The sequence below is a fragment of the Caballeronia sp. GACF4 genome, assembly GCF_023631025.1.
Lineage (GTDB): Bacteria > Pseudomonadota > Gammaproteobacteria > Burkholderiales > Burkholderiaceae > Caballeronia.
Genome location: NZ_JALQDW010000010.1, coordinates 1 through 54,837, shown reverse-complemented (window position 1 = coordinate 54,837; position 54,837 = coordinate 1). Strand labels below are relative to the sequence as shown.

Genomic DNA, 54,837 nt, shown 5'->3' with positions numbered 1-54,837 from the left:
CGCCGAGAGCGAGATGACGAGCCAGTTGCAGCTGCCCGACAACGTGCACACGTTTTCGAGCAGAAAGCCGCAGACCTTTCGACTCGACGCCCTGAAGGTGGCGCTGCACGGCCACAGCTTCAAGGAAAAAGCGGTCACGACGAATCTCGTCACCGCGTATCCGCAGCCGGTCGAGGGCTACTTCAACATTGGCGTGTTGCATACCGCGCTCGAAGGCAGCGCGGCGCACGCGAGTTACGCGCCGTGCTCGATCGCCGAGTTGCACGCGCGGCAATATCACTACTGGGCGCTTGGCCACGTGCACGATTTCGCCATCTGGCAAGAGGCCTCCACGATCGTGTTTCCTGGCAACTTGCAGGGCCGCAATATCCGCGAAACGGGCCGGCGCGGTGCGGTGATCGTCCACGTTTCGGAGACGGAAGAGGTGAGCGTCGAGCGGCTTTTCATCGATGTCTTGCGCTGGGAGTCCGTTATCGTCGATGCCAGCGAAGCCGTCACGCTCGATGACGTCGCGCTCGCGGTCGGACGCGCGCTTGATGCGCTCGTCGAATCCGCCGCGCAACCCGTGCCGCTCGCGGTGCGGGTGACGATCACCGGCGCGACCGAGGCGCATGGCGCGCTATTCGGTCTAGAAGCGCAATTGCGCGCCGAAGTGCTGGCGCAGATCGCGGCGATCAGCCACGACCGTCTGTGGCTGGAAAAAGTGAAGATCGCGACGCAGCCGATCGTGCATTCGAGCGCGGCGGGCGAACCGTTCGCCGGCGGCGCCGATGCGCTCGCCGACCTGCACGCCTTGTTGGTCGAAGCCGAGTCCGACCCGGAATTTCTAAGCATGTTGAAAGAGCGTTTGATCGGTCTGGCGTCACAGGCGCCGGGCGAATTGCAAAAGTCGGTGCCCGAACTCGAATACGTGCGCAACGACGATCTCGCGCGGATCGTCGCCGAAGTGCGCTCCGGTCTGATCGCCCAACTCGCGGATGCGGAATAGGCTCATGCGCATCGGCAAGCTAGAACTGATTCGCTTCGGCAAGTTCACGGATCGCGTCATCGAATTTCCGGCGGCGCCGCAGGATTTTCACTTCATCGTCGGACCGAACGAGGCGGGCAAGTCGACCATCAAGACGGCGATTGCCGAATTGCTGTTCGGCATTCCGCAGCGCTCGCCGCTCGCGTTCGTGCATCCGCAGAGCGATCTGCAACTCGGCGCAACGCTGCAACTGAACGACGAGACGCTCGCGTTTCATCGCACCAAGAGCCGCAAGGCGTCGCTTGCCAAACCCAATGGCGACGCGCTCGCCACCGATGCGCTCGCGCCCTTCATCGGCACGGCGGACAAGAGCTTCTTCGAGCAGATGTACTGTCTCGGCCACGAAGGATTGATTGCGGGCGGACGAAGCATTCTCGATGCATCGAGCGATGTCGGGCAGGTGCTGTTTCAATCGGCTGCGGGCATTGCGAGTCTTGGCGCCGTGCGACAACGCCTGGCCGAGGAAGCGGACGCGCTCTGGGCCAAGCGCAAGTCAGGCGACCGCGCGTATTACATCGGCCTCAAGCAATTCGAGGAAGCCACGAGCGAATTAAAGATGGCAAGCGTGCGCACGACGCAATGGCGCAAGACATATACGGCGGTCGATGAAGCCGAGGAGCGCGGCCGCGCGCTCGAAACGCGTCGCGCGGAACTCGAAGCGAAACGCGGCAAGTTGGAGCGGATTCGCCGCGTCGCGCCGTATTTGAACGTGTGGCGCGAGAAGGCGGCCGAGCTCGCGGAACTCGGCGAAGTCACCGATCTTCCCGCCGACGCCGAAGCTGTTTTGCAAAGCGCGCTGACACGGCTTGCATCGGCGCAAACCGCGCACGAGCTGCACGCGAAGGCGACGGCGCAACGTCAGGCGGAGCTGAACGAAATCCGCATCGACCACGCGTTGCTCGCGCTGGAAACCCGGATACGCGCGCTCGACACCACGCGTCATCGGTGCGCGCATCACGCGACCGACATCGCGCGACTCGAACACGATGTCGGCGCGCGCTTGCGCCAAGTCGCGCAGGATTGCGCGGAACTCGGCTGGCCGCAAAACGAAGCGGGCGCGCGTCAGGCGCTGCCCGGACAGCTTGCGTTGCAGACGGTCACGAGCCTGATGCGCGAACGCGGCACGTTGGAGACGGCGGCGCGCAATGCGGCGCGCTCGGTCGATGAAACGCTCGCCCAGATCGGGACATTGAAGGCGCGACTTGGCGGCATCGCCGAGGGCGAGGTCTCGCAGGAGTTGCGTCGCGCGCTGCGGCAGGCGCAGAAGTATCGCGAAACGGGCACGGCGCAAGACCGTCTCGGCGACGCGCGCCGCGAAGCCGCGCATGCGCTCGAAGCGGGCCTTGCATCGCTTGGCCAATGGTCGCGGCCAATTGCCGAACTGCAAGCGATGAACTTGCCGTCGATCGAGCGTATCGCCATCTTGCGCAACGAGCGGCAGGAGTTCGCGCTTCGGCTGACGCGCGCCGCCGATCGCATGAACGAAGCGCACGACGCGCTGCACGCCACGCAAGCCGAACTCGCCGATTTCACGCAGACGCATGATGTCGTCACGGGCGATCAGGTTCGCGGTGCTCGCAAGACGCGCGATACCGCGTGGCACGCGCTCAAGAGTGGCGCGACGCCGCTCGATTCGGGCGCGCCGCTTTTCGAGACGGCGATGCACACCGCCGATGACCTTGCGGACCGCAGACTCGATTCCATCGGACAAGCCACGCAGTTCAGCGCGTTGCAGCGGCGCGTGGCGGTCGATCAGGAAACGCTCGCACGAAGGCAACGCAGCGCGGACGAAGCCGCAAAAGCGCTCGCGGACGTCGATGCGGCGTGGCACGCGCTCGCATCGCACAGTCAAATTGCGGAGATGGCGCTCGACGACGTCCCTTCATGGCTCACGCGTCGCGAGCACGTAATCGAGGCGGCGCGCACGCTTGCCCGGCGCGCGGAAGAGTTCGAGCGCGAAAGCGCCGAAGCGGCCACGCGCCATGAAGACCTCGCGCGGCATTTGCCGTTGGCGGAAGCCACCGCCGACTTTGACGCGCTCTGCGATGCCGCCGAAGCGCATATCGGCGCTATCGACGAAGCGGTGATCGAGCGGCGTCATATCGTCGGGCAACTCGACGAAGCGCAAGCGGAACTGGTCACGCGGCAGAACACGGCCAAGGCCGCTGCGCTTGCCTTCGAGCGATGGCAAGCCGAATGGTCGCAAGCCGCGGCGAAAGCGGGCGTGGCGGCTGCGGCGGACTCGCAGGCGGCGGCCGAATTGGCCATTGGTATCGTCCACAAGATCGGCGAACAGCTCGTGCAGATCGACGCCATTCGCCACGGACAGATCGACGCCATGCGCGCGGCGCTCGCCTCGTTCGAGTCCGATGCAAGGCAGCTCGCGCTTGAACTCGATGGCACGAACCATGTGCGTGAGCCCGGCGCAATCGCGGCCGAACTCTCGGCGCGGCTCGATACCGCGTGCGCGGCGCGTGCCGATGCCGAGCGTCTGAAGAAGGAACTGGCATCGGCGAGCGAGCAGGTGAGCCGCGCCGAGGCGGGCGTCGAGGAAGCGAAGTCGGCGCTGCGTCCGCTTTACGAGCGGGCCCGCGTGGACAGCGCGGAGTTGCTCGCGCCGCTCATCGGCAAATCGCAGAAGAAGCGCGCGTTGCTCACCGCGATCGATGCCGCGCGCGATGCGCTGATCAAAGGTGGCGACGGCCTCGCGCTCGACGTTCTGATCGCGGAAGTGGAGGGCGCGGACCTGTCCGGTCTGCACGGCGAACTGTCGCTGATCGGCGCGGCGCTCGGCGATTCCGTGAAGGCATCGAGCGAACTGGCGACGGAGCTCGATGCCGCGCGCCGCGAACTCAACGCGATCTCCGGCGAAGGCAACGCCGCGCGCGCCGAAGCGAAGCGGCAGGAAGCGCTATCCGTCATGGCCGATGCCGCCGAGCGCTTCGTCAAGGTGGAGACGGCATCGACGCTCCTGAAGTGGGCGATCGACCGATACCGCGAACGCCGTCAAGGCCCGATGCTCACGCGCGCAAGCACGATTTTCTCGGAGCTCACGCTCGGCGCGTTCTCGCGGCTCGCCGTGGATTACGACCGCCAGCCGATGGCGCTCGCCGCCATTCGCGAGAGCGGCGAACACGTCGAGATCACCGGCATGAGCGAAGGCACGCGCGATCAGCTTTATCTCGCGCTGCGTCTGGCTGCGTTGGAGGAGCATGCCGAGAAGGCGTCGCCGCTACCGTTCGTGGCCGACGATCTCTTCATCAATTTCGACGACGGCCGCGCGCGCGCCGGCCTGCGCGTCTTGAGCGCAATCGCGATGCACACGCAGGTGATTTTTTTGAGCCATCACGATCATCTCGTGGACATGGTGCGCGAAGTGTTCGGACCGAAGGTCAACGTGCACTTCATGCGCTAGGCGGTTTCACTCGCACGCGCGTACCGAGCCGCGAGCTTTCGGAAGTCGTCCGCGAATTCGTCGCGCAGCGTTTGCGGCGCGAGAATCTCGACGCCCGCGCCGAGCGCGCGCAGCCACCAGCGCAGCTTGAGGCTCGGCGTCACCGTGCCGGTCACCTTCATGCGGCCGTCGGGCAGCATGTCGATGTGCTGATCTTTCGACATCGGCGACTCGCGTAGCTGGTTGCCCGAACTGCCTTCGAACGCGAGTTCGAGGCGCACGGGCGGCTCGGGCAGAAAGTCGAAGACCTGCTGCGTCTCGATGTACTTGCGCAGCTTGAAGTCTTCGGGATACGTGAAGGACTCGCCCGACTCGGACACCGAACGAATGCGGTCCAGCCTGTACAGCGCGCGCACCCATTCCTTTTCGCCTTTTTCCGGGCGCGGCGCACGGCCCGGGTCCTGCGCGACCATGTACATCACGCCAGCGGATTCGACGAGCGCGAGCGGCCAGAGCGTCCTGGTTTTTGGCGCGTCGCCTTGCTCGCCTTTGTACGCGGCGCGGTACTGCACGAGCAGTTCGCGCTCGAAGAAAGTCGCTGTCGCCACGGCCTGAAAGATGTCCGGACGCAGCTTTGGACGAATCAGCGTGAAGGCGCCATCGACGGAATCGATCTTGTCCGCCCACGCGCGGTAGATGCGGCTGTCCGCCTTTTCCTGCGAGAGCCGCGCTTCGGCTGCCTTGAAGAGCGGGTCGATGTCGCGCGTGACCGCGTTCGGCAGCTTGTTGCCGGCAAAGCGCTGCAGGATGTGAAACGCCACGGCTTCCGATGCGCTCATCAAGCCGACGCCTTCCTGCAGACCATGCAGCCACGGTTTGCGTTGCCAGAGCAGTTCGCGGCCGTTTTGCATCGACATGACGCGCGATTCGGCTTCGAGCGCGGTGAGATGCCGCTGCACTTTCTTCGTGTATCCAACGCGATGCCCGCGCTCTTCGAGACGACGGCGAATTTCGGGTGTGGAGAGCCACGCGAGCGCGTCGCGTTCGGTTGGCAGCACGCGGAGAATGGCTTCGTCGAGGCTCGAGGTCATGACGGTGCGTTGGGTTGGAAGCGGAGAGGTTTGATTATAGGCAGCATTGGGACAGAGGATGTCTCGAACGGTCGAGCGCTGTTTAGGATTGTTCTAGTGACGTTTCGCGCGGCGAGCGGAAAGAATGCCCACGGTTAAACGAGCGTCGAGGAGCATTCAGAAGCATGAGCAAACGAGAGCAAGCCAACGAGGAGCTTTTACAGAAGCTCAAGGGCCGGACAACACATGCCATCCAGCGGTATTTCTTCTCGCACGGCGTGTGCGTGAGCCGGTTGGACATTCATCGCGCGATGCGGCTGCCGGAACACGAACCGACTTTTCTCGCGCTGAGACCTTCGTTTGCGCAGGTCAACGAAGCGATCGGTTTGCTGGGCGATATCGGATCGTTGTCGCTTCCGTCGAAGGAAAAGTCGATGCGCGCGGTGTACGAGATCGAAGCGCGGTTGCAAGAGCGGCACGGCGCCGTCGACGGATTGGATGCGGCGCTCGCGCGACTCGATGTGGCCATGCGTTCGGTGCCAGCCCAGCCAAAGCTCTGGCCTCATGCGGCGTGGGGCCTGTTATTGCTGACGATGGCTTACATCGAGTGGCCATTCGCGCTCGCCGGACTGATCGTGTTCGGCGCCGGACTTGGCAAGCACTTGAAGTACAAGCGGCGCCGTGCAGACGCGGATCGCGCTGTGAGCGAGGCCAACGCGAATTTTGAATCGGTAGCGGCGCTTGAGTTGACGCCAAGGGTCGAATTGCTCGAACGATGAAGACTGGTGCTGATGCGAAGCCAGCGACGAAAGGAAAGGGCCGCGCTAAGCGCGGCCCTTCGATTTCTTTGGTAGGCCGTACGGGATTCGAACCTGTGACCAACGGATTAAAAGTCCGCTGCTCTACCAGCTGAGCTAACGACCCAAAGAGGCGAAATTATAATCGGCCGTTTCGGATTCTGTCAAGGCAGCGCGGGCTGCGCGCGCATCGACGAAACAAAGAAAAACGCCCGCGGCGCAACGGCCCGCGGGCATTCGTCTCGAGAGGCGCGAAACCCGAAAGCTTCGCTCGATGCTTCGATGCTTCTTGTCACTTCACCTGCGACATCTTGCTCTGCGCCGACTGTGCGACTTCAGTGCCGGAATACTGCGAGATGATCTGCTGCAGCGTCTGTTTAGCAGCCGCTTTCTGACCCTGTTCGATCTGGTTATTCGCGATTGCGAGCAACGCCTCAGGCGCTCGCGGATGCGTTGGGTACGTCTTCACCAGATTCTGCCAGACCCCAGTCGATCCCTTGTAGTCGCGCTGCGCATACAGCGCGTTGCCGAGCCAGTACTGCGCGGTCGGCTGATACGGGCTCTGCGGATACTTCGAGACGAATGCCTTGAACGAAGTCGCGGCATTCTTGTAGTCACCGTTGCGGAACTCGGTCGATGCCGCGTTGAACGCTTCCGTCTCGCCAGGTTGCACGGCGCCCGATACGCCGTCGATAGTCTGCTGCTGCGGCTCGAACTTCTTCAAGCGCGTATCGAGGTCGGCGTAATAGTCTTTCTGCTGCTTCTGCAGCGTGGCAACCTGATTGCCCAGATCCTCGTTCTGCCCTCGAAGCGTCGCGACCTGCTGATTAAGCTGATCGATACGATTCGACTGATCGAGGATCGTGCGCTGCGCGGCGGACAACTGGTTGCCCAGACTGTCCGTCTTCGTGCGCAGATCGAGTACGGCCTTGCGCGCTTCGTTGTCGTCGAAGACGCCAGCGTGCGCGGGCACGGCAAGCATCGTCGAACCTGCGACGCACGCGGCTGCGGCAAGGCGCAGCAAGGAAAAGCGATACAACATAGGGCAACTCACCCGTGACTAAGTTACGTTACGTGGACTACTGCTATTGCTGCTGTTATTGCTGGTAGGCAAGATCCGCACGACGGTTCTGTGCGTACGACGAATCGTCGTGACCCGTCGCCATCGGCTTTTCCTTGCCGAGGCTCACGGCTTCCATTTGCGAATCGGCAACGCCCATCAACGACATGGCGCGACGCACGGCTTCCGCACGCTTCTGACCAAGCGCCAGGTTGTACTCGCTCGTGCCGCGCTCGTCGGTGTTGCCTTGAATCAGGACGTGACGTTCCGGGTGGCTCTTCAGGTACGTCGAGTGTTGTTGCAGCAGCGGCTGATAGTCGTCCTTCACGGCGTAGCTGTCGAAGTCGAAGAAGATGCTGCGCTTGGCGAGCGGGCTGTTCGGGTCGTTCAGCGGGTCGATGTTGACCTGCTTGACGTCCGTCGGGTTCGGCTGCGTGCCGACCGAGCCCTTGTTCGCGCCTTCATCGAGCTTCACGCCCGAGTGACAAGCTGCCAATGCGCCGACCATCGCAACTGCCAGGCCGATACGAAGTTTCGACATCATGGTACCTCTCCTTGTGTTGTAGCTGAACGTTGTATTTGAACGTGTTTGCTGAACTTACTGCATGAACGGACCCCAGGACGGCTCGCGCACCACACCGCCCTGTACGGACAAGACTTGCCGCGTACGACCATCGGTCGATACGGCTGCCAACACGCCACGTCCGTTCACTTGGGTGGCGTAGAGGATGTACTGACCATTCGCCGCGAAGCTTGGCGATTCGTCATGCGTCGTGTCGGTCAGCCCCGTCGCCGTGCCGGACCCGAGGTCCTGCAAATACAGCTTGAAGCCGCCACCGGTGCGCGAAATGTACGCGAGTTGCTTGCCGTCCGGACTCACGCGCGGGCTTGTGTTGTAGCTGCCCGTAAACGTGACCCGCTGGGCCGCGCCGGCGTTTTCACCCGCCGCCGGCATCTTGTAGATCTGCGGTTGGCCGCCGCGATCGCTCGTAAAGTAAATGGAGTTGCCATCGGGCGAGAAGGCCGGCTCGGTATCGATGGAACTGCCTTGTGTCAGACGACGCAGGCCAGAGCCGTCCGCGTTGACTTCGAAAACCTGCGTATTGCCGGTGCGCGACAAGGCCACGGCCAGCTTGCTGCCGTCAGGCGACCACGCCGGCGCACTGTTGTTGCCCTTCTGATTCGATACGACCACGCGCCGCCCGGTCGGCAGATCGTGGATGTAGACCACCGGCTTTTTCTTTTCGAACGACACGTAGGCGACCTTCGTGCCGTCCGGCGACCATGCCGGCGAAATGATTGGCTCCGGGCTGGAAAGGGCGATCTTCGCGTCCTGACCGTCCGAGTCCGAAATCTGCAATTGGTAGCGTCCGCCCGTCTGAATGACGTAGGACAGACGGGTTGCGAACACGCCGCGGCCACCGAGCAACTTGGCGTAGATGTAGTCCGCGATCTTGTGTGCGCTCATGCGCAGGCCGCTTTCGGCGGAAACGAGCGACAAACCGCCGAGGTTCTGCTGCTTGACCGTGTCGTAGAGACGGAAGCGCACTTCGTACTGGCCGTTCGGCAGCTTGTTGACGCTTCCCGATACGAACGCGTCCGCGCCCTTGGCTTTCCATGCGCCGAGATCGACGGAATCGGTCTCGGAAACCGGCGTGCCGCCCGCGTCGATATTCGTGAATTTGCCGCTTCTCTGCAGGTCCTGACGAATGATCGCGCTGACCTGTTGCGGTGAGCTGCCCTCATTGGCGAAGTTGGCCGTGGCGATCGGAAACTGGGTAGAACCGACGCCAGTCACGAGCACGTTCAACTGGGCATGTGCGGCGGTACCGGCGGCGATCAGACAGGATGCGACCAGCGTTTTCAAGCCAAGCTTCTTCATCAAACTCATGCTGTATTCGTTCCAGAAAAATGCGTTTTCAAGTGACCCGAGACTGCAGAAACAGACCCCCGATTGCACGATTCGTTCCCGTGCGGCAACGGTCTCGCGCTTTGCAGTGATCCCGCGCAATCAACTGCCAGCCGGGCGCAGCGTGATCGTAAATGACCCTGGCGCCTGGTCGTTAATATCCTTCGGCATGGGATCGGAGCGCTGCACCGCGCGCAACGCGGCAGCGTCCCACTGCTCGTTGCCGCTCGACCGCGTAATGGTCGCCGAAAGCAGCGTGCCCGAAGGCGCGCAGCGCACCGACACGACCGTTTCCAGCCCGGACGTTTCGCCCGACCAGATGATATTCGGCCGCACGCGACGCTGCACCTTCTCGGCATAGCCCGCCGACGCCGCGTTGCCGCCCGCGCCCTTGCCGGTGCCACCCTTGGCCAGCCCTTCGCCGCTCGAATTCGTGCCGCCGCCGAGCTGCCCTTGCAGCTGCGCGAGGCGCGACTTGCGTTCGGCATCGACCTTCGCCTTCGCTTCCGCATCCGCCTTGGCTTTTGCCTGCGCCGCGGCCTTGGCCTTGGCTTGCGCATCGGCTTTTGCCTTGGCTTCGGCATCGGTCTTCGCCTTGGCTTCCTTCTGTTCCTGAAGCTGCTCGGCCTTTTGCGCTTCGGCTTGTTGCTGCTGACGCGCCTTGTCCTGTTGCAGCTTCGCTTGCTGTTGCTTTTGCAGGTCGGCCTGACGTTGCTGTTCGATCTGCTTCTGCTTGTCCTGCATGGCCTTCTGCGCGGCGGCCGCCGCGGCGGCTTGAGCGGCGACTTGCTGCTGGCGCTTCGTTTCGGCTTCCTGCTGCGCCAATTCCTGCTGGCGGCGCTGCTCGGCCAATTGTGCATCGCGTGCGGCGGCTTCCTGCTTACGCTTCTTTTCCTGCAGCGCGATGTCCGCGTCCTCGTCCTTCGCGGGCGGCGGCGCAGGCTGCGGCTTCACGGCCACGGGCGGCGGGGGCGCGACGCGCGGCGTGGGAGCAGGCGTGTCGGGAATCTCGGTCCACAGTTCCGCCTCGGCTCCGGCGGGGGTGTTGTTCTGCCAGTTGATGCCGTGATATAGCAACCAGCCAAGCAGCAAGTGCATGACGGCGGCGAGCGCGAAAGCGCGGCCCGTACCGCGTTCGCGCGGCGGGCGGATGGGTCGCGCTGATGAGCCGCGCGTCTGCCGGTTCTGCAAAAGGGTCATTGCGATTTGACGAGCAATCCGACGCGCTTCACGCCGCGCGCCTTCATATCGGACATCACGTTCATGACGACTTCATACTTCACGGTCTTGTCCGCCGCGATGACGACGGGTTGATCCGGATGCGACTCCTGACGATTCAGCACGAACGTGTTCAGGTCGTCCTTGGTCATTCTCTGCTCTTGCGTCGCGCCGCCTTCTTCCTTGTAGCGCACGTTCATGCTGCCGTCGGCCTTGATGTTGATGACGAGCGGCGGCTGCTGTTCCTGCGGCTGCGCGTTGCCGACGGTCGGCAAGTTGATGATCGAAGGCGACACGAGCGGCGCCGTCACCATGAAGATGACGAGCAACACGAGCATCACGTCGATATACGGCACGACATTGATGTCGGCCATGGCGCGGCGCGAACTGCCGCGCATGCTGGAACGGGACGAGCCTGCCATCGTGACTCCTTAGTGCGCCTGACGCTGCAAGATGTTCGAGAACTCTTCGATGAAGGTCTCGAAGCGGATTGCCAGACGGTCGATATCGTGAGCGTAGCGGTTGTAAGCGACCACGGCGGGAATTGCGGCGAAGAGGCCGATCGCGGTCGCGACGAGCGCTTCGGCAATGCCGGGCGCCACGTTGGCGAGCGTCGCCTGCTGTACGTTTGCGAGGCCGCGGAACGAATTCATGATGCCCCAGACCGTGCCGAACAAACCGATATACGGACTGACCGAGCCGACCGATGCAAGAAACGCGAGATTCGCTTCGAGCACGTCCATTTCACGCTGAAAGGCAGCCCGCATGGCGCGGCGCGAACCGTCGAGAATCGCGCCCGGATCGGTGATGCGGCGCTCCTTGCCCTTCAAGAACTCGCGCATGCCCGATTCGAAGATACGCTCGAGCGCGCCGATGGTGTGACGGTTGTTCGCCGCGCTTTGATACAGCGCCTGCAGGTCGCCGCCGGACCAGAAATCGCGTTCGAAACGCTCGGTTTGCGCGCGCGCGCGCCGAATGGCGAACCACTTGCGGAAGATGAAAGTCCACGACAGCAGCGAGAGCAGAAGCAGCAGGGCCATGACGGCCTGCGCGAGCAGGCTCGCATGAATGACGAGAGATACGATCGACAAGTCTTGTGTGTTGTTCATAAAAGTCCGCTGCTTCCACCTGCTATTAGCTGCTATTTACGTCCGGAAAAGGGGCTTCCGGTCAAAGGCGCGTCAGGCTTTCGTGACCGCGACATCAATAAAACGAAAGCCGCCTCGTGGCCGGCTCTTGCTCGTGAAGCGTTCAAACCGGGTGCGCGCGACGCTCGTCCGCGGCAAGCACGACCTGCCCGGCATGAGGACCGCGCCTCAATCCTTCGAGAACTCGTTCGGGAATACCGGCAGGGCGAATCGTTGCGCGATCCACCGAAGCGACGCGAATATCGCCGCTTGCAAGAAGAACCGCGTCACGCCACGCTTCCTGATGAAAATCCACCGATGCGCGCCCGAGCCGCGCGATACGGCTCACGATGCGAATGGAGTCGTCCAGGCGCGCGGGAGCCGAATAATCGACGGATGTTCTTCTCACGACGAACACGATGCCGGCCGATTCGGCCAGCCGCTGCTGGTCGATACCGCACGCGCGCAGCCATTCGGTGCGCGCACGCTCGAAGAACTTCAGGTAGTTCGCGTAGAAGACAATGCCGCCCGCGTCGGTGTCCTCGTAGTACACCCGAATCGGCCATTCGAAATTCAACGAATCACTCACCTTTGCGCCGCCCCGCTCGCGCGGAGGCTTTTGGACCCGCTCCGGCTCGCTTTTTGACAAATAAACATCCGCGGCATTTTACCGGAAGCGGAAGTTGGGCCACCAAATACAGTCGATTCCTCTTACGAGCCGCGGTGTATTTGCAACGGTCCGAAGGTTTGGGCCACGGGCATGAGTTCGATCGTGTTGATATTCACGTGCGCGGGGCGCGTCGCAATCCAGTAGATGGCGTCGGCGATATCCTCGGCGGTGAGCGGCTGCACGTCTTTGTAGACGGCGCTGGCCTTGTCGTCGTCGCCCTTGAAGCGCACGTTGGAGAACTCGGTGCCGCCGCACAGGCCCGGCTCGATATCCGTCACGCGCAACGCGGTTCCGGCAAGGTCGGCGCGCAGGTTCAGGCTGAATTGCCGCACGAACGCCTTGGTCGCGCCGTACACGTTGCCGCCCGGATACGGGTAGGACGCCGCGACCGAACCTAGGTTGAACACGTGACCGCGATTGCGCGCAACCATGCCGGGGAGGACGGCATGCGTGACATCGACGAGTCCCATGCAGTTGGTGTCGATCATGTTCTTCCAGTCGTCGAGATTCGCGCGTTGTGCCGGTTCGAGGCCGAGCGCGAGGCCCGCGTTATTGACCAGCACGTCGATCTGGGCGAACGATTCGGGCAGCGAGGCGATGGCGCTCTTGATGGCGTTGCTGTCGCGCACGTCGAGTTCGACTGGCAAGAGCGAGTCGCCGAGTTCCTTCGATAGCGCGGCGAGCCGGTCTTTGCGGCGCGCGGCCGCGACGACGCGATGGCCGCCCTTGACGAAAGTGCGGGCAATGGCTGCGCCGAAGCCGGCAGAGGCGCCGGTGACGAATACGATCATGAGCGGGCTCCGGAAAGTGGGGGTTGGGCTGTACCGGAGCGCGCGCGGACACACGACCGGCAACGGCGCACAGAGTACTTCCAATGATGCGATGCGGCAAGCAACTGCAAACCCGAACGATCGTGCGTTTCAAGCGTTTCGCAGACGCTCGCCAAGTTGCCTAAACCCGGCCGCACCATTACACTACAACGCTCAAACCCCGCGTGACTGGCGATAGAATCTTCGGATTCAAGGTGGAACGACCCACTAGGAAGCGCGGAGTGTCGTTTTGCCGTTCGCCTGGGCAGCTGAGATCCGCGCGCCGTCGCTGCGTTGCCGGTGGCTGTCCGTTCCGCGAACCCGGATTCTTCCCTCATCCGTCGCGTGTGGACCCGTCTGGCGTCCTGCGTCTTCCTTGCGTTTTGCGTTCGTGCTTCGAACGCATCGTCACGCGCGATCCGGTCAACCTGTTTTGATCTCACGGAAAACGTATGTTTGACAGAGCCGAAAGTACCCTCGCCAAGGTCGATCCCGAACTGCTCAAAGCGATCGAGCAGGAAAATCGCCGTCAGGAAGATCACATCGAGCTGATCGCCTCGGAAAACTACACGAGCCCGGCCGTCATGGCCGCGCAAGGCTCGCAACTCACCAACAAATACGCCGAAGGCTATCCCGGCAAGCGCTACTACGGCGGTTGCGAATACGTGGATATCGTCGAGCAACTCGCAATCGACCGCGTCAAGCAACTGTTCGGCGCCGAAGCCGCGAACGTGCAGCCGAACTCCGGTTCGCAGGCCAACCAGGGCGTGTTCTTCGCCGTGCTGAAGCCGGGCGACACGATCATGGGCATGAGCCTCGCCGAAGGCGGCCACCTGACGCACGGTTCGCCCGTCAACATGTCGGGCAAGTGGTTCAACGTCGTGAGCTACGGCCTGAACGAAGCCGAAGACATCGACTACGAAAAGACCGAAGCGCTCGCCAAGGAGCACAAGCCGAAGCTGATCGTCGCGGGCGCGTCGGCGTTCGCGCTGCGTATCGATTTCGAGCGCCTGTCGCAAATCGCGAAGAGTGTCGGCGCTTACTTCATGGTCGACATGGCGCATTACGCGGGTCTCGTCGCGGCAGGCGTCTATCCGAATCCCGTTCCGCACGCGGACTTCGTGACCACGACCACGCACAAGAGCCTGCGCGGGCCGCGCGGCGGCGTGATCCTCATGAAGGCCGAATTCGAGAAGCAGATCAACTCGGCCATTTTCCCGGGCATTCAGGGCGGTCCGCTCATGCACGTGATCGCGGCGAAGGCCGTCGCGTTCAAGGAAGCGCTGACGCCGGAGTTCAAGACGTACCAGCAGCAAGTGGTCGATAACGCGCGCGTGCTGGCCGAAACGCTCGTCAAGCGCGGTCTGCGTATCGTCTCGGGCCGCACGGAAAGCCACGTCATGCTGGTCGATCTGCGCGCGAAGAAGATCACCGGCAAGGCGGCCGAAGCCGCGCTCGGCGCCGCGCACATCACGGTCAACAAGAACGCCATTCCGAACGATCCGGAAAAGCCGTTCGTCACGAGCGGCGTGCGTCTCGGTTCGCCCGCCATGACCACGCGCGGTTTCGGCGTGAAGGAAGCGGAGCAGGTTGGCAATTTGATTGCGGACGTGCTCGACGCACCGGAAGACCAGGCGAACCTCGAGCGCGTGCGCGCTCAAGTGACCGAGCTGACCAAGCGTTTCCCGGTCTACCGCTGATATTCGAACCGAGCCAGGAACCAAGCCCCGATGCGCTGCCCCTTCTGCCGACACGAAGACACCCAGGTCGTGGATTCTCGCGTGTCGGAGGACGGCGCAGCCATCCGGCGGCGGCGACGCTGTCCATCCTGCGACAAGCGTTTCACCACGTATGAGCGCGTCGAACTGGCGCTGCCGTCGGTCGTGAAGAAAGACGGCAGCCGCACCGAGTTCGATCGCCGCAAGATCGTCGCGAGCATGAAGCTGGCGCTGCGCAAGCGGCCGGTTGCGGCGGACGCCATCGAGGCAGCCGTCGCGCGCATCGAATATCAATTGCTTGGCAGCGGCGAGCGAGAAGTGCAGAGCGAACGTCTCGGCGAACTCGTGATGAACGAGTTGCGGCAGCTCGACACCATCGCTTATGTACGGTTTGCGTCGGTCTACAAGCGTTTCGAAGACGTGTCCGAGTTCGAGGACGTGCTCGAGGAATTCCGCCGCGCCGCGCCCAAGAAGACCACTTCCCGCAAGCGCTGATCGCGCGTCTGTACCGAGCATCTTTCCCCCAGTCGATCTTTTGCCCTCGGGCAGTGTGCCCCGTGCGAATGCGCGTGAACACTCGTCCATTCGGCTAATGGCGGCGCGCATTCCTTATCGCTAGATTGAGCACTCGTTCAACTCGTCGATAAGGCATGCAGATGAGCCGCTTCTCGAATTCCGGTTTCACACTCGTCGAACTTTGCGTGGTGCTTGCCGTGACGGCGATCCTCGCGACTTTCGCCACGCCTTCGTTTCTCTCCTGGCAGGCACGCGATCAGATCGATGCCCGCGCGCGCTCGCTTTTCTCGACGCTTTCGCTCGCGCGGGCCGAATCGCTCAAACGCGGCGCGCGCGTCACGCTATGCCGCGTCGATGCGAGCCGGCATTGTCTCGCGGCGGGCAAGGCTTGCGACGCGGGTATCGCGGACTGGTCGTGCGGCTGGGGTCTGTTCGTCGATAAAGACGGCGCGCTGACGCTCTTGCGCTTGCAGCCGGCGATGACATCGGTCGCCATTGCGGGCGCATCGACGGATCTTTCGTTCACGCCGCCGATGGGCCAAGTGATCGGCGGCTTCCGTAGCTTCGATTTCGGCCCGCGCAGCGCGGATGCCAACGCGAATGCGTCGTCGCGGCGCTGCATTCGACTGGCTGCGGGCGGGCGTGCACGCATGACTCAAGGCGCTTGCGGAGCATCGGCATGAACGCGCGATCGGTCATGCCGAGCGTCAGGCGCGGCGGGCGCACTCGTTCCGTTCGCCCGCGCGGCGATTCGCTGATCGAGGTGATGATCGCCCTGTCGATCGCGGCGGTCACGGCGCTCGGACTCGTCGCCATGCAAAGCGGGCTGGCAAAAGCCGAACGAACGGCGCTGTTGAGCGAACGCGCGGCACTGATTGCCGACTCCATCGGCGAGGCAACGCGTGGCAGCGCGGATAGCTCGGCCATGTTGTCGAGGTGGCGGGCGAGGGCGGCTGCTTTGCTGCCCGATGGAGACATCGCCATCTCGGATCGCGGCAACGGCGTGCAGGTCGCAACCGTCAGCTGGCATGTCGCGGAAGGCGCGGAGCCTTGTCCCGAACCGCAGGTGCGACCGCACACGTCATGCATCGCGATAGCCTTTGCACGATGAACACGCGGCTCATTCATTCACGCGGCCACACACTGCTCGAGCTTTCGATTGCGCTTGCGCTCGGGCTGTTGATCCTGGCCGCGTCGCTGTCGGTTTATCGCGCTCAGCGTGCGGGCTTCGAACGTGCCGCCGATGCCGCGCACATTCACGATGCCGGCGTCGGCGCGCTCGATCTCGTCGCTCAACAAGTGCAGATGGCCGGATTTTCGGCCGCGGGCGCGACCGACGCGCCGCTCTTCGGCTGTTCGCAGGCGCGCGTGACCGGCGCGGAGACGTCGGCGTCGTGCGAGTCGCTCGCGAGTCACTCGGACGGTCTGCAGGTCCGCTACGCGGCCGACACGGTTTCGACGTGGCCATCGACGAGCGGCACGCCTACGGACTGCATCGGCCAGACGGTTTCGGATGCGTTCGTCTTCAACCGCTATTACGCAAAGCCCAGCACGTCGAGCGGCGAGCCGGAGCTTTATTGCGAGGGCGGGGGTCGTCAGGCGCAACCGCTGGTCGAGGGTGTCGAACGGATGCGTGTCGTCTACTGGATCGCGGGTGCGCCGGCCGCGCTCGACGCGTCGGCCATCGCGCGCGAACGCTGGCCGGATGTCTACGCCGCCGAGGTCTGCGTGCTCGTGCGTGGCGCGGCGATTCAGGCGAAACGTCGGGCGAACTATGTCGATTGCGATGGCGCACCAGCCGTCAGCGATGACGGACGCACGCGCATGGCCTTCTGGCGCACGGTTGGCATACGCAACGCGCGAGGCGCGTCATGAGGCGGCGCGCGCGTTCGCGCGGCACGGTGCTGCCTATCGTCCTCTTGCTCGCCGCGATGATGCTCGTGACCGCCAGCGCCTGGCTGCAAGCCTCGCTCGTCGCGACCCGCACGGCCGTGTCGGCGCGCGAGCGGATGCAGGCGTTCCATGCGGCAGACAGCGCGTTGGTCCGCTGCGTTCGCATGATTGCCGATGCGCCCGTCGTGACGAGTTCGGGTGCGCAGGAGCCCGTGGGCTGGCGCAGCAAGGCGTCGTTCGAAGGAGCGTCGGCCGTCGCCATCGAGCCGTTTGGCGACTGGCCGTATGCGCGCCGCGCGCCGCAATGTCTGATCGAGGCTTGGTCGCATACGGACCAGGCGGTGGCGGTGACGTCGTATCTTGTGACGGCGCGTGGCTTCGGCGCATCGCCCGAGACCGAGGCGTGGCTGCAATCAAGAATCGATGGCGCGACCCGACATTGGCGGCGCGTCGTAGCGAAGCCGTTTTGAGGACGAACCATGAAGGACAAGGGCTTTACGCTGCTGGAATTGATCATCGCGCTCTGCATCGTGGCGATCATCGCGACGTTCGCGGTGCCTGCGTATCGGCAGCACGTGGCGAAGGCGCATCGGCTCGATGCGGCGGCGGCGTCGATGCGCGCCGTGCAATACATCGAAAGTACGCGGCTCGCGCAGTCGGCGACGGATGCAGTGACGCTTTCCGCCGGCATGGATCAGGCGCCATCGAGCGGTGCGCCGGTTTATCGGCTCGCGGTGCTGCCGGAATCGGCGACGAATGGCGGATACAGCATCGAGGCGACGCCAGTCGCAAATGGTCCGATGCAGGACGATTCTTGCGGCGTATTCATCGTCGACGCGACGGGCGTGCGGTCGAACCGCACGACGGGATCAGCGGCGACTGCACTGGATACCGCGCAGTCCACCGCTTGTTGGGGAGGGAAAAATTAAACGTTCAGAAGACCGTCGGGTCGATGGCTTCGGTAGTGGCTTCGGTATGCGGGGCTTTCATCTGTTGCCAGATGCGCCAGCCTTCCCAGGCAACCAAACCCAGACCGCCCCACTTGAGCGCGGGCTTGGCACCACGCACCACGGCGGTCCGCACAGGCTTGGTCAGCACGAGCGACGCCACCGAGCCGATGATTGGATACTGCTTGAAGAGCAGGCCGAGGTTGCTGCCCTTGCCGCCAAGCATCGAGCTGACCGAAGCCAGAATGCCGCCGATGCCGCCACCCGATGCACCGCGCTTCGGCGTGCGCCGGGTGCCGCCGCCAGGCATCAGAAAGCGCAGGAAACTGAAGTGCGTGATCGACGTGCGCAGATCGTGTGTGGCCTGCTGAAGCTCCATGCGTTCGACATCGGCGCGCGCGATCAGCAGTTCCTTGCGCAGCGCGCGCATGTGCGGCGTGCGCAGCGCCTTGGCGTTGTCACGCTTGGGCGGCTTGAAGGTATCGTCTTTTTTGCTCATGGTCGGACTGCCCGTGTGAGTTCAGTGGAACGTGTCGCGGTCCTTGCGGAATTCGGCGAGCGTGTCGTCAAACATGTTCGGCGCGTCGAGCAGCGTGCTGCGCGCACGCAGTCCGCATGCGATGGCAATCAGCGCATAAACGAGCGTGATGCCGCCAAGCGCCTGCCAGCGATACGTGTCCCAGAAGAATATGGCGATGAGCACGGTGAGGGAGATCAGCGCCATCATTGCCAGCATCATGGCGGCGAGACCGAGAAACAGTACGCCGATAAGCCGCTCCTTCTCTTCCTGAAGCTCGATACCGATGAGTTCAAGGCGCGTCTCGAAGATGGCGAAGGCAGAACTGATGATTCGTCGCAACGGTCCGGGGGACGATTGCTGCGGTGGCCGTTCGGTCGTCATGGCTTGGGTGCGAGAAGCGCGTTGGGTGCCGCTTTGATATTGTCCCGGTCGCCGCACGAGGCGGCGTTCCGGCGCGAGAGTCGATCCGCGCGCCCCGAGCGGGCGTTGGCGGTTCGGTCCTTTCTTGATGATGGACCGTGACTGTTACGAACATAGCAATCACCGGGCCATTGTCGAGGAGCGTGGGGAAGTGCTGCTTATTTGCGGTTGATGAGAAGCCCGATCACCGTGCCGAGGCCTGCCGCAATACCAATGGATGCCCACGGGTGTTCGTGGACGTAATCGTCCGTGGCGCGCGCGGCTTTTCTGCCTCGTTCGATCACGACGACTTGTGCATCGGCGGCTTTCTCCTTCGCTTGCTTCAGTCGAGCGAGCGCGCTCTCGCGCAGTTCGGAAGCGCGTTCGCCCGTGGCGCTGGCGGCTTGCTTGAGAAGATCTTCGGCGTCAGCGAGAACGGTTTTGATGTCCGACATGAATCGCTCCTTATTGATTTCTGACATTAAAGGCTCCAATCGGTGAGGCTACCTGATTCGCAGCTAGAGATGCGATTGCTGACGAGCAGGCTGGAACCTGCAACACAGACTCCTTGCAGGTTTCATTCCACTCGATGCTAATCAAAGGAAATTGCCGCAGCCTTGTCAAACTCTCGACATCACTGACGGTGGGAGCCGATCTGACCCGTAAAAGTTTCAGCAAACTGATCGAAAGTTACAAAGAGGATCGATCAGTTCGAGTCGCACCATACGCCTTTCAGAAAAAAGCCTGAATTCCGGTTTGCGCGCGTCCGAGAATAAGCGCGTGGATATCGTGGGTGCCTTCGTAGGTATTCACCACTTCGAGATTGACGAGGTGACGCGCCACGCCGAATTCGTCCGAAATGCCGTTGCCGCCCAGCATGTCGCGCGCGACCCGGGCGATGTCGAGCGCCTTACCGCACGAATTGCGCTTCATGATCGAGGTGATCTCGACCGCTGCCGTGCCTTCGTCCTTCATGCGCCCGAGTCGCAGCACGCCTTGCAGACCTAGCGTGATTTCCGTCTGCATATCGGCAAGTTTCTTTTGGATCAACTGGTTTGCCGCAAGCGGACGACCGAACTGCTTGCGATCCAGCGTGTATTGCCGCGCCATATGCCAGCAGGCTTCGGCGGCGCCGAGCGCGCCCCACGAGATGCCGTAGCGCGCCGAGTTCAGACAGGTGAACGGCCCTTTGAGCCCGCGAACTTCCGGAAACAGGTTTTCTTCCGGCACGAACACTTCGTCCATCACGATCTCGCCGGTGATCGACGCGCGCAATCCAACCTTGCCGTGAATGGCTGGCGCGGACAGTCCTTTCCAGCCCTTTTCGAGGATGAAGCCGCGAATCTCATCGCGTCCGTTTTCCTCCAGCTTCGCCCAGACGACGAACACATCCGCGATAGGCGAGTTCGAGATCCACATCTTCGAGCCCGAAAGCGAATAGCCGTTCTGCACTTTCTTCGCGCGCGTCGTCATGCTGGCGGGATCGGAACCGGCGTTCGGCTCGGTGAGCCCGAAGCAGCCGATCCACTCGCCGCGCGCGAGCTTCGGCAGATACTTTTCCTTTTGCGCGTCGCTGCCGAAAGCGTGAATCGGCACCATTACGAGCGACGATTGCACCGACATCATCGAGCGATAGCCGGAATCCACGCGTTCCACTTCGCGCGCAATCAGGCCGTAGCTCACGTAATTGAGGCCCGGTCCGCCGTATTGTTCGGGGATGGTCGGGCCGAGCAGACCGAGCTCGCCCATTTCGCGAAAGATCGACGGATCGGTCGTTTCCTCGCGAAACGCCTGCGTCACGCGCGGCAGCAGCTTGTCCTGCGCGTAGGCGCGCGCGGCGTCGCGGACCATGCGTTCTTCTTCGTTGAGTTGCTGATCCAGCAAGAGCGGGTCTTCCCAGTTGAAGCGAGCGGCGTCGGCCATATGCGTCTCCTCCCATGCAGTGTCGATTGAAAAGCGCCTCGCTCCGGCGCTTGACTTACGTTCCGCTTAGCGGAACAATGTTTTGCAAATTACCTTCGAGTTTAGCACCCGATGTCTGCTGCTTTCAAACGTGGTTCTGGGCGTGAAACCGACGGCGGATCTCGCCGGAAAGCCGAACGTGCACCTTATGGCAGAACCGAAGACGCATTAGCCGGCGACTCCAAAGGCGCTTCTAGTCGCGAATCTATCCGCGCTTCAGGCCGTGAATCGAGCCGCGAGTCCGGCCGTGAATCCATCCACGAATTCGGGCGTGTGGATGAGCGTAATCCCGGACACGCGTCCAAACGCGCTTCAAACCACGAGTCCGACCGCCACTCCCACCTGTCGCCCAACGCATCCGACGATCGCAAGTTCGTCGTCGCCCTCGCACGCGGTCTCGATATGTTGCGCGCATTTCGCCCTGGCGAGACGCTTCTCGGCAATCGCGATTTCGTCGTGCGCACGGGATTGCCCAAGGCGACGGTCAATCGTCTGGCCTACACGCTGACCACGCTCGGTTACCTGCGTTTCGACGATGCCGCCGGCAAGTACGCGCTCGACACGGGCGTGCTCTCGCTCGGCTTCTCGCTATTGGCGGGCGCGGACACACTGGAACTCGCCCGGCCACATATGCGCGCGCTGGCGCGTGAGATCGGCGCGGCGGTATCGCTCGGCTGTCGCGATGGCCTCGACATGATCTATCTGGAAACCATTCGTAGCGAAACCGCGCTCACGCTCGGCCTCGCGCCCGGATCGCGTCTGTCGATGCTCACGAGTTCCATGGGACGCGCCTATCTCGCCGTGCTCGACGCCGATGAGCGCGCGGCCTTGCTAAAAGAATTGCGGGAACGGGAAGGCGCCGAACGAGTGGCTTCGGCGCAGCGCGCGATCGAAGATTTCGCGCGCGACGGCTGCTGCTATTCATTCCGTGAATGGCACGACGACGTCAACGCGATTGCCGCGCCGTTTCGCGACGTGCGCAATGGGCGCTGGCTGGTGTTGAGCAGCAGCGGGCCGGCGTCGTCGATGGATGAGGGTTATTTCCGCGAGTCGATTGCGCCGAAGCTAAGGGCGTTGGCGGGACGGCTCGCCTGAAGGACCGCTCGATTGGGCTGCTCGCGGCATCGTGAAGCAGCCGTGCTCGAAGCGTCGCCGGGCGGCGAGGGTCGCGCGCGATTGCGCAGTCGCCGCAGCTTGAGCTCATCGACCGCACGCAACCTCAAAGCATCGTGCGCACATGCCAAAGCTCCGGAAACAGCACCACGTCCAGCATCTTGCGCAGATACGAAGCGCCCGCCGTGCCGCCCGTTCCTTGCTTGAAGCCGATGATGCGCTCCACCGTCGTCACATGCCGAAAGCGCCATTGCCGGAAGGCGTCTTCCAGATCGACGAGTTCCTCCGCCATCTCATAGAGCTCCCAGTAGCGTGACGGATCGCGATACACCGCGAGCCACGCCGCTTCGACCGACGCGTCGTGCGTCGTGGGCTGGGTCCAGTCGCGCTGCAGTCTTTCGGGCGCGATCTGGAAGCCACGTCGCGCGAGCAGTCGGATCACTTCGTCGTAGAACGAAGGCGCTTCGAGCGTCTGTCGCACCTGCGCGAGAATCTCCGGCCGATGCGCATGCGGCTTCAGCATCTGCTCATTCTTGTTGCCGAGCATGAACTCGATCTGCCGATACTGATGCGACTGAAACCCGGATGACGCACCGAGATACGGCCGCATCGCGGTGTATTCGGAAGGCGTCATGGTCGCGAGGACGTTCCACGCCTGCACCAATTGCTCGAAGATGCGCGACACGCGCGCGAGCATCTTGAAGGCGGATGGCAGGGCGTCGGTATGAACCGCTTGGAGGGCGGCGTGCAGTTCGTAGAGCGCGAGCTTCATCCAGAGTTCGCTCGTCTGGTGCTGCACGATGAACAGCATCTCGTTGTGATCCGGCGAGCGCGGATGCTGCGCGGTCAGAATCGAATCGAGGCCGAGATAGTCGCCGTAGCTCATCGAATCGGAGAAATCGAGCTTGGCTTCGTGCCAGCCTGATTCTGCCGGTTGCACCGCCCGTGCCGCATCGGCTGCACCGTGGCCGAACGGACATCCGCCGCCTTTAACCTCATTCATGGCCGTCACCTCTCAAGTCACCGAAGCGCGTTCGCCAAACTCCGGCGCACGCCAGCTTTCGGTCGCGAGCACATCGCGCAGGGTTTCAACCGCGTCCCAGACATCGACGAAACGCGTGTAAAGCGGCGTGAAGCCGAAGCGCAAAATACGCGGCTCGCGATAATCGCCGATCACGCCACGCGCGATCAGCGCCTGCATCACCTCATAGCCGTTCGGATGCTCGAAGCTCACTTGCGAGCCGCGTCGCGCATGTTCGCGCGGCGTCGCGAGCGTCAGCGGAAACTCGCCGCAACGCGCTTCCACCAGCTCGATGAACAGATTGCCAAGCGCAAGCGACTTGCGCCGCAAGGTCTGCATATCCGTTTGCAGGAATACATCGAGCCCGCACTCGACGAGCGACATCGAGACGATAGGCTGCGTGCCGCACAGATATCGACCGATACCATCGTCCGGGCGATACACCGGGTCCATCGCGAACGGTTTCTTGTGCCCCCACCAGCCCGAGAGCGGCTGCGAGAATGTGTCCTGATGACGCTTGGGCACCCACACGAACGCAGGCGAACCCGGTCCGCCGTTCAGATACTTATACGTGCAGCCGACGGCATAGTCTGCGCCGACGCCGTTCAGATCGACCGGCACCGCGCCTGCCGAATGCGCCAGGTCCCAGACCGCGATTGCGCCCGCGCGATGAATCGTCTCGGTGAGCGCGGCCATGTCGTGCATGTAGCCGGTGCGGTAGTTCACGTGCGTGATCATCGCGATGGCGGTGTGTTCGTCGATGGCGGCAGGCAGTTCGGACGCGTCATCGACGAGACGCAGTTCATAGCCGCGATCGAGCTGCTCGATCAGACCCTGCGCGATATACAGGTCGCTCGGAAAGTTCGAACGTTCGGAGACGATCACGCGACGTTTAGGGTCGCGCTCGTTCGCGAGCTTGAGCGCCGCGGAAAGGATCTTGAAGAGATTGGCCGAGATCGTGTCGTTCACCACGACTTCATCCTCGCCCGCGCCGATGAGCGGAGCCAGCTTGTTGCCGAGCCGTCGCGGCAGCGCGTACCAGCCGGCGGTGTTCCAACTGCGGATCAGCCCTTCGCCCCATTCTTCGGCGATCACGCCGGCCGCGCGCGCGGCAGCCGCTTTGGGCGGCACGCCGAGCGAGTTGCCATCCAGATAGATCACGTCGTTCGCAAGCACGAATTGATCGCGCAGGGCATTCAGCGGGTCGTCGCGGTCGAGTGCGGCGGCGTCGTCACGGTTTTTCATCGAAAAGTCCAATTGTTCAGGGAAGATCGGGCGATCAGGAAAGCGGGCGCAGGACGGCGCGCACCGGGCTCGCATCGAGCGTCGAAAATTTGAGCGGCAGCGCGATGAGTTCGTAGTCGCCGGGCGCGACGGCATCGAGCACGAGGCCTTCGAGAATCGCCATGCCGTGCGCGCGAATCCGGCGATGCGCGTCCATCGTCTTCGATTCCTGCGGATCGAGCGATGGCGTGTCGATACCGATGAGCTTCACGCCACGCGCCGCCAATAGATCAATGGTCGCGGGCGCGACGGCACAAAATGCGCTGTCCCAAGTGTCGAGCGGCGCACTCGCGTAGGTACGCAGGAGGATGCGCGGCGGGGCGTTGTCATCGTCGAGAAAATCGGCGATATGTTCTGGCAAAACGAGCGGCGCCGCGCCAATGCAATTCACGACCCGGCAAGCGCCGAGATACGTGTCGAGCGGCACCTCGCCAATAGCCGCGCCGTGTTCGTCGTAATGCAGCGGGGAATCGGCATGAGCGCCGGTGTGCGGCGAAAGCGTGAAACGCGCCACGTTCACGGGCGAGCCCGCTTCCATGCGCCAGACGCGTTCGATACCAACGGGCGTATCGCCCGGCCAGACCGGCGTGTCGGTGGAAATCGGCGGAGAAATATCGAGAAGCGTCATGTCGGCTAACAGAAAGCGCTGGGATGCGTCAAATCATAGCCGTGCTATCTCGAAATGTGATTGCAAAAAAACTACCCAAAAACGTTGGGGCTAGAACATAATTCGATGAAACGGGCTAGGGGACTAAAAAATGACCGGATTCACGCTCGATGCAACAGATTGCCGAATTCTGGCGGTACTGCAGGAAGATGGACGGATCAGTAACCTGGACCTTGCGGAGCGCATCGCGCTCTCGCCTTCGGCGTGTTTGCGCCGCATGCGCCTGCTCGAAGAAGAGGGCGTGATTGCGAGCTATCGCGCGTGTCTGGACCGTGAGCGGCTGGGCATCGAGCTCGAAGCCTTCGTGCACGTCTCCATGCGCAACGACCAGGAAAACTGGCACGAGAAATTCGCGGCGGCCGTGCGCGAATGGCCGGAAGTGGTGGGCGCGTTCGTCGTCACGGGCGACACGCATTACGTGTTGCGCGTGCTCGCGCACAACCTCAAGCACTACTCGGATTTCATTCTGAGCAAGCTGTACAAGGCGCCGGGCGTTATCGACATTCGCTCGAATATCGTCTTGCAAACCATGAAGGACGATGCAGGCGTGCCCGTCGCGCTGATCGAACAACCGGCGCGGCCAAGCAGCCCGCCTTGAGCCTCAGGCGTTGATACTCAAGCGTCGAGGGGCTTATTCGATCGATCCCAACGTGTGGAATCCGCCGGCGTGAAACACGAGCGGAGGCGCGCTGTCGTCTTTCGCGCGCACGCCACAGCGCTCCACTTCGCCGACAAAGATCACGTGGTCGCCTTCGTCGTAGCGGCTGCGATTGTGGCATTCGAACCAGGCAATCGCGCCGTCGAGCACTGGCATGCCGGTGTCGCCCGCCGCGTGCGAGACGCCCGCGAAGCGGTCGCCCTTGACCGTGGCGAAGCGCCGGCAAAGCTCCAGTTGCGATGCCGCGAGCACGTTCACCACATAGTGACTATTGGCGCGAAACACCGGCATCGAAGCCGACTTGGTGGCGAGACTCCACAGCACGAGCGGCGGGTCGAGCGATACCGAGTTAAACGAACTGGCCGTGATGCCGATCAACTGCCCGGATTCGGTGCGCGTGGTGATGACGGTCACACCCGTCGCAAACTGGCCGAGCGCGGCGCGGAATTCTTTCGGATCGAAGTTCGGGGTTTTGGCGCTTGTCATCGGGCAAAGTCGTCTTGTTTTTTCGCCGACCTGACGAGTTTCGCTTGGAGCGAGAGGACTTGTCATCGGTTAGAAGTGTCTTGTTTTATGCCGATCCGAACGCGCGTTTCCTCGGGGCGAAAGGGCTTGTCATCAGGTGGTGGTATTTCGTCTTGCCGAACCGGATACGTGTTGCATTCGAATCGGAAGGATCTGTTCTCGTGTTGTCTAAAAGCTGGAGATTGGCTCGATTCTAGCGGAATCAGCCGTCCGGAACCGCCATAAGCCAGCGTCGGCAGTGTGGCCAACGCCGCTTTGTAAAAGCCGGTAAGCTCGGAGCAAGCCCTTCGCGCGCATTGGAAACATCGAAGAAACCGTGGGGAATGTTGAAGAAGCGGCGAGGCGCATCCATATGGGTGATCCGCGGCATGGCCGCATGCACTTGACGAGGAGTTGCGCATGACCCAGCAGAATGAGCAGGCGAGAACCGAAACCGCGACGCTCGGCGGCGGTTGCTTCTGGTGCACGGAAGCGGTGTTTCTGGCGGTCGAAGGCGTGGTGTCGGTCGAATCCGGCTATGCGGGCGGCAAGGTGGTCGATCCGTCGTACGAACAGGTCTGCGACGGCGAAACCGGCCACGCGGAAGTGGTGAAGGTCGTGTTCGATCCGGCGATCATCAGCTACCGCGAAGTGCTTGAGATTTTCTTCGCGACGCACGATCCGACGCAGCTCAATCGCCAGGGTAATGACGTGGGCACACAGTATCGCTCGGCGGTGTTCACGCATTCGGACGAGCAACGCAAGGTCGCGCTCGAAGTGATCGATGAACTGCAGCGCGAGGATGTCTTCGGCGGCAAGATCGTCACGCAGGTCACCGCGCTCGACAACGACTACTATCCGGCCGAAGCGTATCACCAGAACTACTTCGAGCAGCATCCGAACCAGGGGTATTGCGCGGCGGTCGTCGGCCCGAAGGTCGCGAAGTTCCGCAAGAAGTTTGCGCATCGGTTGAAGAAGTGAAGGGCGGGGCGATGTGGAGGCCGCGCTTGAGGGCGGTCTGCATACCGTGTCGGAGCCGAGAAGTCGCCGCGTTCAGTCCATGCCATAAGGCGAGGCATCCTGGCGCTCAAGTCGCGCTTGAAGCAAAGACGTGACGGCATGCGAGCGGTGCCTGAAGTGCGGCTCGATAGCGGTGGACAGAGCGTTCAGCCAGTACGCCGGGGAGCCCGGTCGATTTCAGCCGTCGCACGTTATAGCTTTACCGCTAGCCGCGTTGTACGCGCTCGCATTCCCGCGCAATCCCACGCGCAAGCTCGAAGCACGTAAGCGGCGCGGAGCCCTCTGCCTTGTTGTTCGCCGCGATGACCACCGGCTGGCCCGCGATCGCATATCGCGCGGCCAGTTCGGCCAGCGCCTCGCGCGTGTCGCGGTCTTCATCGACTATTTGGTCGAACGGCTCGTACTTCGCCTTCGCCTGTTCGTAGCGAAAGCCGCTGTGCAAACTCCAGCGCACGACGAGCGGCCCTAGCGTTTCTTCGTCCAGCAACGCGAGCGCCTTCGCCTGGCGACGCACGTCCGGCATGCGCGCGTGCACGCCGATGCAATAGCGCACGTTCGCGTCCCGCAGCGCGCGTATGAAGCGCGGTGTCAGCATGACGGCGTCGCGCAATTCGACGGCGTAACGCGTCTCGCCTTCGAGCGGCGGAAGCGCGCCGAGAAACGCCGCCAACCGGTCGATGAAGCGCGATGGCTCGACGATCATCGCATCCGGCAGCGGCGAGAACTGGAACACGAGCGCGCCGGCTTTCGTCCCAAGCCCGCCGATGCACGGCGTCACGAATTCGTCGATGGCAATCCGCGCGTTCAGAAACGCGGGGTTCTCCGCATCGGGCGCGCCGCGCTGGCCGCGGATAAAGGCGTCGGTGACGGCGGCAGGCGCCTTCACGATGAAGCGAAAGTGCTCCGGCACCTGGCTCGCATACCGCGCGTAGTCGGCGAGCGAAAGCGGTGCGTAGAACGAGCGGTCGATGGACACGCAGCGCAACAACGGATGCGCGCTGTAGGCGGTGAGGCCGTCGCGCGAGAGCTTCGTGTTCGAATACGCGTCGCCATAGACGATTCCGCGCCAGCCCGGAAACGACCACGTCGATGTGCCGAGATGAATGGCTTCGGGCAGTTGTTTCGCGAGCGCGTCGAGATCGGCGTTCAATGGCGCGGGCAGGACGCCGCGTGCCTTCGGCTGGCTCGCGGGCTTGCGCGGCGCGGGTTCGTCGAACAGGTCGGGTTCTGTTGCTTGCCCGTTTTCCGCCGACGCCGGCAGGCACTCTGGCTCACCGGCTGGCGCAATCTCACTCGGCGCCGTGTCGTCGAGCAGGGAGCCCTGCGCGTCGCCGTCACGCGCAGCGTCCTCTTCCGGAAACTTCGATCCCTGCTTCAGAGCGCCTTCTCGTAAATGTATTTCCGCGACCACGGCAAGGTCGTCGCGCTGCGGCCCGCCTTGCGGCACACCACTTGGTAGATCGACACGTCGTCGTTCTCGAACGCGTACGCGCAACCCGCGAGATACACGCGCCAGATGCGGAATTTTTCGTCATCGACGAGCTTCTTGGCTTGCTCGGCGTTTGCCTCGAAGCTCTCGGCCCAGATGTCGAGCGTGCGGGCGTAATGCCGGCGCAAGCTTTCGATGTCGATCGCTTCCAGCCCGCCGCGCTGCATGCTTTCAAGCGCGAGACCGATATGCGGCAACTCGCCATCCGGAAACACGTAGCGGTCGATAAACTCGCCGCCGCCGAGCGCGGTCTCGCCGCTGTCGGCGTCGGATGACGTGATGCCGTGATTCATCGCGACGCCGTCATCGACCAGCAGATCGCGAATCTTTGCAAAGTAGCCCGGCAGATTCTTGCGTCCGACGTGCTCGAACATGCCCACGCTCGTGATGCGGTCGAATTGCCCCGGCACGTCGCGATAATCTTGCAGACGGATTTCGATCTGATCTTCGAGGCCCGCATCTTTCACGCGCTGCGTCGCGAGCTTGAACTGGTTTTCCGAGAGCGTCACGCCCACGCACTTCGCGCCGAACTTCTGCGCGGCGCGGATCACGAGCGCGCCCCAGCCGCAGCCAATGTCGAGCAAACGATGGCCCGGCTGCACTTGAATCTTGGTCAGGATGTGATCGATCTTCTTGATCTGCGCGGTGGCCAAATCTTCGTCGCCGTTTTCGAAGTACGCGCACGAGTACACCATGTTCTTGTCGAGCCAGAGCTGATAGAACTCGTTCGACACATCGTAGTGGTACTGAATGGCCTTCTTGTCCGACGCCTTCGAGTGATTGAAGTAGCGCCGCACGCGAGCCAGCTTGCCCGCGCTCGTGACGGTGTTCTTCGCGAGCGAATAACCGACGTTGATGATGTCCGAGAGCTTGCCCTCGATATCGATCTTGCCTTTCACGTACGCTTCACCGAGATTGTCGAGACTTGGTTCCAGCAGATAAGGCAGCGCCGTCGCGCTCTTTACGTGCAACGTGACTTGCGGCGCGGCGAACTGCCCGAAGTCGTGCTGCTGTCCATCCCAAAGCACGAGGCGCGCAGGCAGGTTGGCCCTGGCCCGCACTTCCTCGACCCATTGCGTCAGCTTCTTCTCCCAGAACATGCTTGCTTCTCCGCGCTAAAGAAAATCAAGGGGAAGGCCCGCCGTGCCGGTTCTGGATGCCCGTGCATCGACGCGCCTTCATGTTCGTTGCCGTGGTGCTGCGTTTTATGACGACGTACTGCCTGCTACCGGACCCGTCTTAGGGTGCGAGCCTCTTGATATCCCACGGGCCGTCCGCGCGCTCGCGCTCATAGACGATGCGGTCATGCAGCCGCGACGGACGTCCCTGCCAGAATTCGATGGTGTCCGGCACGAGCCGGTAGCCGCCCCAATGTGGCGGGCGCGGCGGTGCGTCGCCGAATTTTTCGATCATTTCGCGCTCGCGCGCTTCGAGCGCCTCGCGGCTTTCGAGCGGCTGACTCTGTTCCGACGCCCACGCGCCAATGCGCGATCCGAGCGGCCGGGACTGAAAATAGGCATCGCTTTCCTCGGCGCTCGTCTTGACGATCACGCCTTCGACACGCACCTGACGTTCGAGCTCGATCCAGTGGAACAGCAGACTTGCCGCGGGATTGGCGGCGATTTCGCGGCCTTTGCGGCTATCGTAATTGGTAAAAAAAACGAAGCCACGTTCGTCGAACCCCTTGATCAGCACGATGCGCGCGGAGGGCCGGCCGTTCTCGTCGACGGTGGCCAAGGTCATGGCGTTGGGTTCGGGCAGTTTCGCGTCGAGCGCCTGGGCGAACCAGGTGTCGAACTGGCGCACCGGGTCCGGCGCGACGTCGGCGGCATCGAGTGAGCCGCGAGAATAATTTTTGCGAAGGTCTGCGAGGGTGGTCATTTTTATGCAAACGCTACAGTCGGCGTCAGTATAGCCAAGGTGGTTCTTTCTTGCCCTTGCCGTGGTGAATTCGGTCCAGCTATCACCCCTTGGGTTTCGATAAGGCAGAATACGCAATTCGCGCGCTTTCTGCATGAATGGTCTACCAACTTTGTCAATTAGACAGGCGCTTGTAAGCTATGCCTGACGGGCCGCAGCGGCGTTTGGCTTGTTTTTGCCCATGCTCCGCGAAGCCCTCCCGCGCTTTTTCGGTTTCTGCTTCCACCTATGACTGCCACCATCGCTCCCAACGAGTCACCTTCCGCCGACGAGATCGCCGACCGCGACCGACGCTTCGGCGGCATCGCGCGTCTGTATGGCGCGCCTGCGCTCGCGGCGTTCGAAGGCGCGCATGTCGCGGTGATCGGCATAGGCGGCGTGGGATCGTGGGTGGCTGAAGCGCTGGCGCGCAGCGCAATCGGCAAGCTCACGTTGATCGATCTCGACAACGTCGCCGAAAGCAACACCAACCGGCAGATCCACGCGCTCGACGGCAACTACGGCAAGGCCAAGGTCACGGCGATGGCAGAGCGCATCCGTTTGATCGATCCCGCCTGCGACGTGCGGCAGATCGAGGACTTCGTGGAGCCGGGTAACTTCGATGCGATGCTCGGCGGCGGTTTCGACTTCATCGTCGATGCCATCGACAGCGTGCGCACGAAAACCGCGCTCATTGCGTGGTGTGTTGCAAACAAGCAGCCGCTGATCACGGTGGGCGGCGCGGGCGGGCAGCTCGATCCGACGCGTATTCGCATCGACGACCTGGCGTCGACCATTCAGGACCCGCTGCTTTCGAAAGTGCGCGGCCAGTTGCGCAAATTGCATGGCTTTCCGCGCGGACCGAAGGCGCGTTTCAAGGTCAGCGCGGTATATTCGGACGAGCCGCTCATTTACCCGGAAGCGGCCGCTTGCGATATCAGCGAGGGCGCGGAGCATCTAGAAACCGGCGCGGGATACGCGGGCCCGGTCGGGCTGAATTGCGCGGGTTTCGGGTCCAGCGTGTGTGTGACGGCGAGCTTTGGGTTCGCGGCGGCGGCGTTCGTGCTTCGGGCGTTGGCGAAGAAGGCGGCTTAGGGCGGCAGGTTCTTGCGGGGACGTAAAAACGGCGCGCGGATAAAGTCACAGAAGCGTGAATGGTGGTGGCTTGCGTCGATGGCAGGTCGGTTTTCGCACGAATATGACGAGCTGGCGTCGCGGCAAACCCGCCAGTTGCATGCATGCACGCGAGTCGACGTGGCCACACGGCGAACATGCGCTGCTTGACGTCACGCGGCGAACCGCAGCCAACAAAAAACGGCCAGCTTCCACGAGCTGGCCGTTTCTGCATCCACGAGCCGATCATGCATGCTCAATTCATCGCGGCACTCAGCCTGCGCCGCCAGTACGCCACGACATCCGGCTGATTCGCCGCGAGTTCGAACACCGATAGCATCGTCTTGCGGCCGACGTCGTCCATGAACGCGCGATCGCCCACGACGATTTCGAGCAGATGTTCCAGCGCACCACCATAATCGCGGCCGGCAATCAAACGGTTCGCAAGCGCAAAGCGCGCTTCGAGATCGTCCGGTTTCGCGTGCACCGCCGCGATGAGATCGTCGGCGGGCGGCAGTCCGGCGGCTGCATCGGCGGCGTCGAGTTCGGTCTTGAGCGCGTTATAGCGCGCGTCGATGCCCTGCGTCGTCTTAGGCGAAAGCAGCTTGTCTTCTTCCTTCGCTTCGTCGATCCGCCGTTCCGCGATCAGCCATTCGATCAAATCGAGGCGCGCATCTTCGTAACTCGGATCGAGCGCGATCGTGGCCTTGATGCGATCGATCGCGTCCTTGCGGTTACCGCTCGCCCACGCGTCGTGCGCGGCGCGGCGCTCGGCTTCGGCGCCAGCGGGCACGAGCCGGTCGAGAAACTCGCGCAATTGGCCCTCCGGCAACACGCCGATGAACTGGTCCACTGGCCGGCCTTCCGCAAACGCGATCACGTGCGGAATGCTGCGCACCTGGAAGTGCTGCGCGAGTTCCTGATTCTCGTCGACATTCACCTTGACGAGCTTCCAGTTGCCGGCGGCTTCGGCTTCGAGCCGTTCCAGCATCGGACCGAGCGTCTTGCACGGGCCGCACCACGGAGCCCAGAAATCGACGAGAACGGGCGCGAGCATCGACGCATTGATGACGTCGTTTTCAAACGTAGCGAGGGTCGTTTCCATGCGTTCTCTCCTAATGCCTGCAATGTGTCTTGAAATTAGATGGGGACGCTTGCATAACTCTCAACGGCCACGGCGTTGATTCACGCCGATGCACGTCTCATGCCTCGGGCGCGCGATTCTCGCGGCGCGCGGGCGGCAGCGGAATGAACTCCGTCTCGCCGGGAACGTGCCCCATGCGCTGCTCGCTCCATGCCTGTTTCGCGGCCTCGATCTTGTCGCGCGAACTGGCGACGAAATTCCATTCGATGATGCGTGCCCCGTCGAGCGGCGCGCCACCGAGAATCATCACGCGCGCGCCGTTCGTGCTCTCGAAACGCACCGGCGCGCCCGGTTCGAGCACGGCCATTTGCTGTTCGGGCAGCGCTTGGCCGTCGATGGACAGATCGCCTTCGACGAGATACACGCCGCGTTCCTCGTGTTCGGTATCGAGCGTGAGCGCGCTGCCGCGAGCGAAATCGGCGGCGACGTAAAGCGTTGGCGAGAACGTGCGCGTGGGCGCTTGGGCGCCGAACGCGGTGCCCGCGATTACGCGCAAAGTCACGCCGTCGCGCTCGATTTGCGGCAAGGCGGACGCTGCGTGATGCTCGAACGAAGGCTCGACTTCCTCGCTTGCCACCGGCAGCGCGACCCAAGTCTGGATGCCATGCATCGTCTGGCCTCGCTCGCGTTCCTCGTCGGGCGTACGTTCCGAATGGACGATGCCGCGCCCGGCGGTCATCCAGTTGACGTCCCCGGGCACGATTTTCTGCACGGAGTCGACGCTGTCGCGATGCATGATCGCGCCTTCGAAGAGATACGTGACGGTTGCGAGCCCGATATGCGGATGCGGCCGTACATCCAGTCCCTGTCCGGGCACGAGGGTTGCGGGACCGATATGGTCGAAGAAGATGAAGGGTCCGACAGTGCGTGCCGCCAGTGCGGGGAGCACGCGCCTCACCGTGAGGCCGCCGACATCGTGTTGATGTGGTTTGAGCAGGACACGGATCGACGTGGACATTGGCGGTTCCGGTAGCTGACGCGCCGGTTGCGCGCCTGGAACCGCCGATTCTACCGGCCGCTGCGGCGATGCGCTCTCATCGGGGATGTGGAAAACGCTTCATCGACTTCGTGCGGAGTTACGCGTGCTTCACGTGTTTTTTACGAAGGGACCGCGCTTTTTGCAGCATGCGTGCAGAATTTGCGCAAACGTCAATTGATAGGAGAGGAAACCATGAGCAAGAATAAACTGTTGATCGCCATCACCGCGGGTCTTTTGAGCGCCACGGCTGCAACCGGCGCAATGGCCCAGACCTCGTCGGGCAACTCGTCGGCGGCCATGGGCCAGACCGACACTGGCGCGTCGACCGATGGCACGTCGTCGTCGGGCACGACCAAGCACAAGATGCGCAAGCACAGCGCGCATCCGTCGGCAGGCAAGAAGACGCCTGACGTCGAAACCGGCAACAATGCGGCAGCGGAATCCGGCCAAAGCAAGTAAGCGGTCTGGATTGCTGTGAAGCGCCCGCGCATCCCTTGGGAGGCGCGGGCGTTTTTTTGTCTGCAGGCGCCAAGACGGCAAGGCGTTGTGAGCGCAGTTTTTCACAAGCCACCGCAGAGTGCGCCCCGCTAAACTCGTGTGACTTTCAATCGAAGTGCACGAAGGAGCGGCGATGTCGCCAAGGGACTTGTTGATTGCGTCGGTGGTGATTCTCGCGTGGGGCGTGAATTTCGTTGTCATCAAACTGGGTTTGCACGGCGTGCCGCCGTTCTTGCTGGGCGCCTTGCGATTCGCGCTGGCCGCGGTGCCGGTCTTCTTCGTCAAGCGCCCGCGAATTCCGCTGCGCTGGCTTTTCGCTTATGGCCTTTCCATTTCGTTCGGCCAGTTTGCGTTGTTGTTCTATGGCATGTCGGTCGGCATGCCGGCGGGACTTGCTTCGCTCGTCTTGCAGGCGCAGGCGTTCTTCACCTTGATCTTCGCCGCCTTCATGCTTGGCGAGCGCATCCGCGCGATGAACATAGCTGGACTCTTGATCGCGGCGGCCGGGCTAGCGCTGATCGGCATGCAGGGCGGCCACGCGATGACCCTCACAGGGTTCTTGTTCACGCTTGGCGCGGCGTCGATGTGGGCGCTTGGCAATGTCGTCACGAAGCGCATGGGCAAAGTCGACTTGCTGTCGCTCGTAGTGTGGGCGAGCCTGATACCGCCGCTGCCGTTTCTTGCGTTGTCGTTGATTTTCGAGGGCCAGGCGCGCATTGAAGCGAGCCTTGCGGCGATCCCGTCGATATCGATTTTCGCGATCGTTTACCTCTCGTTCATCGCGACCATCATTGGCTACAGCTTGTGGGGCAAATTGCTTGCGCGCTATCCGGCGGCGCAGGTCGCACCGTTCTCGTTATTGGTGCCGGTGATAGGCATTGCATCGGCGGCGGTGTTTCTGGGCGAGGCGCTGACACCGGCGGAAGTAGCGGGTGCGGCGCTGGTAATGGCGGGATTGGCGGTCAATGTATTCGGCGCACGCTTGAAAACAGAGACTATTCCCCGTCCCGCGATAAAAAAAACCGCGAAAAATGAACCCTTAAAGTGAAGGCGGCTAAAGAAAAAAGCAATACAACGGCCGACTTCCTTGGAAGTGCCAGAGAAGAAACTCGAACAGCGACTCCGAAAAAAGCTTTGGTCTTGTGAGTTTTACCGAGAGCGTGAGTGGAGGGGGAGTGCACAAAGGGTTTGTGGTAAATAGCGGGGAACCAGTTGTGCTTCAGAAGCCGGTTCGAAAGCTGCTTTCTTTGGTTCCTTTCTTTGCAGCAGCAAAGAAAGGGACCCCACCGCCGGGGAGGCGGCTACTGAACAGAAACGCAAGGCAACGGCTCGATTCATCAGAAGCGCAAAAAAACATCAGACCGCAAAAGAGGTCCCAGCGCAGTCAAAAAAATCCGCATGCCTAGTAATTGATTACCACGAGCGCGAGCAATGGGAAGTGCCCAAAGGGTTTGTGAGAAACAGCGGGGAACCAGTTGTGCTTCAGAAGCCGGTTCCAAAGCTGCTTTCTTTGGTTCCTTTCTTTGCAGCAGCAAAGAAGGGACCCCACCGCCGGGGAGGCGGCTACTGAACAGAAACGCAAGGCAACGGCTCGATTCATCAGAAGCGCAAAAAAACATCAGACCGCAAAAGAGGTCCCAGCGCAGTCAAAAAAATCCGCATGCCTAGTAATTGATTACCACGAGCGCGAGCAATGGGAAGTGCCCAAAGGGTTTGTGAGAAACAGCGGGGAACCAGTTGTGCTTCAGAAGCCGGTTCCAAAGCTGCTTTCTTTGGTTCCTTTCTTTGCAGCAGCAAAGAAAGGGACCCCACCGCCGGGGAGGCGGCTACTGAACGAGACTGCCCGAGAACCGCAAAAGAACCGCAAAAGAACCGCAAAAGAACCGCAAAAGAACCGCAAAAGAACCGCAAAAGAACCGCAAACCAACGTCTTCAAGTCATGCGACTCTTAGCCAAAGGCGGATTAGCAGCAAAATACCGCCTGATGCCTTTCATAATGGCGCTAGCCATCTTGTCCCGATAGGCATCATCGTTGAGTCGAGTCTCCTCATCCGGGTTACTGATAAACGCGGTTTCGACGAGAATCGAAGGAATATCCGGTGCCTTGAGCACGGCAAACCCTGCCTGTTCGACCGACCCCTTGTGCAGTTTGTTAATGCCCCCGATTTCATTCAGCACGAAACTCCCATACCGCATGGAATCGCGAATCTGCGCCGTAGTGGACATGTCGAAAAGCGCGCGATTCACGCTAGCGTCTTGCGATTTCACGTTGATGCCACCGACCTGATCCGACGAATTCTCCTTGGCGGCCATCCACCGCGCCGCCGCGCTCGACGCACCATGTTCCGACAACGCGAAAACGGAAGAACCACGCGCCGAAGACTCGGTAAACGCGTCCGCATGAATCGACACGAATAGATCGGCGCCGACACGCTGCGCCTTCTGCACACGCACATTGAGTGGCACGAAGAAATCGGCATCACGCGTCATCATGGCGCGCATGTTGGGTTGCGCGTCGATCTTCGCGCGCAGCTTCTTCGCGATATCGAGCGCAATGTGCTTCTCATACGTCCCCGCGCCGCCGATAGCGCCGGGATCTTCGCCACCGTGACCCGGATCGATGGCCACAGTCAGAAGGCGCGTCGTCCCCGAGCGATCCTGCTTGGGCTGCGAGAACGTGTATTGGTCGCTGTCGTCGTCATCCTTCTTCGCGATCACGGGCGGCACGACGCGCGACGGCTTCGGCACGGATGGCGCAGGCATAGGCGCAGGCTTCGGCGCCACCGACGCGGCGTTGTCCGGGGCATCGCCCTGAGCGTACTTCTGGAAAAATTCGTCGGTCGAATCCTGCGAGAGCGATTTCTGCGGCGTGGCCGGCCCCGAAAGCGTGGCGGGCGGCGGCGCGGAAGGATTCGGATTGGCGCGGTCGAAGGCCTCCTGCTTGTGCTCGGACTGCGCGAGCAGTTCCATCAGCGGATCGGGCGCGACGGCCGGGTAAAGATCGAACACGAGCCGATACTTGTAGCTGCCAATCGGCCCTAGCGTGAAGACCTGTGGCTTCACCGAACCCTTGAGGTCGAACACCATGCGCACGACATGCGGCTGGTACTGACCGACGCGCACCGATTGAATCTGAGGATCGTTCGGCGTGATCTTCGAGACGAGATCGCGCAGCGACTGATCCAGATCGATGCCGTTCAGATCCACGACGAGTCTGTCCGGGCCTTGCAGCGTCTGATTGCTGTTCGTGAGCGGCTGGTCGGATTCGATGGTCACGCGCGTGTAATCGCGCGCGGGCCACACGCGCACGCCGAGCACGGAACTCGCGTGCGCGAGCTTCGGTGCGACGAGCGCAAGCGCAAGCGTCGATGCGCCCGCGCGCAGCACCTGACGCCGCCGCCAGTTGTGCGGCGCGCTCGCACCCGATTCGATCGAATGAAACGGCTTGATCAGCATCTTTCGAGACATGTCTTTCCTGTTTCGCTAAACGCCCGCGCATTCAGCACGCGGCCTTCTTCGACTTCACGGCTCTCGTCGGGCAAGGCAAGTTCGAACACGAGGTCCGGCACGCCGAGCAGTCCGCCTGCTTGCTGCGGCCATTCGATGAGGCACACCGCGCCGCGATCGAAATACTCGCGAAAGCCGGCATCGGCCCATTCGGCGGGATCGGCGAATCGGTAGAGATCGAAGTGATAGACATCGAGCGGCCCGCCTGGCGTGTCGAGCGAATAGGGCTCGACGAGCGTATAAGTCGGACTCTTCACGCGGCCCGCATGACCGAGCGCGCGCAAGGTCGCGCGCACGAGCGTGGTCTTGCCCGCGCCCAAGTCACCGATCAACTGGACCTGCAAGCCCGAAAAACGTTCGGCCGAAGTTTGCTTGCGCGTCTCGTCGATGGCGCGTGCGAAGCGTTCCCCGAAGGCGAGCGTTGCCGCTTCGTCGCGCAGATCGAAGCGGCGTTCGAGGAGCGCGGAAGGAAAATCAGGCGTCGTTCGTACAGGGCTTTCGGGCATTGCTCGTAAAATGTCGTGATGAACCGATTGCCGGAACATTCCGTTGAAATCACGACCGCGTCCAGCGACGCCGCCGATGAGTCGCGCGCCTTGCATCACGTCGAACTAGGCGATGAGGCCGCGCTGGCGGAACTCGCGCTACGCATCAAGACGTGGGGGCGCGAGTTGGGATTCGGTGCGGTTGGTATCGGCGATACCGACCTGACGGATGCCGAGGAAGGCCTTGCCAGTTGGCTTGAAGCAGGCTATCACGGCGAGATGGATTATATGGCCAAACATGGGATGAAACGCGCAAGGCCCGCCGAGCTTGTGGCCGGCACGCGACGGGTCATCACGGCGCGCATGGCTTATCTGCCTGGCGCGACGCTCGAGCACAAGGGCGCTGAAAGTGTCGCGACAGCCGATGGTCAGAAGAACGACTGGCGCGCCGTCGAATGGTCGCGCCTGAGCGATCCATCGCAGGCGATGGTCTCGATCTACGCACGCGGCCGCGATTATCACAAGGTCATGCGCAACCGGCTGCAGCAACTGGCCGAGCGCATCGAAGCTGCCATCGGGCCGTTCGGGCATCGCGCGTTCACGGACTCCGCGCCGGTTCTCGAAGTCGCGCTGGCGCAGAAAGCAAGCGTCGGCTGGCGTGGCAAGCATACGTTGCTGCTCGATCGCGATGCCGGTTCACTCTTTTTCATCGGCGAGATTTACGTCGATATTGCATTGCCCGTCGACCCGCATCCCGAGACGGACGGCGCGCATTGCGGGCAGTGCACGCGCTGTATCGGCGCATGTCCGACTGGCGCGATCGTGGCGCCGTATCGCGTGGATGCGCGGCGCTGCATCTCGTATCTGACGATAGAACTTCAAGGCAGTATTCCCGAGGAGATGCGGCCTTTGATCGGCAACCGCGTGTACGGGTGCGACGATTGTCAGCTAGTGTGTCCGTGGAACAAGTTCGCGCAAGCCGCGCCGGTCGTGGACTTCGATGTGCGGCATGGGCTCGATCGTTCCACGCTCGTCGAGTTGTTTGCGTGGAGCGCCGAGGACTTCGACACGCGCATGCAGGGCAGCGCGATCCGGCGTATCGGACACGAGCGATGGCTGCGCAATATCGCGGTGGCGATGGGCAATGCACTGCGCGCGTCGCTCGAAAGCGTGGAGCGCGAGCGTATCGTGCAAGCGTTGCAGGCGCGCATGGACGATCCTTCCGCGCTGGTTCGCGAGCATGTGCAATGGGCGCTCGCGCAGCGCGCGGCGCCAGACGAAATAGCGAGGCCGGCATGAAGCATTTCGATGCAGTGATCGACGCGCCCTTCGGCAAAGTCGGCATTCGCGCCGACGAGCGAGCCGTGCGCGAGATCGTCTATCTTTCGGCCGAGGTCGAAAGCATCGAGTCGGACAAGCCGCTCGTGCAACAAGCCATCGCACAGATTCGCCAATATTTCGAGCAACCCGCCATGCGTTTCGATCTGTCGCTCGGCACCGGCGGCACGGCGTTTCAAGAGCGCGTGTGGAAGGGCATTTCTGGCATCGCGGCGGGACAAGTGTGGACCTACGGCCAGCTCGCGCGCGAAGTCGGCAGCGTGCCGCGCGCGGTCGGGCAAGCGTGCGGCTCCAATCCGCTGCCGATCGTGATACCGTGCCACCGGGTGGTTTCATCGAGCGGGATAGGCGGCTTCGCGCATACGCCCGGCGATGGCTTTTTTCGTGACGTGAAGCGCTGGTTGCTGGCGCATGAGGGTGTATCGATCGCATGAGCGCAATCGCCGAGGAACTGCCGACGCCGGAACTGATCGCGAGTTCGGACTCGATCGATCTCTTTTGCGACGCGCTCTGGCTCGAACACGGGCTCGCCAAGAATTCGCTCGAAGCGTATCGCCGCGACCTGAAGCTCTTCGCCGAATGGCTCGCGAAGACGCGCGGCGGGTCCATCGACACGGCGAGTGAAAGCGACTTGAACGGCTACATGGCCGCGCGCCGTGGCGACAAGGCGACCTCCGCGAACCGGCGTCTGTCCGTGTTCCGCCGATATTACGGCTGGGCGTTGCGCGAGCATCGCGCGACGGTCGATCCAACTTTGAAGCTGCGCTCGGCGAAGCAGCCGCCGCGCTTTCCATCGACGCTCAACGAAGCGCAAGTCGAAGCGCTGCTCGGCGCGCCGGACATCGAAACGCCACTCGGTCTGCGCGACCGCACCATGCTCGAACTGATGTATGCGAGCGGCCTGCGCGTCACCGAACTCGTCACCTTGAAGACGGTGGCCGTCGGCCTGAACGAAGGCGTGGTGCGCGTGATGGGCAAGGGCTCGAAGGAACGCCTCGTGCCCTTCGGCGAACAAGCGCATGAGTGGCTGATGCGTTATCTGCGTGAATCGCGTCCCGCGTTGCTAGGCGCGCGCGCCGCGGATGCGCTCTTCGTCACCTCGCGCGGCGAGGGCATGACGCGGCAGCAGTTCTGGAACATCATCAAGCGTCATGCGCTGAACGGCGGCGTGCAGGCGCCGCTTTCGCCGCACACGCTGCGTCACGCGTTCGCGACGCATCTGCTCAATCACGGCGCGGATTTGCGCGTCGTGCAGCTTCTGCTCGGTCACTCCGATATCTCGACCACGCAGATTTATACGCATGTCGCGCGCGAGCGCTTGCAAAAGCTGCATCGGGAGCATCATCCGCGCGGTTGACTTGTTCGCCAGAACGATCGTGCCGCTGCATTGGCCGTTCAGCCGATGGTGAGCATGAAGCCGCGCCGCTACAATGCCTCCATGTCGAAAACCAAACATGTCTCCGAAACCCCGGCGACGCAGTTTCTGCGCCGTAACAAGGTCGAGTTCGGCGAGCATCCCTACGATTATGTCGAGCACGGCGGCACGGAGGAGTCCGCGCGGCAACTCGGCGTGGACGAGCATCGCGTCGTCAAGACACTCGTGATGGAAGACGAGAACGCGAAGCCGCTCATCGTGCTCATGCATGGCGACCGCACGGTGTCGACCAAGAACCTCGCGCGGCAGACGGGCGCGAAGCGCATCGAGCCATGCAAGCCTGAAGTGGCGAACCGGCATTCGGGCTATCTCGTGGGCGGCACGTCGCCGTTCGGCACGAAGAAGGCAATGCCGGTGTTTGTCGAATCGAGCATTCTCGAACTGGACATCATCTATCTGAACGGCGGCCGGCGCGGCTATCTCGTCAGTCTCGATCCGGCGGTGCTCACCGGCTTGCTCAACGCGAAGCCCGTGCAGTGCGCGAGCGTCGATTAGAATGCTGACCGCATTCGCCACGTCAAAGAAAGAGCCAACATGATTCCTCTGATCGTCGCCGTCGTGTCCTATTTGATCGGCTCGATTTCATTCGCCGTCGTCGTCAGCAAGTCGATGGGACTCGCCGATCCCCGTTCGTACGGCTCGGGCAATCCCGGCGCGACCAACGTGCTGCGCACCGGCAACAAGAAAGCGGCCATCCTCACGCTGATCGGCGATGCGTTCAAAGGCTGGCTGCCCGTCTGGGTCGTCGTGCACTTCGGCGCGGGCTGGGGGCTCGATCCGGCCGGGCTCGCGAGCGCGATCGCGCTGTCGGCCATCGCGGTTTTTCTCGGGCATCTGTACCCGATCTTCTTCAAGTTTCAGGGCGGCAAGGGCGTCGCGACGGCGGCGGGCGTGCTGCTCGCCATTCATCCGGCGCTCGGGGCGGCTACCTTGCTGACCTGGCTGATCATCGCGTTTTTCTTTCGCTATTCGTCGCTCGCGGCGCTCGTCGCGGCGGTCTTCGCACCGTTTTTTCAGGTGTTCCTGTTCGGGCCAAGCCGCATCTCGCTCGCCGTGCTGGCAATGAGCGCGCTGCTCGTCTGGCGGCATCGGGCCAATATTTCGAAGTTGCTGGCGGGGCAGGAGAGCCGTATCGGCGACAAAAAAAAAGCGGCGCAGGCGGCGAGCGAGGCGGACTGAGCGCGGACCGGCGCAACGCTCGGCCTACCAAACAAAACGCCGTTCCACAGGCATGCGGAACGGCGTTTTTGCGTGCGCTGCATGGCGCTGCGGGAAAGTCCTGCAGTGCGCCGTTGGCCCGCTTGCTAAAGGTGAAAACCTCAGTCGCGGAAGTTGTTGAAGTCGAGCGGCGTGTCCGTGACTTCCTTCTTGAGCAGCGCGATGGTGCTTTGCAGGTCGTCGCGCTTCGTGCCTTGTATGCGCACCGCGTCGCCCTGAATGCTCGCCTGCACCTTGATCTTGCTGTCCTTCACGATTTTCACGACCTTCTTCGCCAGATCGCCCGACACGCCTTTCTTGATGGTCACGACCTGCTTGAGCTTGTCGCCGCCGATCTTTTCCTGCTTGCCGTAGTCGAGAAAACGCACGTCGACGCCGCGCTTGGCCAGCTTGCCGACCAGCACGTCCTTGACCTGGCCGAGCTTGAAATCGTCGTCGGCGTAGAGCGTGAGGTCGCGCTCCTTCTGTTCGACGCGAGAATCCGAACCCTTGAAGTCGAAACGCGTCGAGATTTCCTTGTTCGATTGTTCGATCGCGTTCTTCACTTCGATCATGTTTGCTTCGCTGACGACGTCAAACGATGGCATCTTGTTTTCCCCTTCAATGAGGCGAGCGCGCAGCGGGCGCGGCTCGCGCAATCGCTATAATCACAGACCTGACGTCATTCTACCGACGCGCCTGCGGTTCCCCAAGGTTGCGCCGATTCTCCCGGTTCGCCACGCGGTTTTTCCCTGTCATGTCCCACGCTTCCTTCACGCCGCCACCGTTGCTCGACGACTATTCGCTGCGAGCGCACAACACGTTCGGCTTCGACGTGCGAGCGCGTCACGCCATGCACGTCGATAGCGTCGATGCCGCGATCTCGCTCGCCGCCGATGCGCGCATCGCCAACATGCAGCAGTTCGTGCTCGGCGGCGGCAGCAATGTCGTGCTGACGCGCGAATTCGATGGCGTCGCGCTGATCGTCGGCATCCGTGGCAAGCGCGTGATCCACGAAGACGACGACGCCTGGCTCGTCGAAGCGGGCGCGGGCGAGAGCTGGCACGAGTTCGTCGCGTGGACGCTTGCGCAAGGCATGCCGGGCCTTGAAAACCTCGCGCTCATTCCCGGAACGGTCGGCGCGGCGCCTATCCAGAATATCGGCGCGTATGGCCTGGAAATGGGCGAGCGCTTCGAACGGCTGCACGCGGTGGAACTCGCGACTGGCGCGCACGCCCGTTTCGACCGGGCTGAATGCGCGTTCGGCTATCGCGACAGTTTCTTCAAGCGGGCAGGGCGCGGGCGCTTTCTGATCACGTCGGTGGTGTTCCGGCTGCCGAAGGCGTGGCAGCCGCGCGCAGACTACGCGGATGTCGCGAGGGCGCTGGAAGGCGCATCCAGCCACGATGCACGAGCCATCTTCGATGCCGTTGTCGCCGTGCGCCGCGCCAAATTGCCGGACTGGACCGTGCTCGGCAACGCGGGCAGCTTTTTCAAAAATCCGGTGGTGAGCGCGGAAGCGTTCGATGCATTGCGCGTGCGCGAACTCGGCGTCGTGTCGTATCGTCAGCCGGACGGAGCGGTGAAGCTGGCCGCGGGTTGGCTGATCGACCAGTGCGGGTGGAAGGGGCGTGGCGTCGGTGGCGCGGCGGTGCATGACCGGCAGGCGCTCGTGCTCGTGAATCGTGGCGATGCGACCGGCGCGCAAGTGCTCGAACTCGCCGAAGCGATCAAGCGCGACGTGCTCGCGCGCTTCGACGTCGAACTGGAGATGGAGCCGGTTTGCTTGTGAAACCGATGAGCGCGGGTTCGTGCGTCGAGGGCCGACGTTGGCGGCATGCGGTCGCGTTGAACGCGATGAGGTCAGCCACGCGCGCGTGACCAGACCCTGACAAACGCCGCAAAGAAGGGCGGCACTTCGATTCGAACCCCGCCCTTCCGGACAGCAACTCAGTGATTGAGCTTGCCCAGCAGCAAAAACTCCATCAACGCTTTCTGCACATGCAGACGGTTTTCCGCTTCGTCCCACACGACGCTTTGCGGGCCGTCGATCACTTCGGCGCTCACTTCCTCACCGCGATGCGCCGGCAAGCAGTGCATGAAGAGCGCATCCGGGTTGGCGCGCGACATCATCTCGCTATCGACGCACCAGTCCGCGAAGGCCGCCTTGCGCGCTTCGTTTTCCGCCTCGAAGCCCATGCTGGTCCAGACATCGGTGGTGACGAGATCGGCGCCCGCGCACGCTTCGTTCGGGTCTTCGAATGCTTCGTAGAACGGCTTGCTGTCTTCAGAAACCAGCGCGTGATCGAGCGTGTAGCCGGGCGGCGTCGAGAGGCGCAATTTGAAGCCCAGAATCTGCGCGGCTTCTATCCACGTGTAGAGCATGTTGTTCGCGTCGCCGACCCACGCGACCGTCTTGCCGTGAATCGGCCCGCGTTGTTCGTAGTACGTGAAAATGTCCGCGAGCACCTGACACGGGTGATACTCGTTGGTCAGCCCGTTGATGACCGGCACGCGCGAATTTTCTGCAAAGCGCTCGATGATCTCCTGCCCGAACGTGCGGATCATGATGATGTCCACCATGCGCGAGATGACCTGCGCCGCGTCCTCGACCGGTTCGCCGCGCCCGAGCTGCGTGTCGCGCGTATTGAGGAACACCGCGTGGCCGCCTAGCTGGAAGATGCCCGCCTCGAAGGAAAGGCGAGTGCGCGTCGAATTCTTCTCGAAGATCATCGCGAGCGTGCGGTCGTGCAGCGGATGATAAGTCTCGTAGTTCTTGAATTTGCGCTTCAGAATGCGCGCGCGTTCGAGCACGTATTCGTAGTCGTCGAGTGAAAAATCCTTGAACTGAAGATAATGGCGAATTTTTTTGGCGGTCATGAAACGCAAGCGGCGGCTTCGACCCGGTGCCCGCCGATGCGCGAAGCGGCATCGAAAAGACCGGACGGCGCCGCCGTCGGGAGTGGTATCGCGTTCGAGCATAAAGGATTTTGCGATGTTTGACGAGGCTACCGAGGAGCTGATCGCTTTCTCCAGAAGGCTTCTGGACGGCCTTGCAGGGCGCTTGCAAGCATTGGTGCGCTGCGGAAGAAGGGTCGCTGCTGTATAATTGCGCTCGCTCGTTTCAACCGCTCTGCAACATTCAGCACCGTTTCACGCGTATGTGTACGAAGGCTCGCAAGAGCCGCTCGTGTTACCCCTTGCGTGTCTGGATTCAACAGTGCAGTCGAGTCCGTCTTCAGGGTGCGGGCGTGGCCAAGTCGGGAATTTTCTGTGACTGCCGCGTTCAGAGCCGCTAGTGCCTGCCAATGCAGGGCTCGTGGTTTCCGCGTCCGGTCGGCGCGTTCGCCGGTGTGCATCACCGGCTGTCAAAAGGTAATGCTACATGGCTGAATCATCCCCTACCGAGTACTTCATACAAGGCATCACCAAGAGCGGGCGCACGTTTCGGCCAAGCGACTGGTCCGAGCGCCTGTGCGGAGTGATGTCGGCTTTTGGGCCGGGGAAGAAAGGGCCGAACGCGCGCCTGCAATATTCCATCTATGTGCGGCCGACCATCATCGGGGACATCAAGGTCGTCATTCTCGACTCGCGCCTGCGCGACATCGAGCCAATGGCTTTCGACTTCGTGCTGAACTTCGCGAAGGACAACGATCTGGTCGTGACCGAGGCGTGCGAACTGCCGCCGCATCACGGCACGCAGACGCAGCAGAAGCGTTAATCAGCGCTTGTGGACCGACGAAAAAAAGCCCGCGTTTGCGGGCTTTTTCTTTACTGCGCAGCGGAAACAGGAAGCTGCCTCCAGTCAACTGCGGCAATGCATTGCATGCGCGCGTTTTCCGGAAGCAAGCCGGAATTACTGGGCAGCGGGGGCCTGCAAGCCCTTGATGGCTGCGGCCAGGCGGCTCTTATGACGAGCAGCCTTGTTCTTGTGGACGATCTTCTTGTCCGCGATGATGTCGATCGTCTTGACCGACGACTTGAACAATTCGGCTGCCTTGGCTTGGTCGCCGGCGTCGATCGCCTTGCGAACTGCCTTGATGGCCGTGCGGAACTTCGAGCGCAGCGCCGAGTTGTGCGAGTTGGCTTTGGCACCCTGACGGGCGCGCTTGCGAGCTTGTGCGGTATTTGCCATGACGGTTCCTTATCCTGTTTCTGCTGTTACTTGTCTGGAGCGCGTTACCCTTGTCTCGATGACTCCGGCGTCTTGCCAGGAGCGCCCGAAATGAGCACGAGAGGGCGATTCTTAACGCACTGCCTATGATCGGAATTCCCGGGAACGATTGCCCGAGAGCCTTGAAACTTGGCCTGACAGCGTGAATCTTGCTGTCGACTCTATGCCATTTCCACGTGTCTCCCTTGCCTCCCTTGCCTGTTAGGCAAGAAATGACATGAAGCGTCGAACTGTGCGAACTGTAAGTGCGTCGCGACTGCGTGGATTGTAGCAGTGCGCGAAAGCCGAGCTTCGAAACCCGCGATTATAGCAAGCAAATACGAGATGTGACAAGAAAAGCCTCGCCCTTGACGCCATTGCGCCGCAAATTCGATGCAATGGGTCAAAGTGACGTGCGCGAACGCCGATGCCGCCGCCGCGATCCGAAGCGCATCGCGCACGCCCCGTATAATAAGCGCCCCATGAATCTATTCCGAGCCCTCCTGACGGTCAGCGGCTTCACGCTTTTGTCGCGCGTGACCGGCCTGATCCGCGAAACGCTGATCGCCCGTGCCTTCGGCGCTAGTCTATACACCGACGCGTTCTATGTCGCGTTCCGCATACCGAACCTGCTGCGGCGTCTGTCCGCGGAAGGCGCGTTCGCGCAGGCGTTCGTTCCTATCCTCGCCGAGTTCAAGAACAGCCAGGGTCACGATCCGACCAAGGCGCTCGTCGATGCCATGTCCACCGTGCTCACATGGGGCCTCGTCGTGCTGTCGCTCGTCGGCATGGCCGGCGCGAGCTGGGTCGTCTTCGCGGTCGCGTCCGGCCTGAAGCACGATGGCCAGGCGTACGTCCTTGCCGTTGAGATGACGCGGATCATGTTCCCGTACATCATCTTTATCTCGCTGACGACGCTCGCCTCGGGCGTGCTCAATACGTACAAGCAGTTTTCGTTGCCCGCGTTCGCGCCGGTGCTCCTGAACGTGTCGTTCATTTTCGCGGCGGTGTTCGTCGCGCCGCATTTGAAAGTGCCGGTGTACGCGCTGGCCTACGCGGTGATCGCGGGTGGCGCGTTGCAGTTCCTCGTGCAGTTTCCGGGGCTGCGGAAGATCGACATGGCGCCCCGCATCGGACTCAACTTCTTGCAGGCGCTGCGGCATCCGGGCGTGAAGCGCGTGCTGCTGAAGATGGTGCCCGCCACGTTCGCGGTGTCGGTCGGACAACTGAGCCTCATCATCAACACGAATATCGCGTCGAATATCGGGCAGGGCGCGGTGTCATGGATCAACTACGCCGACCGGCTGATGGAGTTTCCCACCGCGCTCCTCGGCGCGGCGCTCGGCACGATCCTGCTGCCGAGTCTCTCGAAAGCCCACGTCGATGCCAACAACGACGAGTATTCCGCGCTGCTCGACTGGGGTTTGCGCATCACCTTTCTGCTCGCGGCGCCGAGCGCGGTCGCATTGTTCTTCTTCGCCGAACCGCTCACCGCGACGCTCTTTCACTACGGCAAGTTCGACAGCCATTCCGTCGTGATGGTCGGCCGCGCGTTGTCGGCGTATGGCATCGGGCTGATCGGGCTGATCCTCATCAAGATCCTGGCGCCGGGCTTCTACGCGAAGCAGGACATCAAGACGCCGGTGAAGATCGCCATTGGCGTGCTCATCATGACGCAGGTGAGCAACTACATCTTCGTGCCGATCTTCTCGCACGCGGGTCTTACGCTCTCTATCGGCCTCGGCGCGCTTGCGAACGCACTGCTGTTGTTCATCGGCTTGCGGCGCCGGCAGATCTATAAGCCGTCGCCGGGCTGGCTGCTATTCTTCGTGCAGATGATCGGGGCATGCCTCGTGCTGGCTGGAACCATGCACTGGGTCGCTGGCAACTTCGACTGGATCGCCATGCGCGCAACGCCGTTCACGCGGATCGCGTTGCTGGGTGCGAGCCTTGTTGTGTTCGCCGCGTTATATTTCGGTATTCTGGCGGCGATGGGCTTCAAATACGCCTATTTCAAGAGACGAACGCTTTGATGACGACAACGCGTATCCTCGATTACTTCACTTCGCTCGTGGCGGACGACGAGAGTCTTCCGCTCACGGAAGCGGCTTTGTCGCTTGCGCAGGACGCGTATCCCGATCTCGACATGCAAGCGGTGCTCGCGGAGATCGACGAACTCGTCGTGCGGGCGCGCCGCCGCATGCCCGACGACGCGGACATGAAGCAAAAGGTCGAGGCGCTCAATCGTTATTTCTTCCGCGAGCTGGGTTTCTCGAGCAACCTCAACGATTACTACGACCCGGACAACAGCCATCTGAACGTGGTGTTGCGCCGGCGTCGCGGCATTCCGATTTCGCTTGCGGTGATCTATCTGGAAATGGCCGATCAGCTCGGTCTGCCCGTGCGCGGCGTGTCGTTTCCCGGGCATTTCCTGCTGCGTGTCTCGACGCCCGATCACGATCTCATGCTCGATCCGACCACCGGCCAGACGCTTTCCGAAGCGCAGATGGTCGAAATGCTGGAGCCGTACGTGCAGCGCGTGGGCGAATCCATTGGCAGCGCGTTGCGCGTGTTGTTGCAGCCGGCGACGCGCCGCGAGATCGTCGCGCGCATGCTGCGCAATCTGAAAAGCATCTACTTGCAGACGGAGCGCTGGCAGCGCTTGCTCGCCGTGCAGCAGCGGCTCGTCATCGTGTTGCCGGGAAGTATCGAGGAAGTGCGCGACCGTGGTTTTGCCTACGCGCGGCTCGATTATCTGCGTCCGGCGCTCGAAGATCTGCAGCGTTATCTGGAAGATCGTCCCGATGCGGAAGATGCAACCGTCGTCGAAACCGAGCTGCATGAACTGAGGCAGCGCACGCAGCACGACGGCGACTAAGAACGGCGGAGCGATCCGCCGTTTTTTTGCTTACTTCGGCTGCATGCGAATTGCGCCGTCGAGACGGATGACTTCGCCGTTGAGCATCGGGTTATCGAAAATCTGTTTGACGAGCAGCGCGTATTCGTTCGGCTTGCCAAGACGCGGCGGGAACGGAACCATGGCGCCGAGCGCGTCCTGTACGTCTTGCGGCATGCCGAGCAGCATCGGCGTTTCGAAGAGACCAGGCGCGATGGTCATCACGCGGATACCGTTTCTCGACAAATCGCGCGCGATGGGCAACGTCATGCCGGCCACGCCGCTCTTGGACGCGGCATAGGCCGCCTGACCCATTTGCCCGTCGAACGCCGCGACCGACGCCGTATTCACGATCACCCCGCGTTCGCCCGTTTCGTTGGGCGCGTTCTTCGACATGACCTCGGCCGCGAGCCGAATCATGTTGAACGTGCCGATGAGATTAACCGCGATGACCTTGCTGAACAGATCGAGCGGATGCGGCCCGTCGCGGCCCACCGTCTTCGATGCCGGCGCGATGCCCGCGCAGTTCACCAGTCCACGCAGAGTGCCGCGTTGCGTGGCGGCTTCGATGGCGCGCTGGCCGTCGCTCTCCTGACTGACATCGCATTTGACGAACTCGCCGGATAGCTCCTTCGCCAGCGCGGCGCCCGCCGCTTCGTTCATGTCCGCGATGACGACCGTTCCGCCTAGCCCGGCGACGAGCCGCGCGGTGGCCTCACCCAGGCCGGACGCGCCGCCGGTGATCAGAAAAACGTTGCCTTGTATCTCCATGTCTCTTCTCCTTGATATGAGGAAGTGCTGCATTCGCGGCCCTCGTGAGGCCGTTCGATTTTATGGCTCGCCGTTTTAGCTTGGCGAGCAAGTCTGAAGGCGTAAAAAAACCCGCTCGGCGAAGAGCGGGTTTTCCGTGACGCGGGCAAGTTACTTCAAAGCATCGAACACGCGCGTGCGGATTTCATCGACCGCGCCGAGCCCGGAAATCTTGCGATACTCCGGCGCCTTCAGCCCGTTCGTTTCACCGCGCTTCGCCCAGTCGTTGTAGTACGCGATGAGCGGCTTGGTCTGCGCTTCATACACGTCGAGCCGCTTTTTCACGGTTTCTTCCTTGTCGTCGTCGCGCTGGATCAGCGGCTCGCCGGTGACGTCGTCCGTCATGTCGTTCTTCGGCGGATTGAACTTGACGTGATACGTGCGGCCCGACGCCGCGTGGACGCGACGCCCGCTCATACGCGTGATGATCTCGTCGAACGGCACGTCGATTTCCAGCACGTAGTCGATTACGACAGCCGCGTTCTTCATGGCCTCCGCTTGCGGAATGGTGCGCGGGAAACCGTCGAACAGATAGCCGTTCTTGCAGTCGTCCGCGAGCAGCCGCTCCTTTACGAGATTGATGATGAGCGTGTCCGGCACGAGCTCGCCCGCGTCCATATAGCCCTTGGCCTCGACGCCGAGCGGCGAGCCCGCCTTCACGGCCGCGCGCAACATGTCGCCGGTCGAGATCTGCGGAATGCCGAACTTTTCCTTGATGAAGTTTGCCTGGGTGCCCTTGCCCGCGCCGGGTGCGCCCAACAGGATCAAACGCATGGTGATATCTCCGAATCGTCTAGAAACCGCGCGGCGAGTCTGAATCTGCATCCGGTGGCCAGGCTCGCGCGGCGTCGACGACAGAGCGCGCAGCCGATTCGAAAGTCGGCGCGGCACCCGCGGACAGCGGCGCAACGTTGAGCGTGGCGCTGACCGGAAGGCTCGCGCAATCGCTTGATTATGCCACGGCTCATTACGAACGCGGCCGTAATAACGGCGATAGAAATCGCTGTGATTCCCGCCGCGCAAGCGTTTGGCGGGGGTATACACGGGTTGTGCGAGCTTTCAGCCGGCGCTGGAAAAGAGCGCCTGGACGCGCGCGAGATCGGCGGGTGTATCGACGCCCGGTGCAGGTGTTTCATGCGTGACGCGCACCGCGATGCGCTCGCCATGCCACAACGCGCGCAGTTGTTCGAGCGCCTCGGCGGCTTCGATGGGCGCTTGCGCGAGGTTCGGAAACTCGCGCAGAAACTTCGCGCGATACGCGTACAGGCCAATATGCCGCAGCACGTTTTCGGGCACCGCGGGCAGCGCCGAAAGCGCGGCGACGTCCGGCCAATGCGATTGCCACGCGTCGCGCGTCCAGGGAATGGGCGCGCGCGAGAAGTAGAGCGCGACGCTCTTCGCATCGAGCACGACTTTCACGACATTCGGATTGAACACGTCGGCGGCATCGTGAATGGGATGCGCGGCCGTGGCGATTGCGCATTCGGGATGCGCCGCGAGATGCGCGGCGACATCGCGCACGAGTTGCGGGTCGATGAGCGGCTCGTCGCCCTGAACGTTCACGACGATGGCGTCGTCGGGCCAGTTCAGACGCGTCGCCACTTCGGCGAGACGGTCGGTGCCGGTGGGGTGATCCGAGCGCGTGAGCATCACTTCGATGCCGTGATCGCGTGAAGCCTCGACCACGCGGTCGGAGTCGGTTGCGACGATCACCTGGCTCGCGCCGGACTCGCGCGCGCGTTCGGCGACGCGCACGACCATCGGCTTGCCGCCGATATCGGCGAGTGGTTTGTTCGGCAGCCGTGTGGAAGCAAGACGCGCCGGAACGACGGCGATGAACGGCACGGACATGATCGGACCTTACGCGCCGCCAACCGGCTTCAACGGCTCGACCGGCGTGCCTTCCACCGTTTGACGCGCTTCGTCGACGAGCATCACGGGAATGCCGTCGCGAATGGGATAAGCAAGTTTGTCCGCGCTGCAGACGAGTTCCTGCGCCGCGCGGTCATAGGTGAGCGGACCCTTGCAGATCGGGCAGACGAGGATTTCAAGCAGACGTGCGTCCACGGAGTTTCTCCACAACTAGAGCGATGAGGCGAGGCCTGAGCACGGCTTGCACGGGAACGACCCAGATGCGCGCATCACGCCAGGCCCCAAATTTTACTGCATCCTTCTCGGTGATCAGGATGGCGTCGGCTTTCACGTCCTCGAAAGGATTCTCGCGATACGAATAGTGATCGGGGAACGCGCGCGTGCCAGGCGTGATGCCGGCGGCGCGCAAGGTCGCGAAGAAACGCTCGGGCGAACCGATGCCCGCAGCGGCGACCACTTTCTCGCCTGCGAACTGCGCGAGCGGACGGCGCACCGATGGATCGTCGAGCAGCCAGGCATCGCCCGATTCGAGTTCGAGCGCAAAGGTGTTGGGCCACGGCGGCAAGGTGCGGTCGTAGGGGCTGTTGATGAGCGTCGCGTCGCGATGGCGCGACATCGGTTCGCGCAACGGGCCGGCGGGCAGCAGGAAGCCGTTGCCGCCGAGGCGGTCGTCGAATACGACGAGCTCGAACACGCGCGCGAGCCGATAGTGCTGCAGGCCGTCGTCGGACACGATGACATCGACTTCGGGATGCGCCTCGACCAGCGCACGCGCCGCCGCCACGCGATCCGGGCATACGAAGACCGGCGCGTGAGTGCGGCGCGCGATCAGCAGGGGCTCGTCGCCGACTTGCGCGGCGGCCGAGGTCGGCGCGACGCTCGTCGGCTTCGCGATCTTCGCGCCGTATCCGCGCGAAACGACGCCCGGCTGATGCCCTGCCGCGCGCAGAGCCTCGACGAGCGCGATGACTGTCGGCGTCTTGCCCGTGCCACCGACCGTCACGTTGCCGACGACGACCACCGGCACGCCGACATCGACGCGCTTGATCCAGCCGAGTTCGAAGAACGCTCGGCGCGCCGCGGCAATCGCGCCGAAGATGCAGGCGAAGGGCGTGAGCGCCCACGCAACGGGACCGCGCTTGCGCCATTCGCGTGCGAAAAAGTTTTCGATGGGCGGTTTGAAGTCAGACATGGTCCGCCTTCGCGACGATGGCGTTTGAGCCGGTCAACGGGTGAAGCTTGGCGCGCAACGGCAACTCCTTCTATACGGTCAGCGTTGAACGGAATGCATGGCCGGCGATGTTTGCTACGCAGGGTCAGGCCGGTGCTCGAACCCCGGACTCTATCGCGCGGACGGCCTCGACGCCAGCCGGTTAGCCAAACGGCCGAGGGCGCGCGCCTGTGGATAACTCTGTGAAAAACTCGCGGCCGAAGAGCAGCGATTCCGCGTCAGGAAAGAGTTGCTTCGGATAATGCAGACATAAGACGAATATAAGCGAGTTAAATCAACGAGTTGCAACGTACTCAAAGGCTCGCCGGGGTGCTTGCGATCAGCAAGCGGTAAGTCTTTCTGTGTGGACACTTGCTACACTGGCGTACCTTATCCGGCGGATCTTGTCCATCAGTCAGATGGTTCTTCCGGCCCGATCTTTCGCTTTCTCGCCCATGACTCCCGATTCTTTGATGCCGCAAGGCAGCGATGCCGTCATCCCCGTTTCCGTGCTCAATCGTGCGATCAACACGATGCTCGAACGGTCGTTTCCGCTCGTGTGGGTATCGGGCGAAGTCTCGAACTTCACGCGCGCCGCGAGCGGACACTGGTACTTCTCGATCAAGGATGCGAGCGCGCAGATGCGCTGCGTAATGTTTCGCGGCCGCGCGCAATACGCCGAATTCACGCCGCGCGAAGGCGACAAGATCGAGGTGCGCGCGCTCGTCACCATGTACGAGCCGCGCGGCGAACTGCAACTCAACGTGGAAGCGGTGCGGCGCACGGGACAGGGGCGGCTTTTCGAGGCATTTCTGCGGCTGAAGGCGCAGCTCGAAAGCGAAGGCTTGTTCGCGGCGGAACGCAAGCGCGCGCTGCCGACGCATCCGCGTGGCATAGGCATCGTGACGTCGCTGCAGGCGGCGGCGTTGCGCGACGTGTTGACGACGCTCGCGCGCCGCGCGCCACATGTGCCGGTCGTCGTTTATCCCGCGCCGGTGCAAGGAACGGGCGTCGGCGCGAAGCTCGCGGCGATGGTCGAAGCGGCGAGCGCGCGGCGCGAAGTCGATGTGCTGATCGTGTGCCGGGGCGGCGGGTCCATCGAAGATTTATGGGCGTTCAACGAGGAAGTGCTCGCGCGCGCGATCGCGGCGAGCAGCGTGCCGGTGGTGAGCGGCGTCGGCCATGAGACCGACTTCACGATCGCCGATTTCGCCGCCGACATGCGCGCGCCGACGCCGACCGCCGCTGCCGAACTCGTCAGTCCGCAGCGCGTGGTGTTGCTGCAGGAATTGGATCAGCGTCACGCGGCGCTCGCACGAAGTTTTGGCCGGACGATGGAGCGTCGCGCCCAAGAACTCGACTGGCTCGCGCGCCGCCTCGTGAGTCCCGCCGAGCGTCTGGCAAGGCAACACGTGCATCTGCGGCAACTGGCGGGGCGGGGGGGGGGGGGGGGGGGGGGGGGGGGGGGGGGGGGGGGGGGGGGGGGGGGGGGGGGGGGGGGGGGGGGGG

Annotated in this window: 58 protein-coding genes, 1 tRNA gene and 1 riboswitch (1 of these 60 only partly in view); of the genes, 26 read left to right on the top strand and 33 right to left on the bottom strand. The window is 62.6% G+C overall.

All coding sequences use genetic code 11. The features are described from left to right. Together NCR40_RS11060 and NCR40_RS11055 are read left to right on the top strand one after the other, a co-directional pair. Positions 1–988, top strand: partial view of a metallophosphoesterase family protein gene (locus tag NCR40_RS11060; RefSeq protein ID WP_250509469.1) — the 3' portion only. The gene continues 281 nt to the left of window position 1, outside the view; 988 of the gene's 1,269 nt are visible here — the last part of the coding sequence; its start codon lies off the left edge, out of view; it ends in the stop codon at positions 986–988. Between the two features lie 4 nt (positions 989–992). Next, positions 993–4,442 (top strand): ATP-binding protein, encoded by a 3,450-nt coding sequence (locus NCR40_RS11055; RefSeq protein ID WP_250509468.1) that lies wholly within the window; start codon positions 993–995, stop codon positions 4,440–4,442. On the opposite strand, the gene NCR40_RS11050 is transcribed toward NCR40_RS11055, so the two are convergent. After that, entirely contained in the window at positions 4,439–5,512 is a 1,074-nt protein-coding gene (locus NCR40_RS11050; RefSeq protein ID WP_244826198.1) for a helix-turn-helix transcriptional regulator, read from the bottom strand. The two genes, NCR40_RS11055 and NCR40_RS11050, sit on opposite strands and share 4 nt — an antisense overlap. Positions 5,513–5,676: 164 nt before the next feature. On the opposite strand from NCR40_RS11050, the gene NCR40_RS11045 reads away from it, so the two are divergent. After that, a complete protein-coding gene (locus tag NCR40_RS11045; RefSeq protein WP_250509467.1) occupies positions 5,677–6,270 on the top strand; it encodes a hypothetical protein in 594 nt (197 codons plus the stop codon). Between the two features lie 69 nt (positions 6,271–6,339). Here the strand turns inward: NCR40_RS11045 and NCR40_RS11040 are convergent. The 9 genes from NCR40_RS11040 to ydfG all read right to left on the bottom strand — a co-directional run bounded on the left by NCR40_RS11040 (position 6,340) and on the right by ydfG (position 13,063). Next, positions 6,340–6,415: transfer RNA gene (locus tag NCR40_RS11040), tRNA-Lys, on the bottom strand. Between the two features lie 165 nt (positions 6,416–6,580). Beyond that, positions 6,581–7,330, bottom strand: coding sequence for a tol-pal system protein YbgF (ybgF, locus tag NCR40_RS11035; RefSeq protein WP_250465601.1), 750 nt, complete (start codon positions 7,328–7,330; stop codon positions 6,581–6,583). Between the two features lie 55 nt (positions 7,331–7,385). Further along, on the bottom strand, positions 7,386–7,892 hold the full coding sequence (gene pal / locus NCR40_RS11030; RefSeq protein ID WP_244826195.1) for a peptidoglycan-associated lipoprotein Pal: 507 nt from the start codon (positions 7,890–7,892) through the stop codon (positions 7,386–7,388). 54 nt (positions 7,893–7,946) lie between these two features. After that, complete coding sequence (tolB, locus tag NCR40_RS11025) at positions 7,947–9,239, bottom strand: Tol-Pal system beta propeller repeat protein TolB (RefSeq protein ID WP_244826194.1); 1,293 nt, start codon at positions 9,237–9,239, stop codon at positions 7,947–7,949. Positions 9,240–9,359: 120 nt separating this feature from the next. After that, positions 9,360–10,457 carry a cell envelope integrity protein TolA gene (gene tolA, locus NCR40_RS11020; protein WP_250509466.1) on the bottom strand — a complete coding sequence of 366 codons (1,098 nt, stop codon included), beginning with the start codon at positions 10,455–10,457 and terminating at the stop codon, positions 9,360–9,362. Continuing rightward, positions 10,454–10,897, bottom strand: coding sequence for a protein TolR (gene tolR, locus NCR40_RS11015; RefSeq protein ID WP_244826192.1), 444 nt, complete (start codon positions 10,895–10,897; stop codon positions 10,454–10,456). The genes tolA and tolR overlap by 4 nt, the downstream gene beginning before the upstream one ends. Positions 10,898–10,906: 9 nt before the next feature. Next, positions 10,907–11,584, bottom strand: coding sequence for a protein TolQ (tolQ, locus tag NCR40_RS11010; protein WP_016346195.1), 678 nt, complete (start codon positions 11,582–11,584; stop codon positions 10,907–10,909). 142 nt (positions 11,585–11,726) lie between these two features. Beyond that, positions 11,727–12,179 (bottom strand): tol-pal system-associated acyl-CoA thioesterase, encoded by a 453-nt coding sequence (gene ybgC, locus NCR40_RS11005; protein ID WP_250465599.1) that lies wholly within the window; start codon positions 12,177–12,179, stop codon positions 11,727–11,729. 134 nt (positions 12,180–12,313) lie between these two features. Continuing rightward, a complete protein-coding gene (ydfG, locus tag NCR40_RS11000) occupies positions 12,314–13,063 on the bottom strand; it encodes a bifunctional NADP-dependent 3-hydroxy acid dehydrogenase/3-hydroxypropionate dehydrogenase YdfG (RefSeq protein ID WP_250509465.1) in 750 nt (249 codons plus the stop codon). A gap of 193 nt (positions 13,064–13,256) precedes the next feature. Next, a riboswitch (ZMP/ZTP riboswitch) is annotated at positions 13,257–13,355 on the top strand. Between the two features lie 178 nt (positions 13,356–13,533). Between ydfG and glyA the strand changes: the two genes are divergently transcribed. The 7 genes from glyA (at position 13,534) to NCR40_RS10965 (ending at position 18,137) form a co-directional block, all read left to right on the top strand. After that, positions 13,534–14,781, top strand: a complete 1,248-nt coding sequence (glyA, locus tag NCR40_RS10995; RefSeq protein WP_250465596.1) for a serine hydroxymethyltransferase — start codon at positions 13,534–13,536, stop codon at positions 14,779–14,781. A 30-nt stretch (positions 14,782–14,811) separates the two neighbouring features. After that, on the top strand, positions 14,812–15,294 hold the full coding sequence (gene nrdR / locus NCR40_RS10990; RefSeq protein WP_250465595.1) for a transcriptional regulator NrdR: 483 nt from the start codon (positions 14,812–14,814) through the stop codon (positions 15,292–15,294). A 155-nt stretch (positions 15,295–15,449) separates the two neighbouring features. Further along, complete coding sequence (locus tag NCR40_RS10985) at positions 15,450–15,998, top strand: GspH/FimT family pseudopilin (RefSeq protein WP_250509464.1); 549 nt, start codon at positions 15,450–15,452, stop codon at positions 15,996–15,998. Continuing rightward, complete coding sequence (locus NCR40_RS10980; RefSeq protein WP_250509463.1) at positions 15,995–16,426, top strand: type IV pilus modification PilV family protein; 432 nt, start codon at positions 15,995–15,997, stop codon at positions 16,424–16,426. The genes NCR40_RS10985 and NCR40_RS10980 overlap by 4 nt, the downstream gene beginning before the upstream one ends. Next, a complete protein-coding gene (locus NCR40_RS10975) occupies positions 16,399–17,190 on the top strand; it encodes a PilW family protein (protein WP_250509462.1) in 792 nt (263 codons plus the stop codon). The genes NCR40_RS10980 and NCR40_RS10975 overlap by 28 nt, the downstream gene beginning before the upstream one ends. Continuing rightward, entirely contained in the window at positions 17,187–17,678 is a 492-nt protein-coding gene (locus NCR40_RS10970; protein ID WP_250509461.1) for a pilus assembly PilX family protein, read from the top strand. Before NCR40_RS10975 ends, NCR40_RS10970 begins: the two co-directional genes overlap by 4 nt. Before the next feature lie 9 nt (positions 17,679–17,687). Further along, positions 17,688–18,137 (top strand): type IV pilin protein, encoded by a 450-nt coding sequence (locus NCR40_RS10965; RefSeq protein WP_244826184.1) that lies wholly within the window; start codon positions 17,688–17,690, stop codon positions 18,135–18,137. A gap of 4 nt (positions 18,138–18,141) precedes the next feature. On the opposite strand, the gene NCR40_RS10960 is transcribed toward NCR40_RS10965, so the two are convergent. The 4 genes from NCR40_RS10960 to NCR40_RS10945 all read right to left on the bottom strand — a co-directional run bounded on the left by NCR40_RS10960 (position 18,142) and on the right by NCR40_RS10945 (position 20,997). Further along, positions 18,142–18,654, bottom strand: coding sequence for a DUF3318 domain-containing protein (locus NCR40_RS10960; RefSeq protein WP_250509460.1), 513 nt, complete (start codon positions 18,652–18,654; stop codon positions 18,142–18,144). Positions 18,655–18,675: 21 nt separating this feature from the next. Next, on the bottom strand, positions 18,676–19,056 hold the full coding sequence (locus NCR40_RS10955) for a phage holin family protein (protein ID WP_244826182.1): 381 nt from the start codon (positions 19,054–19,056) through the stop codon (positions 18,676–18,678). 197 nt (positions 19,057–19,253) lie between these two features. After that, complete coding sequence (locus tag NCR40_RS10950; protein ID WP_244826181.1) at positions 19,254–19,556, bottom strand: ElaB/YgaM/YqjD family protein; 303 nt, start codon at positions 19,554–19,556, stop codon at positions 19,254–19,256. 250 nt (positions 19,557–19,806) lie between these two features. After that, positions 19,807–20,997 (bottom strand): acyl-CoA dehydrogenase, encoded by a 1,191-nt coding sequence (locus NCR40_RS10945; RefSeq protein WP_250509459.1) that lies wholly within the window; start codon positions 20,995–20,997, stop codon positions 19,807–19,809. Between the two features lie 381 nt (positions 20,998–21,378). On the opposite strand from NCR40_RS10945, the gene NCR40_RS10940 reads away from it, so the two are divergent. Then, positions 21,379–22,131, top strand: coding sequence for an IclR family transcriptional regulator (locus NCR40_RS10940; RefSeq protein ID WP_250509517.1), 753 nt, complete (start codon positions 21,379–21,381; stop codon positions 22,129–22,131). A 124-nt stretch (positions 22,132–22,255) separates the two neighbouring features. Here NCR40_RS10940 and kynA read toward each other — a convergent pair whose 3' ends face one another. Genes kynA through kynB form a run of 3 tightly spaced genes read right to left on the bottom strand, consistent with a single transcriptional unit; the run spans position 22,256 to position 25,082 of the window. Next, positions 22,256–23,152 (bottom strand): tryptophan 2,3-dioxygenase, encoded by an 897-nt coding sequence (kynA, locus tag NCR40_RS10935; RefSeq protein ID WP_250509458.1) that lies wholly within the window; start codon positions 23,150–23,152, stop codon positions 22,256–22,258. 12 nt (positions 23,153–23,164) lie between these two features. After that, positions 23,165–24,415, bottom strand: a complete 1,251-nt coding sequence (kynU, locus tag NCR40_RS10930) for a kynureninase (RefSeq protein ID WP_250509457.1) — start codon at positions 24,413–24,415, stop codon at positions 23,165–23,167. A gap of 34 nt (positions 24,416–24,449) precedes the next feature. Next, positions 24,450–25,082 (bottom strand): arylformamidase, encoded by a 633-nt coding sequence (gene kynB / locus NCR40_RS10925; RefSeq protein ID WP_250509456.1) that lies wholly within the window; start codon positions 25,080–25,082, stop codon positions 24,450–24,452. Between the two features lie 130 nt (positions 25,083–25,212). On the opposite strand from kynB, the gene NCR40_RS10920 reads away from it, so the two are divergent. After that, positions 25,213–25,719, top strand: a complete 507-nt coding sequence (locus NCR40_RS10920) for an Lrp/AsnC family transcriptional regulator (RefSeq protein WP_244826176.1) — start codon at positions 25,213–25,215, stop codon at positions 25,717–25,719. Between the two features lie 33 nt (positions 25,720–25,752). Here NCR40_RS10920 and NCR40_RS10915 read toward each other — a convergent pair whose 3' ends face one another. Next, positions 25,753–26,265: a flavin reductase family protein gene (locus NCR40_RS10915; protein ID WP_250465581.1), complete on the bottom strand. Its 513-nt coding sequence runs from the start codon at positions 26,263–26,265 to the stop codon at positions 25,753–25,755. A 438-nt stretch (positions 26,266–26,703) separates the two neighbouring features. On the opposite strand from NCR40_RS10915, the gene msrA reads away from it, so the two are divergent. Continuing rightward, on the top strand, positions 26,704–27,264 hold the full coding sequence (gene msrA / locus NCR40_RS10910) for a peptide-methionine (S)-S-oxide reductase MsrA (RefSeq protein ID WP_244826174.1): 561 nt from the start codon (positions 26,704–26,706) through the stop codon (positions 27,262–27,264). A gap of 244 nt (positions 27,265–27,508) precedes the next feature. Here msrA and NCR40_RS10905 read toward each other — a convergent pair whose 3' ends face one another. The 3 genes from NCR40_RS10905 to pdxH all read right to left on the bottom strand — a co-directional run bounded on the left by NCR40_RS10905 (position 27,509) and on the right by pdxH (position 30,673). Next, complete coding sequence (locus NCR40_RS10905) at positions 27,509–28,522, bottom strand: DUF72 domain-containing protein (RefSeq protein ID WP_250509516.1); 1,014 nt, start codon at positions 28,520–28,522, stop codon at positions 27,509–27,511. 155 nt (positions 28,523–28,677) lie between these two features. Next, positions 28,678–29,892 (bottom strand): class I SAM-dependent methyltransferase, encoded by a 1,215-nt coding sequence (locus tag NCR40_RS10900; protein ID WP_244826172.1) that lies wholly within the window; start codon positions 29,890–29,892, stop codon positions 28,678–28,680. 139 nt (positions 29,893–30,031) lie between these two features. Next, complete coding sequence (gene pdxH / locus NCR40_RS10895; RefSeq protein ID WP_250465577.1) at positions 30,032–30,673, bottom strand: pyridoxamine 5'-phosphate oxidase; 642 nt, start codon at positions 30,671–30,673, stop codon at positions 30,032–30,034. Between the two features lie 267 nt (positions 30,674–30,940). Between pdxH and NCR40_RS10890 the strand changes: the two genes are divergently transcribed. Further along, on the top strand, positions 30,941–31,786 hold the full coding sequence (locus NCR40_RS10890; RefSeq protein ID WP_250509455.1) for a tRNA threonylcarbamoyladenosine dehydratase: 846 nt from the start codon (positions 30,941–30,943) through the stop codon (positions 31,784–31,786). A gap of 274 nt (positions 31,787–32,060) precedes the next feature. Here the strand turns inward: NCR40_RS10890 and trxA are convergent, their stop codons facing one another. Together trxA and NCR40_RS10880 are read right to left on the bottom strand one after the other, a co-directional pair. After that, a complete protein-coding gene (trxA, locus tag NCR40_RS10885) occupies positions 32,061–32,909 on the bottom strand; it encodes a thioredoxin (protein WP_250509454.1) in 849 nt (282 codons plus the stop codon). 97 nt (positions 32,910–33,006) lie between these two features. After that, complete coding sequence (locus NCR40_RS10880; protein WP_250465572.1) at positions 33,007–33,906, bottom strand: pirin family protein; 900 nt, start codon at positions 33,904–33,906, stop codon at positions 33,007–33,009. Positions 33,907–34,119: 213 nt separating this feature from the next. Here NCR40_RS10880 and NCR40_RS10875 point away from each other — a divergent pair, with 213 nt between their 5' ends. Both NCR40_RS10875 and NCR40_RS10870 read left to right on the top strand, forming a co-directional pair. Continuing rightward, complete coding sequence (locus NCR40_RS10875) at positions 34,120–34,386, top strand: hypothetical protein (protein ID WP_244826168.1); 267 nt, start codon at positions 34,120–34,122, stop codon at positions 34,384–34,386. Between the two features lie 172 nt (positions 34,387–34,558). After that, the gene (locus NCR40_RS10870; protein ID WP_250509453.1) at positions 34,559–35,473 is read left to right on the top strand and encodes an EamA family transporter; all 915 of its coding nucleotides are present in this window, start codon (positions 34,559–34,561) and stop codon (positions 35,471–35,473) included. A gap of 884 nt (positions 35,474–36,357) precedes the next feature. On the opposite strand, the gene NCR40_RS10865 is transcribed toward NCR40_RS10870, so the two are convergent. Beyond that, positions 36,358–37,893, bottom strand: a complete 1,536-nt coding sequence (locus tag NCR40_RS10865) for an N-acetylmuramoyl-L-alanine amidase (RefSeq protein ID WP_250465569.1) — start codon at positions 37,891–37,893, stop codon at positions 36,358–36,360. Then, positions 37,875–38,438, bottom strand: coding sequence for a tRNA (adenosine(37)-N6)-threonylcarbamoyltransferase complex ATPase subunit type 1 TsaE (gene tsaE / locus NCR40_RS10860; protein ID WP_244826165.1), 564 nt, complete (start codon positions 38,436–38,438; stop codon positions 37,875–37,877). Before tsaE ends, NCR40_RS10865 begins: the two co-directional genes overlap by 19 nt. 18 nt (positions 38,439–38,456) lie before the next feature. Between tsaE and queG the strand changes: the two genes are divergently transcribed. From queG to plsY, 5 genes are all read left to right on the top strand, one after another. Continuing rightward, positions 38,457–39,716: a tRNA epoxyqueuosine(34) reductase QueG gene (gene queG / locus NCR40_RS10855; protein WP_250509452.1), complete on the top strand. Its 1,260-nt coding sequence runs from the start codon at positions 38,457–38,459 to the stop codon at positions 39,714–39,716. After that, positions 39,713–40,189, top strand: coding sequence for a methylated-DNA--[protein]-cysteine S-methyltransferase (locus NCR40_RS10850; RefSeq protein ID WP_250509451.1), 477 nt, complete (start codon positions 39,713–39,715; stop codon positions 40,187–40,189). Before queG ends, NCR40_RS10850 begins: the two co-directional genes overlap by 4 nt. After that, positions 40,186–41,112 carry a site-specific tyrosine recombinase XerD gene (xerD, locus tag NCR40_RS10845; protein WP_244826162.1) on the top strand — a complete coding sequence of 309 codons (927 nt, stop codon included), beginning with the start codon at positions 40,186–40,188 and terminating at the stop codon, positions 41,110–41,112. The genes NCR40_RS10850 and xerD overlap by 4 nt, the downstream gene beginning before the upstream one ends. Positions 41,113–41,193: 81 nt before the next feature. Continuing rightward, positions 41,194–41,685 carry a Cys-tRNA(Pro) deacylase gene (ybaK, locus tag NCR40_RS10840; RefSeq protein ID WP_244826161.1) on the top strand — a complete coding sequence of 164 codons (492 nt, stop codon included), beginning with the start codon at positions 41,194–41,196 and terminating at the stop codon, positions 41,683–41,685. A gap of 39 nt (positions 41,686–41,724) precedes the next feature. Continuing rightward, positions 41,725–42,369 (top strand): glycerol-3-phosphate 1-O-acyltransferase PlsY, encoded by a 645-nt coding sequence (gene plsY / locus NCR40_RS10835; RefSeq protein WP_250492682.1) that lies wholly within the window; start codon positions 41,725–41,727, stop codon positions 42,367–42,369. 140 nt (positions 42,370–42,509) lie between these two features. Here plsY and NCR40_RS10830 read toward each other — a convergent pair whose 3' ends face one another. After that, entirely contained in the window at positions 42,510–42,995 is a 486-nt protein-coding gene (locus tag NCR40_RS10830) for a YajQ family cyclic di-GMP-binding protein (protein ID WP_244826159.1), read from the bottom strand. A gap of 149 nt (positions 42,996–43,144) precedes the next feature. Here NCR40_RS10830 and murB point away from each other — a divergent pair, with 149 nt between their 5' ends. Next, a complete protein-coding gene (gene murB / locus NCR40_RS10825) occupies positions 43,145–44,179 on the top strand; it encodes a UDP-N-acetylmuramate dehydrogenase (protein ID WP_250465559.1) in 1,035 nt (344 codons plus the stop codon). A 158-nt stretch (positions 44,180–44,337) separates the two neighbouring features. Here the strand turns inward: murB and argF are convergent, their stop codons facing one another. Next, positions 44,338–45,267, bottom strand: a complete 930-nt coding sequence (gene argF / locus NCR40_RS10820) for an ornithine carbamoyltransferase (RefSeq protein ID WP_250465558.1) — start codon at positions 45,265–45,267, stop codon at positions 44,338–44,340. A 505-nt stretch (positions 45,268–45,772) separates the two neighbouring features. Between argF and NCR40_RS10815 the strand changes: the two genes are divergently transcribed. Next, on the top strand, positions 45,773–46,108 hold the full coding sequence (locus NCR40_RS10815) for a DUF3579 domain-containing protein (RefSeq protein ID WP_244826156.1): 336 nt from the start codon (positions 45,773–45,775) through the stop codon (positions 46,106–46,108). A gap of 135 nt (positions 46,109–46,243) precedes the next feature. Here NCR40_RS10815 and rpsT read toward each other — a convergent pair whose 3' ends face one another. Beyond that, positions 46,244–46,522 carry a 30S ribosomal protein S20 gene (gene rpsT / locus NCR40_RS10810; protein ID WP_244826155.1) on the bottom strand — a complete coding sequence of 93 codons (279 nt, stop codon included), beginning with the start codon at positions 46,520–46,522 and terminating at the stop codon, positions 46,244–46,246. 500 nt (positions 46,523–47,022) lie between these two features. Here rpsT and murJ point away from each other — a divergent pair, with 500 nt between their 5' ends. Beyond that, positions 47,023–48,573, top strand: a complete 1,551-nt coding sequence (murJ, locus tag NCR40_RS10805) for a murein biosynthesis integral membrane protein MurJ (RefSeq protein WP_309844240.1) — start codon at positions 47,023–47,025, stop codon at positions 48,571–48,573. Beyond that, complete coding sequence (locus NCR40_RS10800) at positions 48,573–49,418, top strand: SirB1 family protein (protein ID WP_244826153.1); 846 nt, start codon at positions 48,573–48,575, stop codon at positions 49,416–49,418. The genes murJ and NCR40_RS10800 overlap by 1 nt, the downstream gene beginning before the upstream one ends. Positions 49,419–49,448: 30 nt before the next feature. Here NCR40_RS10800 and NCR40_RS10795 read toward each other — a convergent pair whose 3' ends face one another. The 5 genes from NCR40_RS10795 to lpxK all read right to left on the bottom strand — a co-directional run bounded on the left by NCR40_RS10795 (position 49,449) and on the right by lpxK (position 53,310). Next, positions 49,449–50,207, bottom strand: a complete 759-nt coding sequence (locus NCR40_RS10795; RefSeq protein WP_250509450.1) for a 3-hydroxyacyl-CoA dehydrogenase — start codon at positions 50,205–50,207, stop codon at positions 49,449–49,451. A 150-nt stretch (positions 50,208–50,357) separates the two neighbouring features. Continuing rightward, on the bottom strand, positions 50,358–51,020 hold the full coding sequence (gene adk, locus NCR40_RS10790) for an adenylate kinase (protein ID WP_244826151.1): 663 nt from the start codon (positions 51,018–51,020) through the stop codon (positions 50,358–50,360). A 285-nt stretch (positions 51,021–51,305) separates the two neighbouring features. After that, positions 51,306–52,097, bottom strand: coding sequence for a 3-deoxy-manno-octulosonate cytidylyltransferase (gene kdsB / locus NCR40_RS10785; protein ID WP_250509449.1), 792 nt, complete (start codon positions 52,095–52,097; stop codon positions 51,306–51,308). A gap of 9 nt (positions 52,098–52,106) precedes the next feature. After that, positions 52,107–52,313, bottom strand: a complete 207-nt coding sequence (locus tag NCR40_RS10780) for a Trm112 family protein (RefSeq protein ID WP_244826149.1) — start codon at positions 52,311–52,313, stop codon at positions 52,107–52,109. Then, positions 52,294–53,310, bottom strand: coding sequence for a tetraacyldisaccharide 4'-kinase (lpxK, locus tag NCR40_RS10775; RefSeq protein ID WP_250509448.1), 1,017 nt, complete (start codon positions 53,308–53,310; stop codon positions 52,294–52,296). The genes NCR40_RS10780 and lpxK overlap by 20 nt, the downstream gene beginning before the upstream one ends. A gap of 473 nt (positions 53,311–53,783) precedes the next feature. Between lpxK and xseA the strand changes: the two genes are divergently transcribed. Continuing rightward, positions 53,784–54,837: exodeoxyribonuclease VII large subunit (gene xseA / locus NCR40_RS10770; RefSeq protein WP_250509447.1), on the top strand; the 1,054-nt coding region annotated here is incomplete at its 3' end.

Coding starts and splice junctions, on each gene's coding strand:
- NCR40_RS10955 (WP_244826182.1), bottom strand. CDS start 19,056: ATGACGACCGAACGGCCACCGCAGCAATCGTCCCCCGGACCGTTGCGA.
- NCR40_RS10870 (WP_250509453.1), top strand. CDS start 34,559: ATGTCGCCAAGGGACTTGTTGATTGCGTCGGTGGTGATTCTCGCGTGG.
- tolQ (WP_016346195.1), bottom strand. CDS start 11,584: ATGAACAACACACAAGACTTGTCGATCGTATCTCTCGTCATTCATGCG.
- NCR40_RS10950 (WP_244826181.1), bottom strand. CDS start 19,556: ATGTCAGAAATCAATAAGGAGCGATTCATGTCGGACATCAAAACCGTT.
- NCR40_RS10945 (WP_250509459.1), bottom strand. CDS start 20,997: ATGGCCGACGCCGCTCGCTTCAACTGGGAAGACCCGCTCTTGCTGGAT.
- NCR40_RS11045 (WP_250509467.1), top strand. CDS start 5,677: ATGAGCAAACGAGAGCAAGCCAACGAGGAGCTTTTACAGAAGCTCAAG.
- murB (WP_250465559.1), top strand. CDS start 43,145: ATGTCCCACGCTTCCTTCACGCCGCCACCGTTGCTCGACGACTATTCG.
- NCR40_RS10880 (WP_250465572.1), bottom strand. CDS start 33,906: ATGTCCACGTCGATCCGTGTCCTGCTCAAACCACATCAACACGATGTC.
- kynB (WP_250509456.1), bottom strand. CDS start 25,082: ATGACGCTTCTCGATATTTCTCCGCCGATTTCCACCGACACGCCGGTC.
- NCR40_RS10920 (WP_244826176.1), top strand. CDS start 25,213: ATGACCGGATTCACGCTCGATGCAACAGATTGCCGAATTCTGGCGGTA.
- NCR40_RS10970 (WP_250509461.1), top strand. CDS start 17,187: ATGAGGCGGCGCGCGCGTTCGCGCGGCACGGTGCTGCCTATCGTCCTC.
- tolR (WP_244826192.1), bottom strand. CDS start 10,897: ATGGCAGGCTCGTCCCGTTCCAGCATGCGCGGCAGTTCGCGCCGCGCC.
- NCR40_RS10960 (WP_250509460.1), bottom strand. CDS start 18,654: ATGAGCAAAAAAGACGATACCTTCAAGCCGCCCAAGCGTGACAACGCC.
- kdsB (WP_250509449.1), bottom strand. CDS start 52,097: ATGTCCGTGCCGTTCATCGCCGTCGTTCCGGCGCGTCTTGCTTCCACA.
- NCR40_RS10975 (WP_250509462.1), top strand. CDS start 16,399: ATGCATCGCGATAGCCTTTGCACGATGAACACGCGGCTCATTCATTCA.
- lpxK (WP_250509448.1), bottom strand. CDS start 53,310: ATGTCTGACTTCAAACCGCCCATCGAAAACTTTTTCGCACGCGAATGG.
- NCR40_RS10865 (WP_250465569.1), bottom strand. CDS start 37,893: ATGTCTCGAAAGATGCTGATCAAGCCGTTTCATTCGATCGAATCGGGT.
- pal (WP_244826195.1), bottom strand. CDS start 7,892: ATGATGTCGAAACTTCGTATCGGCCTGGCAGTTGCGATGGTCGGCGCA.
- ybaK (WP_244826161.1), top strand. CDS start 41,194: ATGTCGAAAACCAAACATGTCTCCGAAACCCCGGCGACGCAGTTTCTG.
- NCR40_RS10985 (WP_250509464.1), top strand. CDS start 15,450: ATGCAGATGAGCCGCTTCTCGAATTCCGGTTTCACACTCGTCGAACTT.
- kynA (WP_250509458.1), bottom strand. CDS start 23,152: ATGAATGAGGTTAAAGGCGGCGGATGTCCGTTCGGCCACGGTGCAGCC.
- NCR40_RS10850 (WP_250509451.1), top strand. CDS start 39,713: ATGAAGCATTTCGATGCAGTGATCGACGCGCCCTTCGGCAAAGTCGGC.
- NCR40_RS10915 (WP_250465581.1), bottom strand. CDS start 26,265: ATGACAAGCGCCAAAACCCCGAACTTCGATCCGAAAGAATTCCGCGCC.
- plsY (WP_250492682.1), top strand. CDS start 41,725: ATGATTCCTCTGATCGTCGCCGTCGTGTCCTATTTGATCGGCTCGATT.
- queG (WP_250509452.1), top strand. CDS start 38,457: ATGAACCGATTGCCGGAACATTCCGTTGAAATCACGACCGCGTCCAGC.
- NCR40_RS10795 (WP_250509450.1), bottom strand. CDS start 50,207: ATGGAGATACAAGGCAACGTTTTTCTGATCACCGGCGGCGCGTCCGGC.
- tolA (WP_250509466.1), bottom strand. CDS start 10,457: ATGACCCTTTTGCAGAACCGGCAGACGCGCGGCTCATCAGCGCGACCC.
- NCR40_RS10815 (WP_244826156.1), top strand. CDS start 45,773: ATGGCTGAATCATCCCCTACCGAGTACTTCATACAAGGCATCACCAAG.
- NCR40_RS10980 (WP_250509463.1), top strand. CDS start 15,995: ATGAACGCGCGATCGGTCATGCCGAGCGTCAGGCGCGGCGGGCGCACT.
- murJ (WP_309844240.1), top strand. CDS start 47,023: ATGAATCTATTCCGAGCCCTCCTGACGGTCAGCGGCTTCACGCTTTTG.
- NCR40_RS10800 (WP_244826153.1), top strand. CDS start 48,573: ATGACGACAACGCGTATCCTCGATTACTTCACTTCGCTCGTGGCGGAC.
- adk (WP_244826151.1), bottom strand. CDS start 51,020: ATGCGTTTGATCCTGTTGGGCGCACCCGGCGCGGGCAAGGGCACCCAG.
- argF (WP_250465558.1), bottom strand. CDS start 45,267: ATGACCGCCAAAAAAATTCGCCATTATCTTCAGTTCAAGGATTTTTCA.
- ybgF (WP_250465601.1), bottom strand. CDS start 7,330: ATGTTGTATCGCTTTTCCTTGCTGCGCCTTGCCGCAGCCGCGTGCGTC.
- NCR40_RS10965 (WP_244826184.1), top strand. CDS start 17,688: ATGAAGGACAAGGGCTTTACGCTGCTGGAATTGATCATCGCGCTCTGC.
- rpsT (WP_244826155.1), bottom strand. CDS start 46,522: ATGGCAAATACCGCACAAGCTCGCAAGCGCGCCCGTCAGGGTGCCAAA.
- tsaE (WP_244826165.1), bottom strand. CDS start 38,438: ATGCCCGAAAGCCCTGTACGAACGACGCCTGATTTTCCTTCCGCGCTC.
- NCR40_RS10890 (WP_250509455.1), top strand. CDS start 30,941: ATGACTGCCACCATCGCTCCCAACGAGTCACCTTCCGCCGACGAGATC.
- glyA (WP_250465596.1), top strand. CDS start 13,534: ATGTTTGACAGAGCCGAAAGTACCCTCGCCAAGGTCGATCCCGAACTG.
- NCR40_RS11055 (WP_250509468.1), top strand. CDS start 993: ATGCGCATCGGCAAGCTAGAACTGATTCGCTTCGGCAAGTTCACGGAT.
- NCR40_RS10900 (WP_244826172.1), bottom strand. CDS start 29,892: ATGTTCTGGGAGAAGAAGCTGACGCAATGGGTCGAGGAAGTGCGGGCC.
- NCR40_RS10830 (WP_244826159.1), bottom strand. CDS start 42,995: ATGCCATCGTTTGACGTCGTCAGCGAAGCAAACATGATCGAAGTGAAG.
- ydfG (WP_250509465.1), bottom strand. CDS start 13,063: ATGATCGTATTCGTCACCGGCGCCTCTGCCGGCTTCGGCGCAGCCATT.
- trxA (WP_250509454.1), bottom strand. CDS start 32,909: ATGGAAACGACCCTCGCTACGTTTGAAAACGACGTCATCAATGCGTCG.
- tolB (WP_244826194.1), bottom strand. CDS start 9,239: ATGAGTTTGATGAAGAAGCTTGGCTTGAAAACGCTGGTCGCATCCTGT.
- kynU (WP_250509457.1), bottom strand. CDS start 24,415: ATGAAAAACCGTGACGACGCCGCCGCACTCGACCGCGACGACCCGCTG.
- msrA (WP_244826174.1), top strand. CDS start 26,704: ATGACCCAGCAGAATGAGCAGGCGAGAACCGAAACCGCGACGCTCGGC.
- NCR40_RS10875 (WP_244826168.1), top strand. CDS start 34,120: ATGAGCAAGAATAAACTGTTGATCGCCATCACCGCGGGTCTTTTGAGC.
- pdxH (WP_250465577.1), bottom strand. CDS start 30,673: ATGACCACCCTCGCAGACCTTCGCAAAAATTATTCTCGCGGCTCACTC.
- nrdR (WP_250465595.1), top strand. CDS start 14,812: ATGCGCTGCCCCTTCTGCCGACACGAAGACACCCAGGTCGTGGATTCT.
- NCR40_RS11050 (WP_244826198.1), bottom strand. CDS start 5,512: ATGACCTCGAGCCTCGACGAAGCCATTCTCCGCGTGCTGCCAACCGAA.
- xerD (WP_244826162.1), top strand. CDS start 40,186: ATGAGCGCAATCGCCGAGGAACTGCCGACGCCGGAACTGATCGCGAGT.